49 protein-coding genes (2 of these 49 cut by a window edge) are annotated in these 57,441 nt (G+C 67.5%); 35 read left to right on the forward strand and 14 right to left on the reverse strand.

From position 1 onward, the window contains the following. A protein-coding gene (gene phoU, locus EV678_RS14830) for a phosphate signaling complex protein PhoU (protein WP_014236661.1) crosses the window boundary here: on the forward strand, positions 1-704 show its 3' portion. The gene continues 7 nt to the left of window position 1, outside the view; the window shows 704 of its 711 coding nt (coding positions 8-711); its start codon lies off the left edge, out of view; it ends in the stop codon at positions 702-704. A 189-nt stretch (positions 705-893) separates the two neighbouring features. Continuing rightward, positions 894-1,253 carry a hypothetical protein gene (locus EV678_RS14835; protein ID WP_130460066.1) on the forward strand — a complete coding sequence of 120 codons (360 nt, stop codon included), beginning with the start codon at positions 894-896 and terminating at the stop codon, positions 1,251-1,253. A gap of 83 nt (positions 1,254-1,336) precedes the next feature. Here the strand turns inward: EV678_RS14835 and EV678_RS14840 are convergent, their stop codons facing one another. The 4 genes from EV678_RS14840 to EV678_RS14855 all read right to left on the reverse strand — a co-directional run bounded on the left by EV678_RS14840 (position 1,337) and on the right by EV678_RS14855 (position 5,374). Then, positions 1,337-1,609: an oxidative damage protection protein gene (locus tag EV678_RS14840; RefSeq protein WP_014236659.1), complete on the reverse strand. Its 273-nt coding sequence runs from the start codon at positions 1,607-1,609 to the stop codon at positions 1,337-1,339. 99 nt (positions 1,610-1,708) lie between these two features. Further along, on the reverse strand, positions 1,709-3,055 hold the full coding sequence (gene argA, locus EV678_RS14845; RefSeq protein ID WP_130460067.1) for an amino-acid N-acetyltransferase: 1,347 nt from the start codon (positions 3,053-3,055) through the stop codon (positions 1,709-1,711). Positions 3,056-3,112: 57 nt separating this feature from the next. Next, the gene (gene pap, locus EV678_RS14850) at positions 3,113-4,621 is read right to left on the reverse strand and encodes a polyphosphate:AMP phosphotransferase (RefSeq protein ID WP_130460068.1); all 1,509 of its coding nucleotides are present in this window, start codon (positions 4,619-4,621) and stop codon (positions 3,113-3,115) included. 3 nt (positions 4,622-4,624) lie between these two features. Then, on the reverse strand, positions 4,625-5,374 hold the full coding sequence (locus EV678_RS14855) for a 16S rRNA (uracil(1498)-N(3))-methyltransferase (RefSeq protein ID WP_130460069.1): 750 nt from the start codon (positions 5,372-5,374) through the stop codon (positions 4,625-4,627). 121 nt (positions 5,375-5,495) lie between these two features. Between EV678_RS14855 and EV678_RS14860 the strand changes: the two genes are divergently transcribed. Next, complete coding sequence (locus EV678_RS14860) at positions 5,496-6,056, forward strand: thioredoxin family protein (RefSeq protein WP_130460070.1); 561 nt, start codon at positions 5,496-5,498, stop codon at positions 6,054-6,056. A 14-nt stretch (positions 6,057-6,070) separates the two neighbouring features. Next, positions 6,071-6,883 (forward strand): inositol monophosphatase family protein, encoded by an 813-nt coding sequence (locus EV678_RS14865; protein WP_014236654.1) that lies wholly within the window; start codon positions 6,071-6,073, stop codon positions 6,881-6,883. A gap of 20 nt (positions 6,884-6,903) precedes the next feature. Here EV678_RS14865 and EV678_RS14870 read toward each other — a convergent pair whose 3' ends face one another. Beyond that, entirely contained in the window at positions 6,904-9,447 is a 2,544-nt protein-coding gene (locus EV678_RS14870; RefSeq protein ID WP_014236653.1) for a putative bifunctional diguanylate cyclase/phosphodiesterase, read from the reverse strand. Positions 9,448-9,627: 180 nt separating this feature from the next. On the opposite strand from EV678_RS14870, the gene EV678_RS14875 reads away from it, so the two are divergent. The 5 genes from EV678_RS14875 (at position 9,628) to gap (ending at position 18,698) form a co-directional block, all read left to right on the forward strand. Next, positions 9,628-13,473 carry an EAL domain-containing protein gene (locus EV678_RS14875; protein ID WP_165397538.1) on the forward strand — a complete coding sequence of 1,282 codons (3,846 nt, stop codon included), beginning with the start codon at positions 9,628-9,630 and terminating at the stop codon, positions 13,471-13,473. 69 nt (positions 13,474-13,542) lie between these two features. Continuing rightward, the gene (locus tag EV678_RS14880) at positions 13,543-14,541 is read left to right on the forward strand and encodes a class 1 fructose-bisphosphatase (RefSeq protein WP_014236651.1); all 999 of its coding nucleotides are present in this window, start codon (positions 13,543-13,545) and stop codon (positions 14,539-14,541) included. 20 nt (positions 14,542-14,561) lie between these two features. Continuing rightward, positions 14,562-15,437, forward strand: a complete 876-nt coding sequence (locus tag EV678_RS14885; protein WP_014236650.1) for a phosphoribulokinase — start codon at positions 14,562-14,564, stop codon at positions 15,435-15,437. Between the two features lie 185 nt (positions 15,438-15,622). Next, positions 15,623-17,608 carry a transketolase gene (gene tkt / locus EV678_RS14890; RefSeq protein WP_130460072.1) on the forward strand — a complete coding sequence of 662 codons (1,986 nt, stop codon included), beginning with the start codon at positions 15,623-15,625 and terminating at the stop codon, positions 17,606-17,608. 61 nt (positions 17,609-17,669) lie between these two features. Next, positions 17,670-18,698 (forward strand): type I glyceraldehyde-3-phosphate dehydrogenase, encoded by a 1,029-nt coding sequence (gene gap / locus EV678_RS14895; protein WP_014236648.1) that lies wholly within the window; start codon positions 17,670-17,672, stop codon positions 18,696-18,698. 151 nt (positions 18,699-18,849) lie between these two features. On the opposite strand, the gene EV678_RS14900 is transcribed toward gap, so the two are convergent. Continuing rightward, positions 18,850-19,419, reverse strand: coding sequence for a hypothetical protein (locus tag EV678_RS14900; protein WP_130460073.1), 570 nt, complete (start codon positions 19,417-19,419; stop codon positions 18,850-18,852). 246 nt (positions 19,420-19,665) lie between these two features. On the opposite strand from EV678_RS14900, the gene EV678_RS14905 reads away from it, so the two are divergent. The 5 genes from EV678_RS14905 to EV678_RS14925 all read left to right on the forward strand — a co-directional run bounded on the left by EV678_RS14905 (position 19,666) and on the right by EV678_RS14925 (position 29,445). Then, complete coding sequence (locus EV678_RS14905; RefSeq protein WP_130460074.1) at positions 19,666-20,712, forward strand: type I glyceraldehyde-3-phosphate dehydrogenase; 1,047 nt, start codon at positions 19,666-19,668, stop codon at positions 20,710-20,712. Between the two features lie 55 nt (positions 20,713-20,767). Then, complete coding sequence (locus EV678_RS14910; RefSeq protein WP_014236645.1) at positions 20,768-21,952, forward strand: phosphoglycerate kinase; 1,185 nt, start codon at positions 20,768-20,770, stop codon at positions 21,950-21,952. 199 nt (positions 21,953-22,151) lie between these two features. Continuing rightward, entirely contained in the window at positions 22,152-23,348 is a 1,197-nt protein-coding gene (locus EV678_RS14915; protein ID WP_130460075.1) for an efflux RND transporter periplasmic adaptor subunit, read from the forward strand. A gap of 6 nt (positions 23,349-23,354) precedes the next feature. Next, positions 23,355-26,426: an efflux RND transporter permease subunit gene (locus EV678_RS14920; protein WP_130460076.1), complete on the forward strand. Its 3,072-nt coding sequence runs from the start codon at positions 23,355-23,357 to the stop codon at positions 26,424-26,426. Positions 26,427-26,622: 196 nt separating this feature from the next. Beyond that, positions 26,623-29,445 carry a PAS domain S-box protein gene (locus EV678_RS14925; protein ID WP_165397539.1) on the forward strand — a complete coding sequence of 941 codons (2,823 nt, stop codon included), beginning with the start codon at positions 26,623-26,625 and terminating at the stop codon, positions 29,443-29,445. 60 nt (positions 29,446-29,505) lie between these two features. Here EV678_RS14925 and EV678_RS14930 read toward each other — a convergent pair whose 3' ends face one another. The 3 genes from EV678_RS14930 to mutL all read right to left on the reverse strand — a co-directional run bounded on the left by EV678_RS14930 (position 29,506) and on the right by mutL (position 32,750). Then, entirely contained in the window at positions 29,506-29,880 is a 375-nt protein-coding gene (locus EV678_RS14930; protein WP_130460078.1) for a TfoX/Sxy family protein, read from the reverse strand. 1 nt (position 29,881) lies between these two features. Then, on the reverse strand, positions 29,882-30,829 hold the full coding sequence (gene miaA, locus EV678_RS14935) for a tRNA (adenosine(37)-N6)-dimethylallyltransferase MiaA (protein ID WP_130460079.1): 948 nt from the start codon (positions 30,827-30,829) through the stop codon (positions 29,882-29,884). Positions 30,830-30,896: 67 nt separating this feature from the next. Continuing rightward, positions 30,897-32,750, reverse strand: a complete 1,854-nt coding sequence (mutL, locus tag EV678_RS14940; RefSeq protein ID WP_130460080.1) for a DNA mismatch repair endonuclease MutL — start codon at positions 32,748-32,750, stop codon at positions 30,897-30,899. Positions 32,751-32,906: 156 nt separating this feature from the next. On the opposite strand from mutL, the gene EV678_RS14945 reads away from it, so the two are divergent. From EV678_RS14945 to EV678_RS14995, 11 genes are all read left to right on the forward strand, one after another. Next, complete coding sequence (locus EV678_RS14945) at positions 32,907-34,625, forward strand: putative bifunctional diguanylate cyclase/phosphodiesterase (protein WP_130460081.1); 1,719 nt, start codon at positions 32,907-32,909, stop codon at positions 34,623-34,625. A 7-nt stretch (positions 34,626-34,632) separates the two neighbouring features. After that, positions 34,633-37,632 (forward strand): PAS domain S-box protein, encoded by a 3,000-nt coding sequence (locus EV678_RS14950; RefSeq protein ID WP_130460082.1) that lies wholly within the window; start codon positions 34,633-34,635, stop codon positions 37,630-37,632. A gap of 25 nt (positions 37,633-37,657) precedes the next feature. Beyond that, a complete protein-coding gene (locus EV678_RS14955) occupies positions 37,658-38,104 on the forward strand; it encodes a response regulator (protein ID WP_014236636.1) in 447 nt (148 codons plus the stop codon). A 66-nt stretch (positions 38,105-38,170) separates the two neighbouring features. Then, positions 38,171-38,833, forward strand: coding sequence for a DedA family protein (locus EV678_RS14960; RefSeq protein ID WP_130460083.1), 663 nt, complete (start codon positions 38,171-38,173; stop codon positions 38,831-38,833). Positions 38,834-38,869: 36 nt separating this feature from the next. Further along, on the forward strand, positions 38,870-39,622 hold the full coding sequence (locus EV678_RS14965) for a hypothetical protein (RefSeq protein ID WP_130460084.1): 753 nt from the start codon (positions 38,870-38,872) through the stop codon (positions 39,620-39,622). Between the two features lie 36 nt (positions 39,623-39,658). Further along, positions 39,659-40,315, forward strand: a complete 657-nt coding sequence (gene purN / locus EV678_RS14970) for a phosphoribosylglycinamide formyltransferase (RefSeq protein ID WP_014236633.1) — start codon at positions 39,659-39,661, stop codon at positions 40,313-40,315. A 75-nt stretch (positions 40,316-40,390) separates the two neighbouring features. Beyond that, the gene (locus EV678_RS14975; RefSeq protein WP_165397540.1) at positions 40,391-41,314 is read left to right on the forward strand and encodes a DUF3108 domain-containing protein; all 924 of its coding nucleotides are present in this window, start codon (positions 40,391-40,393) and stop codon (positions 41,312-41,314) included. A gap of 73 nt (positions 41,315-41,387) precedes the next feature. After that, complete coding sequence (locus EV678_RS14980) at positions 41,388-42,716, forward strand: RsmB/NOP family class I SAM-dependent RNA methyltransferase (protein ID WP_130460086.1); 1,329 nt, start codon at positions 41,388-41,390, stop codon at positions 42,714-42,716. Positions 42,717-42,725: 9 nt separating this feature from the next. Then, a complete protein-coding gene (locus EV678_RS14985; RefSeq protein ID WP_130460087.1) occupies positions 42,726-44,021 on the forward strand; it encodes a mechanosensitive ion channel family protein in 1,296 nt (431 codons plus the stop codon). A 102-nt stretch (positions 44,022-44,123) separates the two neighbouring features. Beyond that, positions 44,124-44,459: a c-type cytochrome gene (locus EV678_RS14990; RefSeq protein ID WP_207222278.1), complete on the forward strand. Its 336-nt coding sequence runs from the start codon at positions 44,124-44,126 to the stop codon at positions 44,457-44,459. Further along, the gene (locus tag EV678_RS14995) at positions 44,459-45,754 is read left to right on the forward strand and encodes an FCSD flavin-binding domain-containing protein (protein ID WP_130460088.1); all 1,296 of its coding nucleotides are present in this window, start codon (positions 44,459-44,461) and stop codon (positions 45,752-45,754) included. Before EV678_RS14990 ends, EV678_RS14995 begins: the two co-directional genes overlap by 1 nt. A gap of 177 nt (positions 45,755-45,931) precedes the next feature. On the opposite strand, the gene dut is transcribed toward EV678_RS14995, so the two are convergent. Together dut and coaBC are read right to left on the reverse strand one after the other, a co-directional pair. Next, positions 45,932-46,381, reverse strand: a complete 450-nt coding sequence (gene dut, locus EV678_RS15000; protein WP_130460089.1) for a dUTP diphosphatase — start codon at positions 46,379-46,381, stop codon at positions 45,932-45,934. Positions 46,382-46,399: 18 nt separating this feature from the next. Continuing rightward, positions 46,400-47,584: a bifunctional phosphopantothenoylcysteine decarboxylase/phosphopantothenate--cysteine ligase CoaBC gene (gene coaBC / locus EV678_RS15005; RefSeq protein WP_130460090.1), complete on the reverse strand. Its 1,185-nt coding sequence runs from the start codon at positions 47,582-47,584 to the stop codon at positions 46,400-46,402. Positions 47,585-47,631: 47 nt separating this feature from the next. Between coaBC and radC the strand changes: the two genes are divergently transcribed. The 4 genes from radC to rpmG all read left to right on the forward strand — a co-directional run bounded on the left by radC (position 47,632) and on the right by rpmG (position 49,292). Then, positions 47,632-48,309, forward strand: a complete 678-nt coding sequence (gene radC, locus EV678_RS15010) for a RadC family protein (protein ID WP_130460091.1) — start codon at positions 47,632-47,634, stop codon at positions 48,307-48,309. A 72-nt stretch (positions 48,310-48,381) separates the two neighbouring features. Further along, positions 48,382-48,756: a PilZ domain-containing protein gene (locus tag EV678_RS15015; protein ID WP_083833939.1), complete on the forward strand. Its 375-nt coding sequence runs from the start codon at positions 48,382-48,384 to the stop codon at positions 48,754-48,756. Positions 48,757-48,872: 116 nt separating this feature from the next. Beyond that, entirely contained in the window at positions 48,873-49,106 is a 234-nt protein-coding gene (gene rpmB / locus EV678_RS15020; protein WP_014236623.1) for a 50S ribosomal protein L28, read from the forward strand. Positions 49,107-49,136: 30 nt separating this feature from the next. After that, positions 49,137-49,292, forward strand: coding sequence for a 50S ribosomal protein L33 (gene rpmG, locus EV678_RS15025; protein ID WP_014236622.1), 156 nt, complete (start codon positions 49,137-49,139; stop codon positions 49,290-49,292). 253 nt (positions 49,293-49,545) lie between these two features. Here rpmG and EV678_RS15030 read toward each other — a convergent pair whose 3' ends face one another. Next, positions 49,546-50,037 carry a disulfide bond formation protein B gene (locus EV678_RS15030; protein WP_130460092.1) on the reverse strand — a complete coding sequence of 164 codons (492 nt, stop codon included), beginning with the start codon at positions 50,035-50,037 and terminating at the stop codon, positions 49,546-49,548. 76 nt (positions 50,038-50,113) lie between these two features. Next, entirely contained in the window at positions 50,114-51,328 is a 1,215-nt protein-coding gene (locus EV678_RS15035; protein ID WP_130460093.1) for a DesA family fatty acid desaturase, read from the reverse strand. Between the two features lie 146 nt (positions 51,329-51,474). On the opposite strand from EV678_RS15035, the gene EV678_RS15040 reads away from it, so the two are divergent. The 6 genes from EV678_RS15040 (at position 51,475) to EV678_RS15065 (ending at position 57,349) form a co-directional block, all read left to right on the forward strand. After that, positions 51,475-53,688 (forward strand): putative bifunctional diguanylate cyclase/phosphodiesterase, encoded by a 2,214-nt coding sequence (locus EV678_RS15040; protein ID WP_130460094.1) that lies wholly within the window; start codon positions 51,475-51,477, stop codon positions 53,686-53,688. Then, a complete protein-coding gene (locus EV678_RS15045; protein ID WP_014236618.1) occupies positions 53,685-53,972 on the forward strand; it encodes a hypothetical protein in 288 nt (95 codons plus the stop codon). Before EV678_RS15040 ends, EV678_RS15045 begins: the two co-directional genes overlap by 4 nt. A gap of 31 nt (positions 53,973-54,003) precedes the next feature. Beyond that, positions 54,004-54,714 (forward strand): winged helix-turn-helix domain-containing protein, encoded by a 711-nt coding sequence (locus EV678_RS15050; RefSeq protein ID WP_014236617.1) that lies wholly within the window; start codon positions 54,004-54,006, stop codon positions 54,712-54,714. After that, on the forward strand, positions 54,701-56,140 hold the full coding sequence (locus EV678_RS15055; protein ID WP_130460095.1) for an ATP-binding protein: 1,440 nt from the start codon (positions 54,701-54,703) through the stop codon (positions 56,138-56,140). Before EV678_RS15050 ends, EV678_RS15055 begins: the two co-directional genes overlap by 14 nt. A gap of 165 nt (positions 56,141-56,305) precedes the next feature. Further along, positions 56,306-56,515 carry a hypothetical protein gene (locus EV678_RS15060; RefSeq protein WP_014236615.1) on the forward strand — a complete coding sequence of 70 codons (210 nt, stop codon included), beginning with the start codon at positions 56,306-56,308 and terminating at the stop codon, positions 56,513-56,515. Between the two features lie 636 nt (positions 56,516-57,151). Next, on the forward strand, positions 57,152-57,349 hold the full coding sequence (locus EV678_RS15065) for a hypothetical protein (RefSeq protein ID WP_014236614.1): 198 nt from the start codon (positions 57,152-57,154) through the stop codon (positions 57,347-57,349). Positions 57,350-57,422: 73 nt separating this feature from the next. Here the strand turns inward: EV678_RS15065 and EV678_RS15070 are convergent, their stop codons facing one another. Continuing rightward, positions 57,423-57,441: the final stretch of a sulfate ABC transporter substrate-binding protein gene (locus tag EV678_RS15070; RefSeq protein WP_130460096.1), read on the reverse strand. It continues 989 nt past the right edge of the window; 19 of the gene's 1,008 nt are visible here — the last part of the coding sequence; the start codon falls outside the window, past its right edge; its stop codon occupies positions 57,423-57,425.

Genomic DNA, 57,441 nt, shown 5'->3' on the forward strand with positions numbered 1-57,441 from the left:
CCATGAGCGAACATACCTACAAGCAATTCGATATCGAGCTGGAAAGCCTGCGCACCCGTGTGCTGCAGATGGGCGGACTGGTCGAGCAACAGGTGAAGAAGGCCATGCAGGGCCTCTACGCTGCAGATACCAGCCTGCTCGAAGCGGTGGTCCGGGAGGATGCCCGGGTGAACCAGCTGGAAATCGAACTGGACGAAGCCTGCAACCAGGTCATCGCCAAGCGCCAGCCCACCGCCATCGACCTGCGCATGATCACCACCGTGATCAAGGCCATTTCCGATCTGGAGCGCATCGGCGACAAGGCCCACAAGATCGGCCGCCTGGGCCTGGCCCTTAACGCTCAGCACACCTCCTTCACCCCGGACGTGGAACTGCGGCACATGGCCGACCTGTCCCTGGAGATGCTGCACACGGCCCTGGACGCCTTTGCCCGCCTCAACGTCACGGCCGCCGCCGAAGTGGTGCACCAGGACGAGGCGGTGAACGTGGAATACAGCTCCGTGGTGCGCCAGCTCATCACCTACATGATGGAAGACCCCCGCACCATCTCCCGCTCCCTGGACATCATGTCCATCGCCAAGGCCATCGAGCGGGTCGGCGACCACGCCAAGAACATCGCCGAATACGTGATCTACATGGTCAAGGGCCTCAACGTGCGCCACGCCACCCTGGAAGAAATCGACCGGGAAATCGCCAACAGCTGAACCGCCCCCCTGCTGGATTCAGTCTCCAGCTGACTGGCACAAGCCGCCTGCGGGCGGCTTTTTCTTTGCCGAACCAAACTGGGTTATGCTCTTGTAATAAACAAACAGGGAGCGACGATGAAGCGGAAAGGACGATGGGCGACGGGACTGATACTGGCGGCTGTGCAACTGGCGGCCCAGGCAGGCGGTATGTACCGCTGCGGCAACACCTTCAGCGACAAGCCCTGCCCGGATGGGCGGGAACTGAAACACTACGCCAGCGGCACCATCCATCAGGATGGCGGCGGCCCCAAGGAACTGGGCGCCCAGCTTTGCCGCGACCGCTTCGTCGAACACTTCCGCATTGAAAACCCGGAAAGTGTACGCATCCACCAAGTCAGCGGCGGCCAGTCCGACATCATCGCCTACGGGGCAAGCCGGCAGACCACAGCCCGTACCTTCCAGGTGGAGGTGATGGTGCGCAATGCCTATGGCGTCTTCTTGGGCCCTGAAATCTACCGCTGCCATACCACTGACGATGGGCGGCGCCTGCTGCGCTACGCCCGCTAAAGCTCGGCCTCGGCAGATCGCAACCGATCAGAGACAAAAAAACCGCGGGGATTCCGCGGTTTATTTTCCTGCAGCCCTTGGTTTCAGGACTGGGGCGGCACAAAGCCCTGCACCTGTTCGGCGCCTTCGCCGAAGAAGTGCTTTTCCAGCTGCTCGGCCAGGTATTGGCGATGGCGCTGGTCGGCCAGGTTGAGACGGTTCTCGTTGATGATCATGGTCTGCAGGCGAATCCACTGCTGCCAGGCTTCCTTGGAGACGTTCTCGAAAATGCGTTTGCCCAGTTCGCCCGGGTAGGGGGCGAAATCCAGGCCTTCGGCCTCCCGGCCCAGCTTGATGCAGTTGACGGTTCTTGCCATGGTGCTTCCTCCAGAAATTGGTTGGGGATGATTATATCGCGAGGCCGCCGCCGTACCGCCAAAGCCCCCAGTCACTGTGGGGCCATGGGGCGCGAGGCCCTACTTGCCCAGACTCTTCATCAGCACCTTGGAGCGGCGCTGCAGGTTGTACATGTGGCGCTTTTCTTCCGGCAGCTCGTCCACCGAGGCCAGGGCAAAGCCCCGTTCGATGAACCAGTGGGTGGTGCGGGTGGTGAGCACGAACAGCCGCTTCACCCCGGCCGCCTTGGCCTTGACCTCGATGTGCTGCATCAGGCGTTCGCCGTAGCCCCAGCGGCGATGTTCCGGCGAGACTGCCAGGCAGGCCAGCTCCGCCGTCTTTGCCTTCTGCCCGTCTTCCGCGTAGGGGTAGAGGGCGGCGCAGCCGACGATGACGCCATCGTGCTCCACCACCGAGAAGCGGCCGATTTCCCGCTCCAGCAGCTCCCGGGGCCGGTGCACCAGGGTGCCGTCCTCTTCCAGGGGGGCGATCAGGCCCACCAGGCCGCCGATGTCGTCGGGCTTGGCGTCCCGCAGGGTATCCAGCGGGTCCCGGGTGACCACGGTACCGACGCCGTCGTGGGTGAACAGCTCGTGCAGGACGGCGCCGTCCAGTTCGTAACCGATGATATGCACCCGACCCACGCCCCGCCGGCTGGCGCGCACGGCACAGGGCAGATAGCGCTTCAGGTCCGGCGACAGCCATTCGCCGACTCGGGCCAGCTGTTCCGCCGCATCGGCGGTCAGCTCGTCCAGCAGGTTGCCCTCCGCATCGGTGGCGCCCTGGCTGTCGGTGAGGAAAATCAGCTTGTCCGCCCCCAGGGCCTTGGCCGCCTCCTCCGCCACTTCCTCCATGGAAAGGTTGAAGATCTCGCCGGTGGGACTGGCCCCCAGGTTGGAAAGCAGGACGATGTTGCCCAGGCCCAACTGGGCCTTCAGGCCTTCCGCGTCGATCTTGCGCACGGCGCCGGTGTATTGCAGGTCCACCCCGTCCAGCACCCCCATGGGGCGGGCGGTGATGAAGTTGCCGCCCACCACCCGGATGGTGTTGCCGGCCATGGGCGTGTTGGGTAGTCCCTGGGAAAGGAGGGCCTCCACTTCCAGGTACACGCTGCCGACGGCATCGATGACGCAGTCCAGGGTATCCGCATCGGTGATGCGCTGGCCGGCGTGGAAGCGGCTTTCCAGGCCTTTCTCCCGCAGCTCTTCCTCGATCTGGGGGCGGGAGCCATGCACTAGCACCAGACGCACCCCCAGGTTGGCCAGCAGGCTGACGTCGTAGGCGAAGGTGCGGGCCAGGGGGCCGGAGATGGACTTGCCGCCGAAGGCGACGACGAAGGTCTTGCCGCGGAAGGCATTGACGTAGGGCGCGACGGAACGGAACCAGGCGACGAACTGGGCGGCGTTGGGCAGGGCGTTATCGGTCATGGGCGGGCTGTTCTGAGGGCAAGCGCACGATGGGCAAGGGGAGACTTTACGACAGTCTCATTTCTTTTTCCCGCTCTTGGCAGGGTCTTTTTTCAACGACCTTTCCAGATGCTCGCACAGCGTACGCAAGAGATGGATGCGGGCGTAGTTCTTGTCGTTGGCCGGCACCAGGGTCCAGGGGGCGATTTCGGTGCTGGTGCGGTCCACCATGTCGCACACCGCCTGCTCGTAGTCGTCCCACTTTTCCCGGTTGCGCCAGTCTTCGTCGGTGATCTTGAAGCGCTTGAAGCGGGTGTCCTCCCGCTCCTTGAAGCGGCGGTACTGCTCGTCCTTGCTGATGGCCAGCCAGAACTTGGCGACCACGGCGCCGTCCCGCACCAGCTGGTCCTCGAAGTCGTTGATCTCGGCGTAGGCCCGCATCCAGTCGGCCTCGCCGCAAAAGCCCTCGACCCGCTCCACCAGCACCCGGCCGTACCAGGAACGGTCGAAGATGGTGACCCGGCCGTGGCGCGGCACCTGGCGCCAGAAGCGCCACAGGTAGGGCTGGGCCCGCTCTTCCTCGGTGGGGGCGGCGATGGGCACGATGCGGTACTGGCGGGCATCCAGGGCACTGGTGATGCGGCGGATGGTGCCGCCCTTGCCGGCGGCGTCGTTGCCCTCGAAGACGGCGATGAGGGAACGGCCCTGGAAGCGCTCGTCCCGGCACAGGGCGTTGAGCCGGCCCTGCCACTCGGCCAGCTCGCTTTCGTACTTCTTCTTGGCCAGGGCCTTGGACATGTCCAGGGCGGTGAGCAGGTTCTCCCCGGGCACCGGCCGCTGGAAGGGGGCGGCGGCGATGCGCAGGTTGCTGTCCGGCCGGGCCAGGCGGCGGCGCATGGCATCCAGCACGATGCGGCCCACGGCCAGGGAACGGTAGCGCTCGTCGAAGCCGTCCACCACCACCCAGGGGGCATTGCCGGTGCTGCTGTGGCGCAGGGCGTGTTCGGAGACTTCCCGGTATTCGTCGTAATGCTCGTAGCGCCACCAGTCCTGCTCGCTCACCCGCCAGCTCTGCTTGGGGTCCTTGGAGAGGGCCTTGAGACGCTTTTTCTGGTCGTTCTTGGAAAGGTGGAACCAGAACTTGATGAGCAGGGCACCTTCGTCGGTGAGCATCTTCTCGAAGCGGACGATCTCCTCCAGGCGCTGGTCCAGCTCGGAAGTCTTGAAAGTGCCGTTCACCCGGCCCTGGATGGGATCGGTGTACCAGTTGCCGAACATGATGCCGACCCGGCCCTTGGGCGGCAGGGAACGCCAGAAGCGCCACATGGGCGGCCGCTCCCGCTCCTCGTCGGAGGGAGGCGGGAAGGCGTGGGTGTCGATGTGGCGCGGGTCCATCCAGGAGTTGAGCAGATTCACCGTCTCGCCCTTGCCGGCCCCGTCCACGCCGTTCACCAGGATGATCACCGGGAAGCGCTTGGCCTGCAGCACGTCGTACTGGGCATCCAGCAGGTCTGCCCGCAGCTGGGGCACCTGGGCGTCGAAATCCTTCTTGTCGACCCGGTGTTCCAGTTCCGCCGATTCAAACATGACTCAACCTCCCCTGAAATCGCCCCACAGGGCCTGAATCGCTGCCAAGGCCGCCAGGCCCGCCGTTTCGGTGCGCAACACCCGGGGGCCCAGGCTCACCGGGGTGAAGCCGGCGGCCACCGCCGCCTCCGCCTCCTCCGGCGCCAGGCCGCCTTCGGCCCCCACCAGCAGGGACACGGGACCATCCGGCGGCGCCATGGCCGCCAGGGACACGGCAGCACCGGGCAGCAGCACCAAGCGCCGGGAAGCGCTCTCCGCCTGGCCAAGAGCCCGCTCCAAAGGCAATAGGGGCGCCACTTCCGGCAGCCGGTTGCGGCCGCACTGCTCGCAGGCGGAGACAGCGACGCCGCGCCAGTGCTCCAGGCGCTTGGCCGCCCGCTCGCCGTCCAGGCGCACCACGCTGCGCCGGCTGGAGACCGGCTGGAAGCGGCTGACGCCCAGTTCCACCGCCTTCTGCAGGGTGAAGTCCATCTTGTCCCCGCCCTGCAGGGCCTGGATCAGGGTCAGGGCCAGGGGCGACTCGCATTCCCGGGGCTGGTGCTCGCCCAGGCGCACCCGCACCCGGTCCTTGGCCACGGCCTCGATGCAGGCGCCGTACTCGCCGCCCCGGCCGTCGAAGAGGATGAGGCCGTCGCCGGCCTGCAGGCGCAATACCCGGGCGGCATGACGGGCCGGGCCTTCGGGCAGGTCCACGGAGGTCCCGGGACTCAGGCTGAGGGCCTCGGGGGAGCAGAAAAAGCGGGGATCGGTCATCGTGCTATTATAGGCGCGCGCGCCCTTACGTCGCCCATTCCCGTGCATCCACGGGGCTTGCGGGCCAGTTCCAGAGAATCGGGGCCGCTCTGCCATACCCTGACAGAAAGCGAGTTTCCCCATGGTCAGCCTCACCACGCCGCTCTGCGACTTCGGTTGGCAAGCGCCGGACTTCCTCCTCCCCGGCACCGACGGCCGCCAGCACGGCCCGGCCAGCGCCCGGGGTCCCCGGGGCCTGCTGGTGATTTTCATCTGCAACCACTGCCCCTACGTCAAAGCCATTCTCGAGCGCCTGGTGCGGGACTGCCGGGAACTGCGCGACCACCACGGCATCGGCAGCATTGCCGTCATGAGCAACGACACGGCGGCCTACCCGGAAGACGGCTTTGCCCAGATGCAGGCCCTGGCCAGCCAGTGGGACCTGCCCTTCCCCTATGTGCTGGACGACAGTCAGGCCGTGGCCCGGGCCTACGGCGCCGTGTGCACCCCGGATTTCTTCGGCTTCAACGCCGACCTGCAACTGCAGTACCGGGGCCGCCTGGACGACACGGGCCGCAATGCCCCCCGCCCCGATGCCCGCCGGGAGCTGTTCGAGGCCATGACCCTGGTGGCCGCCGGCGGCCGCGGCCCGGCGGAGCAGACGCCGAGCATCGGCTGTTCCCTGAAATGGCGTGACACCTGAGCCGGAGCCGTTCCATGCGCTACGCCGACAACGCCAACCGGCACACGGTTGAAACGGTCATCGCAGCCGTACACCAGGTGGCCCGGGAAGCCATCGTGCCCCGTTTCATGAAGGCCATCCACCACCGCAAGGATGACGGCACCCTGCTCTCGGAAGCGGACCTGGCGTGCCAGAGCTTTCTCCTGCAGCGCCTGCCGGAAATCGTCCCCTGCCCGGTGATCGGCGAGGAAATGAGCCGGGCCGAACAGGAAGCCGCCCTGGAGGCAGGCAACGGGGACGTGTGGTGCATCGATCCCATCGACGGCACCACCAACTTCGTCAATGGCCTGCCCGTCTTCGCCGTCTCCATCGCCCTGCTGCGGGAGCGCAAGCCCCGCCTGGGCATCACCTACAACCCCATCACCAACGAACTGTTCTATGCCTGGGAGGGCGGTGGCGCCTACGTGAACGGCAAGCGCCTGCCCCTGCGCCGGGTGGCCGGCAGCCTGGACCAGGCGGTGGCCAATGTGGACCTGAAACGCCTGCCCCGGGAACTGGCCGTCCGCATCGCCACGGCACCGCCCTTCTTCTCCCAGCGCAACTTCGGCAGCAGCGCCCTGGAGTGGTGCCAGGTGGCCGCGGGCCGCATCGACGTGGCGGTGCACGGCGGCCAGATGCTGTGGGATTACGCCGCCGGCTGCCTAATCCTGAAGGAAGCGGGCGGCCACATGTGCACCCTGGAGCAGGACGACTTCCACGCCGACGACCTGTGGCGCCGGCGCATCGTCGCCGCCCTGGACCCCGGCGTCTTCGCCGCCTGGCGGGACTGGCTGCGGGCCGGCCTCTAGGCCGCCGGCCCGCCCCGTGCTCAGGCGGGCTTGCGGATTTCCCGGTCGGGACGGCCGATGTAATAGCCCTGGGCCATGTCCATGCCCATGCGCTTCAACTCGTCCAGCACCTCGCCGGTCTCGACGAATTCGGCAATGACCTGGATGCCCAGTTCGTGGGCCAGGGACTGCATGCTCTGGACGAAGGCCCGATCCTTGGTGCTGTGCAGGATATTGACCACGAAGTCCCCCTCCACCTTGAGGAAATCCACCGGGAAGCGGCGCAGGTAGTGGAAGGAGGAGAAGCCTGAACCGAAGTCGTCGATGGCCAGCTTGAAGCCGTCGAACTTCAGGTCGTTGAGGAAGCGCTCCATCAGGGCCAGGTTCTTCACCGTATCCCGCTCGGTGATCTCGAAGACGATGCGCTCCGGCGGAATACCGGAATCGGCCACGATCTGGCGCAGGGAGCGGGCGAACTCGTTGAGCACCATGGCCCGGGGCGAGAGGTTGAGGAAGATGTAGCCCTCGTGCCCTTCCGCGGCCAGCTTCTGCAGGGCCAGTTCGATCACCAGGCAGTCGAGGCGGTGGATGACACCGATTTTCTCGGCGATCTCGACGAACTCGTCGGCCCGCATGATTTCCCCGTCCACCTCGATGCGGGACAGCACTTCGTAGCCCACCACCACGCCGGCCTGGACATCCAGGATGGGCTGGAAGAAGGGGATCAACCGCCGTTCGTCGATGGCCTTGAGGATGGTGACGCTCTTCTGGGAGATGTCGCGGAACACTTCCATGACGTCGTCCGCCGTGGGAATGGCGACCCGCTCCTTACCCTCCGCCTTGGCCTTGTACATCATGTTGTCGGCGAAGAGGAAGAGGTCCTTGGGCTCGGTGGCGTGGTCCGGATACACGGCCAGGCCGATGGAAGCCGTACCGTGCACCACGTCGCCGTTGAAGGCGGTGACGCTGCTCTGCCGGGAGGCCTCGAGAATGCGCTGGGCGATGACGGAGGTCTGCTCCAGGTCGGCCTCGGGCAGGATCACCACGAACTCGTCGCCGCCGTAGCGGGCGAAGATGTCGCCGCTGCGCAGCACCTGCCGCACCTCCCGGGCGAAGGCCTGGAGGAACTTGTCGCCCACCGCATGGCCGTAGTTGTCGTTGACCAGCTTGAAGTTGTCCAGGTCGATCAGCAGCAGGCCGAAATGCTCGTCGTGGCGGGAGGAACGGTCGATCTCGTAGCCGATCATTTCCCAGAACACCCGCTGGTTGAAGAGGTCCGTCAGGGGGTCCCGGGTGGCGTAGTACTCCAGGTCCTTGGTGTACTTGTAGATGGCCTTCACCGACCCCACCACGTTGAGCAGGGTGGACAGCACGGAATCGAGCACCAGGTGGCGGGTGTCGTCCTCCAGCTCGTCGGCCTGGACGCCGATGCCGACGATGCCGCCGATCTTCGGCGTATCGACGAAGAAGGACTTGACCCGCAGCTGCACCTCCTCCTCCGCCAGCTCCACCTTCTCGCCACCGGGCTTGGCCACGTGGTGGTTGATGGTGAAGGAGGTGATGACGGAGAAGCGGGGATTCTGCTTCAGCACTTCCCGGATGTGGCTCTCCACCCGCTGCTTGGTGGCGGCGGAGGGCTCCCGGTACCAGAAAATCTCCAGGTCGAAGAGCTCGTCGTCGATCTGGAAGATGGAGAAAAGCACGTGGGCGTTCATCACCTTGTTGATGTCCACCACCAGGTGATTCACGTATTCGGTCCAGTCGCGGATGATGTCCGAGGTGATGACGAACTTCTCCAGCAGGCCGATCTCGAACTTGAGCATGTCCTTGTCCACCGCCACGGCCCGCAGCTTGGCCACCAGCTCCTCGACGGCGCAGACGATGCGGGTCAGCTCGGCGAAGCCGGGACGGCTACCGCGCAGTTCCAGCTTGCGCAGGTCCGATACCGCATTGACGCCGGCCACGCCCTCCTCCACATGGCGCAGGGCGCCTTCCAGCCGGTGGTTCACCCACCACACGGCCAGCAGCGCCAGCAGCAGGCCCAGAGGCATGAGAATGGCCAGGGACCAGGAGAATTCGGCCCGGGCCTGGTCTACCAGGCCGCCCACGTTCTGCCGCACTTCGATCAGGCCCAGCACGTCGCCCACGGCGGCGTTGTCGTGACAGCGCAGGCAGCGGTTTTCCGCCTGCAGGGGATAGATGAAGCGGATGAAGGAGCCCTGCATGGACTCCTGGGGCTTGCCGGCGGAAAAACCCTGGCGCAGCAGTTCATCCAGGGGCGGCTGCTCGATGGCGCCGAAGAGGGCCTCGACCTTGGGACCCCGATAGATTTCCACGGTGGCATTGGAACCCCGGGTGGCGTCGCGCATGCCCTGGAGGAATTTTTCCACCTGGTCCCGGCGCCAGCCGGTGCTCATCAACTCGTACATGGAGACGAAAGCCATGCGCGCCATGGTGTTGGCGCCTTCCCGGGCATGATCCCGTACGGTGCTGTCGAAGGAGCGGCTGACGGCCCAATAGCTGCCGCCAAAAAAGAGCAACCCAACCAGGATGGAGGTCGCCAGGACGAACGTTCGGATTTTCATGGGGTTCCCTGAGCCAAGCTTTATATTTGTATGACATCGAAGGAGGCACCCCCGTACCTCCCTATGCTGTCGGCAAATTACTATACCCCCCCGCCAGGAGCAAGCCGGAAAGCGCAAATCCGGCCCATGGAATCTGGGATAATGGCGCCTGTCCCCCCTGCCAGCACCCCGGCCCCAGCCATGTCCCTGCGCCGCGAAACCCACCTTCAGGCGACCGTTGTCGTCGTCTTCTTTTCCCTGGCCGTCAGCCTGGGGCTGGCCAACGTCTATCTATCCCACAGCGAGGAGGCGGCGGTACGCGTCCGCACCTTCCAGGAACTGCGGGCCGTGGCCGACCTCAAGGCCCAGCAGGTGGCCGCCTGGCGCAGCGAACGACAGGCCCAGGCAAAATCGTGGCAGGACAGCCTGCACCTGGAGCGCCTGCTCGAGGCCCCGGGCAAGGCGGCAGAACTCCAGGCCAACCTGCAGAAGAGCTTGGGCCCCCTGGCCGAATTGCCGGAGAACCGGGCCTACCTGCTGCTCGACGACGACGGACGGGTGCGCTTCAGCACCGCTGCCCCACCCCAGGACAGCAGCGTCAGCGAAGCCACCCGGGACCTGCTCAAGGTCGCCGAATACAGCGACCAGCCCCAGCTAAGCGACCTGCAGCTGGACCCCCAGGGCCATGCCTTCATCGACCTGGCCGCCGTCATCCGCAGCCCCCGCAGCGGCCAGCGTCTGGCCTTCCTGGTGCAGCGGATCGACCCCGGCGCCGTTCTCTTTCCCCTCATCCAGGCCCGTCCGGTGCCCAGCACCACCGCCGAGACCCTTCTGCTGCGCCAGGACGAAAGCGACTTTCTGGTGCTCAACGAACTGCGCCACCGCCAGGACACGGCCCTCAAGCTGCACCTGCGGCGGGAGGAAAGCATGCTCGGCGCCCCGGCCACGGCCGCGCCCCAGCAGGAGGGTGTCGACTACCGCCGCCAGCTGACCCTGGCCACCAGGCAGCAGGTGGCGGACACCCCCTGGATCCTGGTGACCAAGGTGGATGCGGAGGAAATCCTCTCCCCGGTGCGCCAGCGCAATTTCCTCACCTACGGCGTCTCCCTGCTGTTGCTGGCCGGGGGTGGCGCCTTCACCCTCTACCTGCTGCGCCAGCAGCGCAAGTTCTTCGCCGAGCGCCACGAACGGGAACAACTGGCGGCGGAGGAACTGCAGCGCACCCAGGACCGCCTGCTGGAAGCCCAGCGCATCGGCCACATCGGCAGCTGGGAGCGGGACCTGCGCAGTGGCCGCCTCTGGTGTTCCGAGGAAGCCTACCGCCTGGTGGGCCTGGACCCGCGCGAGCCCCTGACCTACGCCCACTTCCTGGAGCTGGTGCACCCGGAGGACCGGGACAAGGTGCAACAGGCCACCGACCACAACGCGGCCAAGGAGGAAACCTTCGCCGTCGAATACCGGGTGCTGCTGCAGGACGGTCGCCTGCGCCACTTCATCAACCGGGGCCGACTCTTCTGGGATGCCCGGGGCCAGCCCCTGCGGGCCAGCGGCACCACCCAGGACATCACCGAACGCAAGCTGGCGGAAGAAGAGTACCGGCGCCAGTCCACCCAGCTGCGGGCGGTGCTGCAGAACATGCCCCAGGGCATCAGCGTCTTCGACGAGCATCTGCGCCTGCAATTGTGGAACGAAGGCATGCGGGAAGTCCTGGGTCTGCCCGCCGAAGCCCTCTACCGCGGGGTGCCCTTCGAGGACCTGGTGCGCTATCCGGCCCAGCGGGGCGAGTACGGCCCCGGCGATCCGGAACAGCACGTGCAGGAACGCAAGGCCCTGGCCATGCAGTTCAAGCCCCACCGCTTCGAGCGCACCCGCCTGGATGGGCGCACCACCCTGGTCCAGGGCGAACCCCTCTTCGACGACGGCCAGCTCACCGGCTTCATCACCACCTACACCGACATCAGCGAAAGCAAGCGCAACGAACAGGCCCTGCGCAACCAGAACGCCATCCTGCAGAACATCCTGGAGAACCTGCCGGACGGCGTCAGCCTGTACGACCCGGAGCAGCGCATGATCGCCTGCAACGAGCGCTTCCGCACCCTGCTGGACCTGCCCGACACCCTCTTCGCCCAGGGCTACCCGACCCTGGAGGACATGGTCCGCTTCAACGCCCGCCGCGGCGAATACGGCCCGGGGGACGAGGAACGGCGCACCCGGGGCGTGCTGCGGGCCCTGCAGCGGCCCAACAACACCGCCGTCCTGCGGGAGCGGCCCGACGGCACGGTGCTGGAGATCCGCCAGGTCAACCTGGGGGACGGCAGCACCATCATCATCTACACTGACATCACCGCCCGCCACCGGGCCGAGGCCGAGCTGAAGCTGGCGGAAAAGGTCTTCGCCAACAGCCCGGAAGCCATCATGATCTGCGACCAGGGCAACCGCATCATCTCGGTGAACCGGGCCTTCTGCGACATCACCGGCTACGCCCAGGAGGAAGTGCTGGGCCAGGATCCGCGCATGCTGGCCTCGGGCCGCCACGACAAGGACTTCTACCGGCAGATGTGGGAAATCCTGCGGGACACCGGCGCCTGGGCCGGGGAAATCTGGGACCGGCGCAAGAACGGCGAGATCTACCCCAAGTGGATGACCATCAACGCCGTGCACGACACCCAGAGCGGCGCCCTCACCCACTACATCACCCTCTTCTCCGACATCACCGAGCGCAAGGAGACCGAGGCCCGCATCCACCACCTGGCCCACCACGACCCCCTCACCGGCCTGCCCAACCGCTTCACCCTGGAAGCCCGCCTGGAGCAGTCCCTGGCCGATGCCCGGCGCCATGGCCACAAGGTGGCGGTGATGTTCATGGACCTGGACCGTTTCAAGACCATCAACGACTCCCTCGGCCACGCCGTGGGCGATTCCCTGCTCATGGAAATCGCCCACCGCCTGCGCTCCGCCGTGCGGGAATCGGACACGGTGGCCCGCCTCGGCGGCGACGAGTTCGTGGTGGTGCTGCCCGACGTGGAAGGAGCCAACGATGCAGCCCACGTGGCCGGCAAGATCATCGAGGACGTGGCCCGCAGCCTGCGGGTCGGCGCCCACGAGCTGCACACCTCCGCCTCCATCGGCATCAGCCTCTATCCGGACGACGGCGAAACGGTGCCGACGGTGATGCAGAACGCCGACACCGCCATGTACCACGCCAAGGCCATCGGCCGGAACAACTTCCAGTTCTTCGCCTCGGCCATGAACCGGGCCGCCACCGAGCGCTTGGAGCTGGAACGCAAGCTGCGCCAGGCCATGGTCAATGACGAACTGGAACTGCACTTCCAGCCCCAGTTCGCCCTCGCCGCCGACCGGGTCACCGGGGTGGAGGCCCTGCTGCGCTGGCGCCATCCGGAGGACGGCCTGATCCCGCCGGACCGCTTCATCCCCATCGCCGAGGAAACCGGCCTCATCGTCGGCATCGGCGACTGGGTGCTGCAGGCCGCCTGCCGCCAGCTCAAGGCCTGGCTCGACCAGGGCCTGCCGCCCCTGCGCATGGCGGTGAACCTGTCCACCCGGCAGCTGAAGGAAAAGGACTTCCCCAGCCGGGTGGCCGCCATCCTCCAGGAAACGGGCCTGCCCGCCGTGCTGCTGGAGCTGGAGATCACCGAGAGCGGCGTCATGGAACGGCCGGAGGAGGCCATCACCACCCTGCAGGCCCTCAACGACATGGGCGTCACCCTGGCCATCGACGACTTCGGCACCGGCTACTCGTCCCTGTCCTACCTCAAGCTGTTCCCCATCGACCGGCTGAAGATCGACCGCTCCTTCGTGCGCGACATCGAGCGGGACCCGGATGACGCCGCCATCGCCCGCGGTACCATTGCCCTGGCCCACAGCCTGGGCCTGGAAGTGGTGGCCGAAGGAGTGGAAACCTCGGCCCAGCTCGACATGCTGGCGGCCGACGGCTGCGACGAGGTGCAGGGCTACTTCTTCAGCCGCCCCCTGCCGCTGGCGGCCGCCACCGCCTTCCTCGCCCAGCAGGCCGGTAGGGCGGGGTAGAATACCCCTCCGTATCGTCCCCGCCGGGGACCTCACCCATTTTCGCTGCAACCTGCTGCAAGGAATTCCATGTCCCGTACCACCCTTTCCCGCTACCTGATCGAAGCCCAGCGCGACAACCACATCAACGCCGACCTGCGCTTCCTCATCGAAGTCGTCGCCCGGGCCTGCAAGGCCATCTCCATCTCCATCGGCAAGGGCGCCCTCTCCGGCGTGCTGGGGGAGGCCGGCAGCGACAACGTGCAGGGCGAGGCCCAGAAGAAGCTGGACGTCATCTCCAATGAAATCCTGCTGGAAGCCAACGAATGGGGCGGCCACCTGGCGGCCATGGCCTCCGAGGAAATGGACCATCCCCATCCCATTCCCCACCGCTACCCCAAGGGCGAATACCTGCTGATGTTCGACCCCCTGGACGGCTCCTCCAACATCGACATCAACGTCTCCGTCGGCACCATCTTCTCCGTGCTGCGCTGCCCCGAAGGCATGGAGCCCACCGAACAGGCCTTCCTGCAGCCCGGCACCCAGCAGCTGGCCGCCGGCTACGCCCTCTACGGCCCCAACACCCTCCTGGTGCTGACCATCGGCCAGGGTGTGCATTGCTTCACCCTGGACCGGGAAGTGGGCTCCTTCGTCCTGACCCAGGAGAACCTCCGCATCCCCGAGGACACCAAGGAATTCGCCATCAACATGTCCAACCAGCGCTTCTGGGAAGCCCCGGTGCAGCGCTACGTGGGCGAACTGCTGCAGGGCAAGGAAGGCGTGCGCGGCAAGGACTTCAACATGCGCTGGGTCGCCTCCATGGTGGCCGACGTGCACCGCATCCTCACCCGCGGCGGCCTCTTCATGTATCCCCTGGACAGCAAGACCGCGGAGAAGGGCGGCAAGCTGCGCCTGCTCTACGAAGCCAATCCCATGAGCCTCATCGTCGAACAGGCCGGCGGCGCCGCCACCACCGGCCGCCAGCGCATCCTGGACCTGCAGCCCACCCAGCTGCACCAGCGGGTGCCGGTGGTCCTGGGTTCGAAGAACGAGGTGGAACGGGTCACCGCCTACCACCTGGAATCCTGAGATATCAGGAGAGGAGGAGCATGTCGGCCAAACACCCCATCATCGCCGTCACCGGCTCCTCCGGCGCCGGCACCACCACGGTCCGGAAAACCTTCGAATCCATTTTCCGCCGGGAAAAGATCAACGGCGCCATTGTCGAAGGCGACGCCTTCCACCGCTACACCCGGACGGAAATGGGCCAGAACATCGAGGCCGCCGAGCGTGAGGGACGCAAGCCGCCCTCCCACTTCGGCCCCGAGGCCAATCTGCTGGCCGAGCTGGAAACCCTCTTCCGCGAATACGGCGAACACGGCACCGGCAAGATCCGCCAGTACATCCACGGTGCCGCCGAGGCCCGCCGCTGGGGCCTGCCCGAGGGCTATTTCACCCCCTGGGAAGCCATCGCCCCGGGCACCGACCTGCTCTTCTACGAAGGCCTGCACGGCGCCTACCAGGACAAGCAGATCGACGTGGGCCGCCATGCGGACCTGCTCATCGGCGTGGTGCCCATCATCAACCTGGAATGGATCCAGAAAATCCACCGGGACACCCGCAGCCGGGGCTATTCCCTGGAAGCGGTGACCCACACCATCCTGCGGCGCATGCCCGATTACGTGCATCACATCACGCCCCAGTTCTCCCGCACCCACATCAATTTCCAGCGGGTGCCGGTGGTGGACACCTCCAACCCCTTCATCGCCCGGGACATCCCGAGCAACGACGAATCCTTCGTCGTCATCCGCTTCCGCGACCCCCGGGGAGTGGATTTCCCCTACCTGCTCAACATGATCGGCGACGCCTTCATGTCCCGCCCCAACACCATCGTGGTCCCCGGCGGCAAGCAGGACCTGGCCATGCAGCTGATCCTGACGCCCCTCATCTGGCAACTGGTGGAAGACCGCAGCCGGGGCGCCTGAGCCCGGCAGCTTTCCCGTGAAAAAGGCCGCCGCAACCCCGGACGGACCGGGACCGGCTGCCGCCATTGCCCTATCCCAGCGGAATTACCCCACCGCGGCAGCCCTTGTGCTGCGGTGAATCTGGAAAAACCCCAGCATTTGGCGGATAATTCCGCCTCTTTCCCGCCTCCCCCCTTCCGGTGACCATGCAATTCAATCCCCTCACCAGCGCCATCCGTGCCCTCGCCATGGATGCGGTCCAGAAAGCCAATTCCGGTCACCCCGGCATGCCCATGGGCATGGCCGAAATCGCCGAAGTCCTGTGGCGGCGCCACATGAAACACAATCCGGCCAACCCCCGGTGGGCCGACCGGGATCGCTTCGTGCTCTCCAACGGCCACGGTTCCATGCTGCTCTACAGCCTGCTGCACCTGACCGGCTACGACGTCTCCATCGACGATCTGAAGAACTTCCGCCAGCTGCACAGCAAGACCCCGGGCCACCCGGAAGTGGGCTACACCCCCGGCATCGAGACCACCACCGGCCCCCTGGGCCAGGGCATCACCAACGCCGTGGGCCTGGCCCTGGCGGAAAAGATCCTGGCGGCTGAATTCAACCAGCCCGGCCACGACATCGTGGACCACCACACCTACGTCTTCCTCGGCGACGGCTGTCTCATGGAAGGCGTCTCCCACGAAGCCTGTTCCCTGGCCGGCACCCTGGGCCTGGGCAAGCTGATCGCCTTCTACGACGACAACGGCATCTCCATCGACGGCCACGTCGAAGGCTGGTTCACCGACGACACCCCGAAGCGCTTCGAAGCCTACGGCTGGCAGGTCATCCCCAATGTGGACGGCCACAACGCCACCGCCATCGAGGCCGCCCTGCTGCAGGCCAAGGCCGAAGGCAACAAGCCCACCCTGATCTGCTGCAAGACCAAGATCGGCATGGGCTCCCCCAACAAGGCCGACAGTCACGACGTGCACGGCGCCCCCCTGGGCGATGCGGAAATCGCCGCCACCCGGGCTGCCATCGGCTGGAACCACGCCCCCTTCGAAATCCCCGCCGACGTGTACGCCGCCTGGGACGGCAAGGCCAAGGGCCAGACCGTCGAAGGCCAGTGGAACGAACGCTTCGCCGCCTACGCTGCCGCTTTCCCGGCCCAGGCCGCCGAATTCCAGCGCCGCATGGCCGGCAAGCTGCCCGCCAACTGGCAGCAGGTGGTGGATGCCTACATCGCCGACACCGCAGCCAAGGCCGAGAACATCGCCACCCGCAAGGCCAGCCAGAACGCCATCGCCGCCCTGGTGCCGAACCTGCCGGAAGTAGTGGGCGGCTCCGCCGACCTGGCCGGTTCCAACCTGACCCTGTGGAAGGCCGCCAAGGGCGTCACCCGCAAGGACGGCGGCAACTACGTCTATTACGGCGTGCGCGAATTCGGCATGACCGCCATCGCCAACGGCCTGGCCCTGCACGGCGGCCTGATCCCCTACACCGCCACCTTCCTGGTGTTCTCCGACTACGCCCGCAACGCCATCCGCATGGCGGCGCTGATGAAGCAGCGCCAGATCATGGTCTACACCCATGACTCCATCGGCCTGGGCGAGGACGGCCCGACCCACCAGCCGGTGGAACACGTGCCTTCCCTGCGCCTGATCCCCAACCTGGACGTGTGGCGTCCCGCCGACTCCACCGAGACCGCCGTGGCCTGGGCCAATGCCGTGGAACGCCATGACGGTCCTTCCGTCCTGGCCCTGTCCCGCCAGAACCTGCCCAATGTCACCGCCGGCATCAGCGCCGAGACCATCCGCCGCGGCGGCTACGTGCTGTCCGAGGCCAAGGACGAAGCCCAGGTGGTGCTGATCGCCACCGGCTCCGAGATCAAGCTGGCCCTGGACGCCCAGAAGGCCCTGGGCGACGAGGGCATCGCCGCCCGTGTCGTCTCCATGCCCTGCGTCGAAGCCTTCGAACGCCAGGACGCCGCCTACCGGGAACAGGTACTGGGCACCTGCCGCAAGCGCGTCGCCATCGAAGCCGCCCACTCCGGCCTGTGGCACAAGTACGTGGGCCGTCACGGCGCCGTGGTCAGCATCGACCGCTTCGGCGAGTCCGCCCCCGCCGGCAAGCTGTTCGAGATGTTCGGTTTCACCGTGGCCAACGTGGTGAAGACCGTCAAGGAAGTGCTGGAATAAAAGGAAGGGGTGCCCCGGCCACGGGGCGCGTCAGGTTTTTTAGATAGAGGAGAGAAGTGCCATGGCTATCAAGGTTGCCATCAACGGTTTCGGTCGTATCGGTCGCTGCACCCTGCGGGCGATCTACGAGCAGGGTCTGCAGAATGAGTTCGACGTGGTTGCCATCAACGCCTCCGGCGACCTGGCCACCAACGCCCACCTGCTGAAGTACGACACCACCCACGGCCGCTTCGGCACCTCCGTGGAGACCGAGGGCGAGAACTGCATCATCATCGATGGCAAGAAGATCCCCTTCTACTCCACCAAGAACCCCAAGGACATCGACTGGTCCAAGCACGGCGTGGAAGTGCTGCTGGAATGCACCGGCGCCTACACCACCAAGGAAAAGGCCCAGGCCCTGCTGCAGCAGGGTGCCAAGCGGGTGCTGATCTCCGCCCCCGGCGGCGACGACGTGGACACCACCATCGTCATGGGTGTTAACGAAGGCGTGCTCAAGGCCGACATGACCGTGGTCTCCAACGCCTCCTGCACCACCAACTGCCTGGCCCCCGTGGCCAAGGTGCTAGCCGAGAGCGTCGGCATCAAGCAGGCCCTGATGACCACCGTGCACGCCTACACCAACGACCAAGTAACCGTGGACGTGCGCCACAAGGACCTGCGCCGCGCCCGTGCCGCCGCCGCCAACATCATCCCCACCAAGACCGGCGCCGCCAAGGCCGTCGGCCTGGTGCTGCCCCAGCTGGCCGGCAAGTTCGACGGCTTCTCCCTGCGCGTGCCCACCATCAATGTCTCCCTGGTGGACCTGACCTTCACCGCCGAGCGCGCCACCACCAAGGAAGAAATCAACGAGCTGATGACCGCCGCTGCCAAGGGCCCCCTGAAGGGCATCATGGCGGTGAACAACGAGCCCCTGGTTTCCTCCGACTTCAACCACACCACCGTCTCCTCCACCTTCGATGCCACCCAGACCCGGGTCATCAAGGGTGCCGACGGCTCCGTGCTGGTGAAGGTGCTGGCCTGGTACGACAACGAGTGGGGCTACTCCTGCCGCATGCTGGACGCCGCCCGCGCCTGGATGGCCGCCAAGTAAGCAACACCGCCGACGGCAAAAAGCCGCCTGGGAGCATCTGCTCCCAGGCGGCTTTTTTATTGCTGCAGCGACTATCGGGACCAGGGGGTGAAAGGCAGCGCGGCAGGCCCAACCATGGGTGGCCCGACGGCACCGCCCTCGCCGCCCAGGCTCAGGAAGAACTGCCCGACTTGCCGTTCACGGCCGCCTGCAGCAAGGCGTAGGCGGCAATGCCGGCAGGAGACTGGCCATTGCCCAGACCATCGCCCTGGCCGCCGGCGGCCGCACCGTCCTGGCTCTGGCTGAGCCTGGCCATGGTGGCATCCTGCAGGGTGGTGGCATCGGGATGGGCCTCATCCTTGGCTAGCAGGCGCTCCCGCATCTTGCGGGCGATATCCGACTCGATCGCCTCCCGCTTTTCCGGCGGCAGAGCGGCCAGGTCTTCCTCGCTCATGCCCATTTCCTTGAGGATGGCGTCACGCATGTGCTCGGCCGGACTCTTGTCCAGGTATTCCTGCAGCTGGGCCCGCAATTCCTCGCGGCGGGCCTGGGCAGCGGCATCGGCCTTGTCCTCGGCCGTTTCCACCCGGCTGGAAGTGTTGGCGCCGGCTGACGGATTGGCACCTTCCGTCAGGCCGGCTTGAGGCGATGCCTGCAATGCGGCCGCTTCGGCCTCCTGGCCGCGCTTTTTCGCCGTCAGGCTCTGTAGGCTGAGTTGGTTATAGAGGGAATCGATACGCATGGTCATACGCTCCATAGGTGCTATGGCCACCCTTAATGCAAACGGCGTACCAGAATGTAAATTCCCTTTGAGAACAAAGGACTTTGCCGACCTGGTGAATATTTGCCGCCTGCCCGGGGCAAAAAAATGACGGCAAGGTTGGCCGCCAGCGGCCATCCTTGCCGGGCAAAACCCTGTCCGCCTCTCGGATTTAGGGCCGCAACCCTGTAAAATCACGGCCTTCATCCATTTCCTCCCTGGCCCCCCGTGTCCGGCTCCCTCCCCCCCCTTCGTCTCGCCATCAACGGCTACGGCCGCATTGGTCGCTGCTTTCTGCGGGCCCTGCATGAACGGGGACTGGCGGAGCGTTTCCAGGTGGTGGCCATCAACGAGCCGGCCAACAGCGAGAGCATCGCCTACCTGACCCGCTTCGACTCCACCCACGGCCGCTTCCCCGCCCCGGTGGAACTGCAGGACGGCACTCTGGTCATCGACGGCCGCAGCATCCAGCTGACCCACGCCGACACCCCCGAGGGAGTGGACTGGCGCAGCCTGAAGGTGGATCTGCTGGTGGAATGCTCCGGCCAGTACAGCAACCGGGCCGGCCTGCGCCGCTTCCTCGAGGCCGGCTGCCCCCGGGTGCTGCTGTCCCACCCGGCCAACAGCGCCGCCGACGTGGATGCGACGGTGGTCTACGGCCTCAACCACGGCCGCCTCAACGGCGACGAGCGCATCGTCTCCAACGCCTCCTGCACCACCAACGCGGTGGTGCCGGTGCTGGAGCTGCTGGACCGGGAGCTGGGCCTGGAACAGGTGCTGCTGACCACCCTGCATTCGGTGATGAACGACCAGCCCCTGGTGGACGGCTACCACCACAGCGACCTGCGCCGCACCCGCTCCGCCATGCAGTCCATGATCCCGGTCTCCACCGGCCTGGCCCGGGGCGTGGAGCGCCTGCTGCCGGGCCTCAAGGGCAAGGTGCTGGCCAAGGCCATCCGGGTGCCCACCCTCAACGTCTCGGCCATCGACCTCACCGTGACCCTGGCCCAGGATGCAGACGTGGCGGGCCTCAACGCCCTGCTGCAAATCGCTTCCAACGGCCCCTGGAAGGGCGTGCTGACCACCTCCGCCGCCCCCCACGCCTCCATCGACTTCAACCACGACCCCCATTCCGCCATCGTGGACCTGAGCCAGACCCGGGCCGGCGGCGCCCGCCTGTTCAACCTCTTCATCTGGTTCGACAACGAATGGGGCTTCGTCAATCGCATGGTGGACGTGGCCCAGCGCTGGCATGCCGGCTGGTCCCAGTCCTGAACATCCCATTCACCGCACCGCGCCTCATCACCAAATTCAACGCAAGGAGACTTCCATGAACGTTCTCAAACTCGCCGACCTGGATGTGAAGGGCAAGCGCGTCTTCATCCGCGCCGACCTCAACGTACCCCAGGACGAGACCGGCCGCATCACCGACGACACCCGCATCCGCGCTTCCGTGCCGGCCATCCAGATGGCCCTGGAAAAGGGCGCCGCGGTCATGGTCACCTCCCACCTGGGCCGTCCCACCGAAGGCGAGATGAAGCCCGAGGACAGCCTGGCCCCCATCGCCCACCGCCTGGCCGAGCTGCTGGGCCGCAAGGTGCCGGTGATCGACAACTGGGTGGACGGCGGCTTCGAGGTGAAGCCCGGCGACGTGGTGCTGCTGGAAAACTGCCGCGTGAACAAGGGCGAGAAGAAGAACAACGACGAACTGGCCCAGAAGCTGGCCAAGCTGTGCGACGTCTATGTGAACGACGCCTTCGGCACCGCCCACCGGGCCGAGGCCACCACCCACGGCATCGCCAAGTACGCCCCCGTGGCCTGTGCCGGCCCCCTGCTGGGCGCCGAGCTGGACGCCCTGGGCCGGGCCCTGGAAAACCCCAAGCGCCCCCTGGTGGCCATCGTCGCCGGCTCCAAGGTCTCCACCAAGCTGACCATCCTCAAGTCCCTCGCCGGCAAGGTGGACCAGCTCATCGTCGGCGGCGGCATCGCCAACACCTTCATGGTGGCCGACGACCTGCCCATCGGCGAATCCCTGGCCGAGCTGGACCTGGTGGAAGAAGCCCGCAACATCATGGACATGATGGACGAGCGCGGCGCCTCCGTGCCCATCCCCGAAGACGTGGTGGTGGCCAACGAACTGTCCGTCCATGCCCGCGCCAACCGGGTGGACGCCAACGACGTGCAGCCCGACGACATGATCCTGGACATCGGCCCCAAGACCTCCGCCAAGCTGGCCAGCATCATCGCCCACGCCGGCACCATCGTCTGGAACGGCCCGGTCGGCGTCTTCGAATTCGACCAGTTCGGCGGCGGCACCAAGATGCTGGCGGCCGCCATCGCCCACTCCCCGGCCTTCTCCATCGCCGGCGGCGGCGACACCCTGGCCGCCATCGCCAAGTACGGCATCGAGAAGCAGATCGACTACATCTCCACCGGCGGCGGCGCCTTCCTGGAATTCCTCGAAGGCAAGAAGCTGCCCGCCGTGGAAGTGCTGGAGCAGCGCGCCAACGGCTGATCCTGCAGCCCGGCACCTGCCATGGAAAGGCGGCCTGCGGGCCGCCTTTTTACATTTTGCAACGTTTGCCCCGGCCGGGGCCCGGGGTGGCGATGGAGTAGAATTGCCCGCTGCCAAATCGTCGCCGCCCTTTCGCCTGCGGCCCTGTCGCCCGCCGCCGCGCCACGCCGGCGGCAGGCCGGAACCACGAGACTCCGCCATGCCCCACCGCAAACACCGCTACGCCGTCATCGCCCTTGCCGCCGCCGGAATCGTCGGCCTGGGCTGGGTCGCCTACAACGCCAACCGGGCTCCCGGCGGACCCCAGGCCCCGGCTGCGGCCGGCGCCAAGGCGGGCGGCGCCGGCGCCCCGGCAGCGCCCCTGCCGGTGGAAACGGCGCTGGCGGCGCCCCAGAGCATCACCGACGAGGCGGCGGCGGTGGGCACCCTGCGCTCCAACGAATCCGTGGTGCTGCGGCCGGAAACGGCGGGACGCATCGCCAGCATCGGCTTCAAGGACGGCGTGCCGGTGGCCAGGGGCACGGTGCTGGTGGCCCTGGATGCAGCCACCCAGGAGGCGGAACTGCAACAGGCCAAGGCCAACCACGCCCTGGCCGTGACCAATTTCAAACGCACCGAGGAACTGCTGGCGAAGAAGTTCATCAGCCAGCAATCCCTGGACACCACCGCCGCCAACCTCAAGGTGCAGGAGGCGGCGGTCGCCCTGGCCGAGGCCAAGCTGGCCAAGACCCGCATCCGGGCGCCCTTTGCCGGCGTCGTCGGCATCCGGGAAGTGAGCGTCGGCGACTACGTCAAGGAAGGGGCGGACCTCATCAACCTGGAGGACATCCGCACCCTGAAGCTGGATTTCCGCCTGCCCGAGCTGTACCTGAGCCGCCTGCAAAAAGGCCAGGCCGTGGAAGTGAGCGTGGACGCCCTGCCCAACCAGGCCTTCAAGGCGGTGCTGGACGCGGTGGATCCCCTGGTGGATGCCAACGGCCGCGCCATATCCCTGCGCGCCCGCCTGGACAACCCGGAGCTCAAGCTGCGCCCCGGCATGTTCGCCCGGGTGCGCCTACTCTTCGGCAACCGGGACGGGGTGCTGATGATCCCCGAGCAGGCCATCGTCTCCGGCGGCGGCAAGCAGACCGTGTTCCGCATCGAGGAGGGCAAGGCGAAGAAGGTGGAAGTGAAGACCGGCCTGCGCCGCAACGCCCAGGTGGAAATCCTCTCCGGCCTGGCGGCGGGGGACCGCATCATCACCGCCGGCCAGCTCAAGGTGCAGGACGGCAGCCCGGTGAAGGCCGTCGATACTGCCCCCCAGCCGGCCCAGGAGGCAGAAGGGACGGGCGTCTCCAAACCCCCTGCCGCCACCGCCGCGCCCCAGGCCGCCCCCGGGCCGGCCAAGCAGGGATAAGCCGCCATGCTGCTGTCCGACATCTGCATCCGCCGCCCGGTGTTCGCCACCGTGCTCTCCCTGGCGGTGATGCTCATCGGCCTGGTCTCCTACCAGCGCCTCTCGGTGCGCGAATACCCGAAGATCGACGAACCGGTGATGACCGTCACCACCACCTACCGGGGCGCCTCGGCGGAAATCGTCGAATCCCAGATCTCCAAGCCCCTGGAGGATTCCCTGGCCGGCATCGAGGGGGTGGATGTGCTGACCTCCATCTCGCGCCAGGAAAGCAGCCAGATTTCCGTGCGCTTCCGCCTGGAGCGCAATCCGGATTCCGCCGCCTCGGACGTGCGCGACCGGGTCTCCCGGGTGCGCAACCGGCTCCCCGACGACATCGACGAGCCGGTCATCGCCAAGGTGGAGGCCGACGCCAGCCCGGTCATCTGGCTCGCCTTCTCCTCCGAAAAGCATTCGCCCCTGGTGGTCACCGACATCGCCAACCGGGTGGTCAAGCCGCGCCTGCAGACCCTGCCCGGGGCCGCCGACGTGCGGGTCTTCGGCGAGCGCAAGTTCGCCATGCGCATCTGGCTCGACAAGGACCGCCTGGCGGCCCACCAGATCACCGCCCAGGAGGTGGAGGACGCCCTGCGCACCCAGAACGTGGAAGTGCCCGCCGGCCGCATCGAGAGCCGCCAGCGGGAATTCGCCGTGCTGGCCCAGACCGACCTGAAGGAACCGGAACAGTTCGCCGCCATCGTGGTGAAGACGGTGAACGGCTACCCGGTGCGCATCCGGGACCTGGGCCGGGTGGAAATCGGCGCCGCCGCCGAGCGCACCAACGTCCGCTTCGGCGGCAAGCCGGCGGTGAGCCTGGGCCTGATCAAGCAGTCCACCGCCAACCCCCTGGACCTGTCCCGGGCCCTGCGGGCCGAACTGCCGAAGATCGCCGCCGAGCTGCCCGACGGGCTGAAGGTGGAAATCGCCTACGACTCCTCGGTCTTCATCGACCGCTCCATCGAATCGGTGTTTTCCACCATCGGCGAAGCGGTGATCCTGGTGCTGCTGATCATTTTCTTCTTCCTGCGCAACCTGCGCGCCACCCTCATTCCCCTGGTCACCATCCCGGTGTCCCTGATCGGCGCCTTCGCCCTCATGTTCGTCCTCGGCTTCACCATCAACACCCTGACCCTGCTGGCCCTGGTGCTGGCCATCGGCCTGGTGGTGGACGACGCCATCGTGGTCCTGGAGAACATCTACCGCCACATCGAGGAAGGCATGCCGCCGATCCAGGCCTCCCTCCAGGGGGCCAAGGAAATCGGCTTCGCCGTGGTGGCCATGACCATCACCCTGGCCGCCGTCTACGCCCCGGTGGCCTTCATGACCGGCCGCATCGGCAAGCTCTTCATCGAATTCGCCCTGACCCTGGCCGGCGCCGTGCTGGTCTCCGGCTTCGTCGCCCTGACCCTGTCGCCCATGATGTGCTCGGTGCTGCTGCGGCACGAGGAAAAGCACGGCAAGGCCTTCGTCGCCATCGAGAACTTCCTCAACTGGCTCAACGCCGGCTACCGCCGCATCCTCGGCGCCGCCCTCGACCGGCGCTGGATCGTCCTGGTGGGATTCGCCGCAGTGGCCCTGGCCTGCGTCGGCATGCTCAAGCTGCTCAAGTCCGAGCTTTCCCCCATCGAGGACCGGGGCGTCATTTTCGGCATCTTCAACGGCCCCGAGGGCGCCACCCTGGAATACACGGACAAGTACGCCCGCCAGATCGAGAAGATCTACGCCGGCATTCCCGACGCCGCCAACTACTTCGTCGTCTCCGGCAATCCCATCGTCTCCCAGGGCTCCGCCATCCTGCGCCTGAAGGACTGGAAGGAGCGCCAGCACAGCTCGCCGGAAATCGCCAAGCAGCTGCTGCCCCGCTTCCGGGACATCCCCGGCGTCATGGCCTTTCCGGTGACGCCGCCCTCCCTCGGCCAGAGCGCCCGGGAGCGGCCGATCAACTTCGTCATCGTCAGTTCCGCCTCCTACCAGGAGCTGCAGGCCACCACCACCAAGTTCCTGGCGGCAATGGCCAAGAGCCCCCTGTTCCTCAATGTGGACACGGACCTCAAGCTCAACCTGCCCCAGCTCTCCGTGGCGGTGAACCGGGACAAGGCGGCGGACCTGGGGGTGCCCGTGGAAACCGTCGGCCGCACCCTGGAGACCATGCTCGGCGGCCGCCAGGTGACCCGCTTCAAGCGGGACGGCGAGCAGTACGACGTGATCGTCCAGGTCAGCGACGCCGACCGCGCCAATCCCCGGGACATCAGCGACATCTACGTGCGCGGCAAGAGCGGCGAGATGATCCCCCTGGCCAACCTGGTGCAGGTGGACGAGACCATCAGCCCCCGGGAGCTGAACCACTTCGGCCAGCGCCGTGCCGTCACCATCACCGCCAACCTGGCCCCCGGCTCCACCCTGGGCGAGGGCCTGGCGGCCATGGAAGGAATCGCCGGAGAGGTGCTGCCGGCCGGCTACGCCGTCGATTACAACGGCCAGTCGCGGGAGTTCAAGACCTCCACCGCCTCCCTGGCCCTCACCTTCATCCTCGCCCTGGCCTTCATCTACCTGGTGCTGGCGGCCCAGTTCGAAAGCTTCCGCGATCCCTTCATCATCATGCTGACGGTGCCCCTGTCCATGGCCGGCGCCCTGCTGGCCCTGCTCCTCAGCGGCGGCACCCTCAACGTGTACAGCCAGATCGGCCTGGTCACCCTGGTGGGCCTGATCACCAAGCACGGCATCCTCATCGTCGAATTCGCCAACCAGCTGCAGGAGCAGGGGCGCAACGTCCGGGAGGCGGTGATCGAGGCGGCGGAACTGCGCCTGCGCCCCATCCTCATGACCACCGGCGCCATGGTGCTGGGCGCCATCCCCCTGGCCCTGGCCCGGGGCGCCGGCGCCGAATCCCGCTCCCAGATCGGCTGGGTCATCGTCGGCGGCCTGCTCCTGGGCACCTTCTTCACCCTCTTCGTGGTGCCCACGGTCTATACCCTGATGGCCCGGCGCAAGGGCATGGACCGGGTGGCGGCGGAACAGGCCCGCCACGGCCTGCCCACCTGAGCCGCCCCCGGTCCCGGACGGCCCCGGGCCGTCACCCTGAAAAAGCCGCTGCCCAGCGGCTTTTTTTTCGCCTCCGGAATGCCGACTGGATCAAGAATGGCGACAAAATCCCTGGGGACGGACATGCCATTGAGTTAGCATAAATCCCGATTTGCCAATGACTTGGCGCCACCTGCCTTCGCCACCGGACCCGCCCATGAGCCTCAAGCACAAAATCTGGCTGCTCACCTCCGCCATCATCCTGGGCATCATGGCGGCCGACTTCGCCGTCGGCTACCGCAGCATCGAGGCCGGCATCCGGGACGAGCTGACCCGGGACGCCCAGAACATCCGCGGCATGCTGATGGCCACGCGCCGGGTGTACCACCAGCAGTTCATGGCCAGCGGCCTGCCCATCAACGCCGACACCGTGGGCTTCCTGCCGGCCCACGCCCTCTCCCGCATCTCCGCCGACTTCAAGGAATGGAGCGACAGCGGCCTCTTTTTCAACAACGTCTCCGACCGTCCGCGCAATCCGCAGAACCAGGCCGACGCCGACGAGATGGCGGCCATCGCCTGGTTCCGCGCCAATCCCAAGGCCCCCGACCGGCTGGTGGAAATCCGGGGCCAGGACAACCGCAGCTTCTACCACTACACCGCCCCCATCTGGGTCGAGGCCTACTGCCTGGCCTGCCACGGCGAGCGCAGCCAGGCCCCCGGCTCCATCGGCAACGACTACGACCAGGCCTACGGCTACCAGGTGGGCGACCTGCGCGGCGTCATGAGCATCAAGCTGCCGACGGAGCAGCTGCGCCAGCGGGAATACGGCGCCTGGCTGCACAACTTCCTCATCCGCCTGGGCGGCTACCTGATCCTGTTGCTGACCCTGGGCAGCTACCTCAACCGGGCCTTCGTCGGTCGCCTGGCCCGGCTGCAGCGCAGCGTCGGCGACATGGCCGCCGGCAACTACGACACCCGCAGCGACGATGCCGGCGGGGACGAGATCGGCGCCCTGGCCCAGGACTTCAACCGCATGGGCGAGGAAATCCACCTCCGTACCGAAGCCCTGCAGCAGAGCGAGGCCCGCTTCCGCCGCCTGTTCCAGGAAGCCCCGGTGGGCCTGGCCTACGTGGACCAGGCCGGCACCATCGTGGACCGCAACCGGCGCTGCCTGCAGATGTTCGGCTACTCCGTCGAGGAAATGCCGAGCCTGGAACAGTGGTGGCTGCGGGCCTACCCGGACCCGGACTACCGGGCCCAGGTCATGGCTGACTGGCAGCAGGCGTTGGCCGCTGCCGCCAACCACGACGGCGACATTGCGCCCATCGAGTGCAACATCACGGTGCGCAGCGGCGAGGAGCGCATCGTCCTCGTTTCCGGCATTTCCCTGGGCGACGACTTCCTCGCCTGCTTCTACGACGTCACCGAGAGCCGCCAGGCCGAACGTATCGCCCGGCAGTACGAAGCCATCGTCCGTTCCTCGGACGACGCCATCCTCAGCAAGACCCTGGACGGCATCGTCACCAGCTGGAACCGGGGCGCCGAGGAGCTGTTCGGCTACAGCGCCGCCGAAATGGTGGGCCGCTCCGCCCTGCACCTGTTCCCGCCGGAGTGCCTGGCGGAGGAACGGGACATTCTGGAACGCCTGCGCCGCGGCGAGACGGTGAAGCACTTCGACACCCGCCGCATCCGCAAGGACGGCAGCATCGTCGATGTCTCGGTCACCATCTCCCCCCTCCTGGACGGCGAGGGCCGGGTCCTGGGCATCTCCAAGATCGCCCGGGACATCACCGCGCGCAAGGCGGCCGAGGCCGAACTGCTGCGGCACCGCCAGCGCCTGGAGGAACTGGTGCAGGAGCGCACCCGCCAGCTGGAGGAGATGAAGGACGCGGCGGAGTCGGCCAACGTGGCCAAGAGCGCCTTCCTGGCCAATATGAGCCACGAGATCCGCACCCCCCTCAATGCCATGACCGGCCTCACCCACCTGATCCGCCGGGCCGGCCTCAAGCCCCAGCAGGCCGAGCACATGGACAAGCTGGAGGCGGCCGCCCAGCACCTGCTGGGGGTGATCAACGCCATCCTCGACCTGTCCAAGATCGAAGCCGGCAAGTTCGCCCTGGAGGAGGCGCCCGTCCGCGTCGAAAGCCTGCTCGGCAACGTCGCCTCCTTCCTGCAGGAGCGGGTCCAGGCCAAGGGCCTGGTGCTGCGCACAGAAGCCCAGCCCCTGCCGCCCCACCTGCTGGGGGACCCCACCCGGCTGCAGCAGGCCCTGCTCAACTATGCCGGCAATGCCCTCAAATTCACCGAGCAGGGCAGCATCACCCTGCGGGTGCACACCCTGGAGGAAGGCGAGGCGGACGCCCTGCTGCGCTTCGAGGTGCAGGACACGGGCATCGGCATCCCGCCCGAGGCCATGCACAAGCTCTTCTCCGCCTTCGAGCAGGCCGACAACAGCACCACCCGCCGCTACGGCGGCACCGGCCTGGGCCTGGCCATCACCCGCAAGCTGGCCCAGCTCATGGGCGGTGAGGCCGGTGCCAGCAGCGAGCCGGGCCGGGGCAGCACCTTCTGGTTCACCGCCCGCCTGAAAAAGGGCAAGGAGCGCTACGGCAACGGCGCCCCCCTGGCCGGCGGCAACGCCGAACAGCGGCTGCGCCAGGAGTTCGCCGGCCGCACGGTGCTGCTGGCCGAGGACGAGCCGATCAACCAGGAAATCACCAAGTTCATGCTGGAGGACGTGGGCCTGCGGGTGGAACTGGCACCGGACGGCAAGGTGGCGGTGGAAAGGGCCCGCGGCAACGACTACGCCCTGATCCTGATGGACATGCAGATGCCCCTCATGGACGGCCTCGACGCCACCCGGGAAATCCGCCAGCTGCAACGCCACCGCCAGACCCCGATCCTGGCCATGACCGCCAATGCCTTCGCCGAGGACAAGGCCCGCTGCCTGGGAGCCGGCATGAACGACTTCATCGCCAAGCCGGTGAACCCGGACGTGCTCTACGCCACCCTGCTGCAATGGCTGCTGCAGGACCGCTAAGCGCGGCGCCGGGGCAAACAAAAAGCCGCCTCCCGGCGGCTTTTTCATGGCGCTGACGGACTAGGCCGTCGGCTTGCGACGGGGCGGGCGCCTGCGGCCTTCAAGGTCACGCCCCCGCAGGGCTGCGGCAAAGGCGCTGCGGGCCCAGGGCAGGAGGGCATGGGGCGCATCCAGGGCCTCGTCCGGGGCCCGGTAGTAGCTCAAGGCCGTGAGCTTGCCCTGACGCGGATAGGTGAAGGGCGGCAGGTCGAGGGCGGTGAATTCGCCCCGGTTGAGGTCGTCCGCCTTCAGCCACAGCTGGTCGTCGATGACGATGGCGAACATGAGGCCGTCGAGAAAGAGGCCGACGCCGCTGAACATGCGCTTGCCCACCACCGGCCCCAGGGGCGCCAGGCTTTCCAGGAGGTAATCCACGTACTCCCGGCTGGCGACCATGTCAGACCTTCTGCTGTTTCAGGAAGCGGGCCACCCGGGTTTCAACCCGGGCAATCAGGTCCGGCGCCAGGCAGTCGAACACTTCCGCCGTGGGGTCGGAACGCAGCCAGGTGATCTGGCGCTTGGCCAGCTGGCGGGTGGCGAAGATGCCCCGGTCCAGCAGCTCGGCGGCGGGGGCCTCGCCCTCCAGCACCTCCCAGGCCTGGCGGTAGCCGACGCAGCGCATGGAAGGCAGGCCGGCATTGAGGCGGTACTTGGCGCGCAGGGCCTGCATCTCATCCATGAAACCCTGGGCCAGCATCTGGGCGAAACGCTCGGCGATGCGCTGGTGCAGCACCGCCCGGTCGGAGGGGGCCAGGGCCAGGGGCAGCAGGTTCCAGGGCAGGGGTTCCCGCTGCTGCTCGGCCAGCAGGGCGGACATGGGCCGACCCGTCAGCTGGCAGATTTCCAATGCCCGGGAGACCCGCTGGGAATCGGTGGGGTGCAGGCGGGCGGCGGTGACCGGGTCCAGCTGCGCCAGTTCGGCGTGCAGGGCCGGCCAGCCGTAGGCCGCCGCCTTCGCTTCCAGTTCGGCACGCAGGGCCGGGTCGGCCTGGGGCAGGTCGGAGAGCCCCTCCCGCAGGGCCTTGTAGTAGAGCATGGTGCCGCCCACCAGCAGGGGCACCTTGCCCCGGGCGGTCGCCTCGGCCATGGCGGCCAGGGCTTCGTCGCGGAAGCGGGCAGCGGAGTAGGCCTCCTCCGGCGAGATCACATCCACCAGCCGGTGCGGGTAGCGGGCCAGGGTGGCCCGGTCCGGCTTGGCCGTGCCGATGTCCATGTCGCGGAAGACCAGGGCCGAATCGACGCTGATCAGTTCCACCGGGAAGCGGTCGAACAGGTGCAGGGCCGCCGCGGTCTTGCCGCTGGCGGTGGGGCCCATGAGCAGGATGGCGGGGGGATGGGCGCTCATGCCGCCATCCCGACGATTCCTGCCCGGTGCCCGGGACGGGACCTGAAGCCGTAAGCCGAGGGAGCCATCACTGCCCCCGCAGGAAGAGCTTGTCCAGGTCCGCCAGGGACAGCTCGGTCCAGGTGGGGCGGCCGTGGTTGCACTGGTCGGCCCGCTCGGTCTCTTCCATCTGGCGCAAGAGGGCGTTCATTTCCGGCACGGTGAGCAGGCGCCGGGCGCGCACGGCGCCGTGGCAGGCCAGGGTAGCCAGAAGTTCGTTGCGCCGGGCGGTGGAGACCTGGGAAGCCCCATGCTCCATCAGCTCGGCCAGCAGGCTGCGGGCCAGGTTTGCCGGATCGCCGCCTGCCAACAGCTGGGGCACGGAGCGCAGGGCCAGTTCGTTGGGGCCCAGGGGCGCCAGTTCGAAGCCCAGTTCGGCCATGGTGGCGCCGTGCTCCTCCACCGCCGCCACCTCGTGGGCGCTGGCGGAGAACACCGCCGGAATGAGCAGGGCCTGGGTCGGCACCGCCTTGCTGTCGTAGGCGGTCTTCAGCTTTTCGTAGAGGATGCGCTCGTGGGCGGCGTGCATGTCCACCAGAATCAGGCCCCGGGCATTCTGGGCCAGCACATAGATGCCGTGCAGCTGGGCCAGGGCGTAGCCCAGGGGCGGCGCCTCCTGGCCGGGGGCATCGGCGGCCGCTGCCGGGGCGAAGCTGCCGCCACCGGGGAAGGCGCTGGCAGGGCCCGCCCCCTGCCGGGCCGCTGCCGCGAAAGCCAGGTAGGACGAGGCAGACGGCTCGGCCACGCCCAGGCTGCCCTGGCGGGGCGGATTCCAGGCCGGCACGGCCGGGGGGCGTTGCCCATAGCCGCTGTCGGCATGGACAGGGCCGGACGCCGCGCCGGTATTGCCGCCCAGGGAGGCCAGTCCGGGGGAGGCCGTCTGCACCTCCCGGCTCGGGTCGCTGATGACCTGGGACAGGGCCTTATGCACAGCGTGATAGACGAACTGATGCACCGCCCGGCCGTCGCGGAAGCGCACTTCGGTCTTGGCCGGGTGCACATTCACATCCACCGCCGCCGGATCGATCTCGATGAACAGGGCGTAGCCCGGGTGGCGGCTGCCGTGCAGCATGTCCTGGTAGGCCTCGCGCAGGGCATGGGCCAGCAGCTTGTCGCGGACGAAGCGGCCGTTCACGAAGACGTACTGGGCATCCCGCCCGGGGCGGGACCAGGCGGGCTGGGCGGCGTAGCCGACAATCGACAGCCCGTTGATGGCAGCCTCGACGCGGCGGCATTCGGCAAGGAAATCCTGGCCCAGGATGGCGCCGACCCGGCCGGCCAGATCGGCTTTCGGCAAAGACAGGCTGACCCGGCCGTTGTGGGAGAGGGAAAAGGCCACGCCCGGATGAGCCAGGGCGACGCGCTTCACCGCATCGGCGCAGTGGGCGAATTCGGTGCCTTCGGACTTCAAGAATTTGCGGCGGGCCGGGGTGTTGTAATAGAGGTCCCGCATTTCCACCACGGTGCCGGCGGCCAGGGCGGCCGGTTCCGCCTCGCCGCTGCCGTGGGCCGCCAGCTTCCAGGCATGGCCGGCGCCGGCGGCGCGGCTGGTGAGGGTGAGGCGGGCCACCGCCGCCACCGAGGCCAGGGCCTCGCCGCGGAAGCCCAGGGTGGCCACCCGTTCCAGGTCTTCCAGGCTGGCGATCTTGCTGGTGGCGTGGCGGGTCAGGGCCAGGGGCAGTTCTTCCTTGGGAATGCCGCAGCCGTCGTCGCTGACCCGGATCAGTTTCACCCCGCCCTCTTCCAGCTGTATCTGGATGGCCTGACTGCCCGCGTCCAGGGCGTTTTCCAGCACCTCCTTGAGGACCGAGGCGGGCCGTTCCACCACCTCGCCGGCGGCGATCTGGCTGATGAGAAGGTCGGGCAGGAGACGGATGGGCATGGCGGCAACGGGGTCGGGGACAAACGGCGAGGGGGCATTATAGCCCCTGCCGAAGTCGGCTCCGGGCGCGGCGTTGCGGCCGCCATGCGGGGCTACCGCCGGTAGCGGAAGTCGCTATAATCGTCCCACACCTGTCATACAACGGCGCCATACCCCATGCCCGTATCGCCTGAGTCTGCACTGCCCCTGCGCGTCCTCTTCGTCGACGACTCCGAACTGGATGTGGAGCTGGCCGCCCGTGCCCTGCGCCAGAGCGGCCACCGCATCGAGTGGACACGGGTGGAGACCGGCGCCGCCATGGAGGAGCAACTGGCCCAGGGCGGCTGGGACGTGGTCATCTGCGACCACAACATGCCCGAGTTCGACTCGGTCTCGGCCCTGGCCCTGCTGCAGTCCCGGGGGGGCGACCTGCCCTTCGTCATCGTCTCCGGCATGATCCCCGACGACATCGCCATCGAGGCCATGCGCCGCGGCGCCCGGGACTTCGTCAGCAAGGACAACCTGAGCCGCCTGGCTCCGGTGGTGGAGCGGGAGATCCGGGAGGCCGGCAACCGGGCCGCCCTGCGCCAGGCCCAGGCCAGCCTGGAACACCTGCTGCGCTTCGACCCCCTGACCGGCATCGCCAATGTGGATTTCCTGCTGGAACACCTGGAACACCGCAGCGCCCCAGAACAGGCCCCCTTTCTCCTGCTGCTGGTGGACATCAACCGCTTCCGCAAGATCATGCACGGCATGGGCATGGTCCTGGCCAACCGGGTGCTGCGGGCCGTGGCCCGGCGCCTCTCGGCCCTCATCGGCGAGGACGACTTCGTCGCCCGGGCCTCCTCCGACCGCTTCGCCCTGGTGCTCTCCGGCATCGCCGACCCGGCCGGGGCCGAGGCCTGGTTCGAGCGCCTGCGGGAAGCCTTCGCCGCCGGCTTTTCCATCCAGGGCCAGGACCTGTACCTGACCTGCAGCATCGGCGCCGCCCTCCACCCCCGCTCCGCCGACAAGGAGAACGAAGGCCTGGACCTCATGCAGCACGCGGAAGCGGCCCTGGAAACGGCCAAGCGGGCCGGCCCCGGCCAGGCCCGCCTCTTCCACGAGCGCATGGCCCAGCCGGAAAAGGGCCGCCTGGTGCTGGAAGCGGCCCTCTACCACGCCCTGGTCAACCACGAATTCGTGCTGCACTACCAGCCCCAGGTGGACCTGGCCACGGGCCGCATCACCGGGGTCGAGGCCCTGCTGCGCTGGCAGAGCCCGGAACGGGGCCTGGTCTCGCCCCTGGAATTCATTCCCCTGCTGGAGGAAACGGGCCTCATCGTCCCCGTCGGCGAATGGGTGCTGGGGGAAGCCTGCCGCCAGAGCGTCAAATGGGCCCAGGCCGGCCACCACGACCTGCGGGTGGCGGTGAACCTCTCCGCCCTGCAGTTCCAGCAGCCCCGCCTGGCCGAATCGGTGGCCATGGTGATCCAGCGCTCCGGCGCCGATCCGCGCAACATCGAACTGGAGATCACCGAAAACATCGCCATGAACCAGGAGGAGGAAGTCCTGGACACCCTGCAGCAGCTGCGGGACATCGGCGTCTCCCTGGCCATCGACGACTTCGGCACCGGCTACTCCTCCCTTTCCTATCTGCAGCAGTTCCCGGTGAACCGGCTGAAGATCGACCAGTCCTTCGTCCGCGGCCCGGCCGCCGGCAGCGACCTCTCCATTGCCCGGGCCATCGTCGCCATGGGCACCAGCCTGGGCCTGGAGGTCATCGCCGAGGGCGTGGAAACCGCCGACCAGCGCAGCCGCCTGCAAGAGTGCGGCTGCAGCGAGGGCCAGGGCTACCACTTCGCCCGCCCGGCCCTGCCCGAAGACCTGGCGCCGGCCCTGGCCCAGTGGCGCTGAAGCGGTCATGGCGCTGCCTTCGCTTCTTGCACTCCCCGGCCGGCTGCGGCGCCTCCTTTCCCTTTTTCCCTTCCGCCTCTCCTTCCTGCTGCTGATCCTGGGCCTGCTGTCGAGCCCCCTGGCCCGGGCCCAGAACTATTCCCCCGAGCAGCGCCAGTGGCTGGCCCAGCACCCGGAAATCCGGGTCGGCGCCACGGAAATGCCCAACCTGCTGATGCGGGACTTCCGCAGCGGCAGCTACTCGGGCCTCTCGGTGGACATGCTGAAGCTCTACGAGCAGCGCCTCGGCGTGCGCTTCCAGATGGTCTATTACGGCAGCCTGGAAGACATGCACGACGGCATCCGCAACCGGGAGGTGGACCTGCTCTTCGCCGCCGTGCACACCCCGGGCCGGGAAACCTACCTGAGCTTCCCCAAGCCCTACGCCGAGCTGGAAACCAAGATCATCGTGCGCCAGGAGACCCTGGGCACCGGCCCCCTCACCCTGGACCAGCTGGAAGGGCGCAAGGTGGCAGTGCTGGCCGGCAGCGCCCTGGAGGACCGCCTGCGGCGGGAGTATCCCGGGCTGCACCTGGCCCCCAGCCGGGACGAGCTGTCGGCCCTGACCAAGCTGGCCTTCAGCGAGGTGGATGCGGCGGTCACCGACCTGGGCCGGGTCACCTACTACGTGCAGAAGGAAGGCCTGGTCAATCTGGCCGTAGGCGGCAACACCGGCATCAACTACGCCTTCACCTTCGGCGTGCGCGGCGACTGGCCCGAGCTGACCGCCCTCATGGACCAGACCGCCGCCGCCATTCCGGCCCAGGAAAAGGAACAGGTGCTGCAGCGCTGGCTGCGGGTGGGCAACGCCGGCCCCTGGAACAACCCCAATTTCTGGTGGGTGGCGGGCGGCCTGCTGACCCTCGTCGCCGCGGCCCTGGGGGTGATCCTCTTCTGGAACCGGACCCTGCGCCAGGAAGTGGCGACCCGCACCGCCCAGCTGGACGCCCAGATGGCCGAACTGCTGGAGGTGGACCGGGACCTGCGGGAGAGCGAGGCCCGCTTCCGCGACCTGGCCGAGCTGTCCTACGACTGGTACTGGGAGCAGGACGAGAACTGCCGCTTCACCATGATGTCCGGCGGCGCCTTCCAGAAGGGCCGCCTGCCTCTGGAGCAGTACCTGGGCAAGACCCGCTGGGAACTGCCCCTGCTCGGCGTCACCCCGGAGCAGATGACCGCCCACCGGGCCCAGCAGGAAGCCCACCTGCCGTTCCGGGACTTCACCTACCAGATCGTCGCCGGCGACGGCGAAATCCACTGGTACGTCAGCAACGGCCGCCCGGTCTTCGACGAGCGGGGCCAGTTCCGCGGCTACCGCGGCACCGGCCAGGACATCACCGCCCGCATGCGCACCCAGCAGGCCCTCATCGACAGCGAACAGCGCATCCGGGGCCTGCTCGACAGCACCTTCTCCTTCGTCGGTCTGATGGATCCCCAGGGCACCCTGCTGGAGGCCAACCGCACCTCCCTGGAATTCGCCGGCGCCGCCAAGGAAGAGGTGGTGGGCCGCCCCTTCTGGGACACCCCCTGGTGGGACCGGGACAGCGAAAGCCGGGAAACCCTGCGCCAGGCCGTGGCCCGGGCGCGCCAGGGCGAGACGGTGCGCTTCGCCGCCAGCCACCGCACCGCCCAGGGCATCCTGCACTGGATCGACGTCAGCATCACCCCGGTGCGGGACGAGCACGGGCGCGTCATCTACCTCATTCCCGAAGGCCGGGACGTGACCGAGATGCGCCGCACCCAGGAAGCCCTGCGGGCCCTGGTGGAAAACACCGCCACGGTCTATGGCGAAGCCTTCCTCGATTCCCTGGTGCAGCACGTGGCCACCCTCTTCGACGTGGCCTACGCCTTCGTCGGCGAAGTGGACCCGGACGGCTGCCACATCCGCACCCTCTCCAGCTGGACCCACGGCGCCCCCTCCACCAATTTCGCCTACGCCCTGGACGGCACGCCCTGCCAGGTCATGCTCGGCTCCGGCCCGACCCTCTTCCCCCGGGGCATCACCGAGCTGTTCCCGGACAACCGGGCCCTGAAGGAAATGAAGGCGGAAAGCTACATGGGCGCCCCCATCACCGGCAACGGCGGCAAGATCCTGGGCCTGCTGGTGGTGATCGACGACAAGCCCCTGCCCGAGGCCAGCGGCTACCTGCCCATCATCAGCCTGTTCGCCCTGCGGGCCGGCATGGAAATGGAGCGCATGGCCCAGGAGCGGGCCATGCGCAGCCTCAACCAGGAACTGGAACGGCGGGTGGCCGAACGCACCGACCAGCTGGCGGTGGCCAACAAAGAGCTGGAAGCCTTCTCCTACTCCGTCTCCCACGACCTGCGGGCGCCCCTGCGCCACGTCTCCGGCTTCGTCAGCCTGCTCGAGGCCGATGCGGACAACCGGCTGTCGGAAGCCAGCCGCCGCTATCTCAACATCATCACCGAGGCCGCCAACCGCATGGGCGACCTCATCGACGGCCTGCTGGCCTTCTCCCGCATCGGCCGGGCCGAAGTGCACAAGACCCCGGTGGACCTCAACAAGCTGCTCCAGGAAGTGATCGACGACCTGGCCCAGGAACCTCGCGCCCCGGCGGTGGATTGGGCCATCGGCAGCCTGCCCCAGGTACTGGCGGACCGCACCCTGATCCGCCAGGTGCTGGCCAATCTGGTGGGCAACGCCCTCAAGTACTCGCGCAAGCGGGAGCGGGCCCAGATCCACATCGCCGCCGAGAGCGGGGAGCACGAGGGGCGGCCCGAGTGGGTGATCCGCATCGCCGACAACGGCGTCGGCTTCAACATGAAATACGTGGGCAAGCTGTTCGGCGTCTTCCAGCGCCTGCACGGCGCCGCCGATTTCGAGGGCACCGGCATCGGCCTGGCCAACGTGCGCCGGGTGGTGGAGCGCCACGGCGGCCGCACCTGGGCCGAGGCCGAGCCCGACCGGGGCGCCACCTTCTACTTCAGCCTGCCCCGGGACGAATGATGCATAAAGACAATAAGGAGATTCCATGGAACTGAAGCGCATCCTCCTGGCGGAAGACGATCCCCGGGACGTGGAACTGGCCCTGGAAGGCCTGGGTGCCAGCCACCTGGCCAACGAGGTGGAGGTGGTGAACGACGGCGAGCAGGCCCTGGACTACCTCTACCGCCGCGGCCCCTTCGCCGACCGGCCGGCGGGCAATCCGGCCCTGATCCTGCTGGACCTGAAGATGCCCCTGGTGAGCGGCCTGGAAGTGCTGCGGGAGATCAAGCAGGACGAGGAGTTGCGCCACGTGCCGGTGGTCATGCTGACCTCCTCCCGGGAGGAGCGGGACCTGGACGAGGCCTACGACCTGGGCTGCAACGCCTACGTGGTGAAGCCGGTGAATTTCCGCGACTTCATCGACGCGGTGAAATCCCTGGGCCTGTTCTGGGCCGTGCTCAACGAGCCGCCGCCGGGCTGCGTGCACAAGTAGGCTAGAATCCGGGCCTGGCGGCCCCGCCCGGAGCCGCCCCATCCGCCCCCATACTCCCTGCCGCCCATGGAATTTTTCGACGCAATCACCGGCCTCTTCCTGCAGTTCATCGACCTGGTCCTGCACCTGGACAAGCACCTGGCCGTCCTGGTCCAGCAATACGGCCCCTGGATCTACGCCATCCTCTTTTTCATCGTCTTCGCCGAAACCGGCTTCGTCGTCGTGCCCTTCCTTCCCGGCGACTCCCTGCTCTTCGTCGCCGGCGCCCTGGCCGCCATCGGCGACATGGCCCTGATGCCCCTGATGCTCAGCCTGTCCCTCGCCGCCGTGCTCGGCAACAGCCTCAACTACGTCATCGGCCGCTGGTTCGGCCACCGCATCCTGGCCTGGAATTCCCGCCTGCTGAACCGGGCCGCCCTGGAAAAGACCCACGCCTTCTTCGAGGTGCACGGCGGCAAGACCCTGGTCATCTCCCGCTTCCTGCCCCTGCTGCGCACCTTCGCCCCCTTCGTCGCCGGCATGGGCGAGATGGGCTACGGCCGCTTCACCTTCTTCAACGTGGTCGGCGGCGTCTCCTGGGTGGTGTCCCTCAGCCTGGCCGGCTACTGGTTCGGCAACCTGCCCCTGATCAAGAACAACCTGTCGCTGGTGATCGTGCTCATCATCGCCGTGTCCCTGCTGCCGGCCGTCATCGGCTACTGCAAGGCGCGCAAGGCCAGCACCGGCTGAACGGCACAACCGCAGAAAAAAAACCAAGGGGGAGTCATGGGGAAGCAGGAACAAGACGGAGCGCGGGCCAGCCCCGCCCTGGCCGCAGCGGCGGCCCTGCTGCTGGCCCTGGCCCTGCCGGGCTGCACCACCCGCACCAGCCACGACGGGCGCAGCGAATCCCGCTTCGACCCCCGGGCCATCGCCAAGACCGACATCGACCGGGTCATCGACGCCAGCCAGCGGGAAGTCAGCGCCGGCCTCAAACGCCTCACCGAAAAGCTGTACCGGCGCAATCCCCGGGAATGGAAGAAGGTCGGCCAGCCCTCCCTGGAAGCGGCCGTGGCCCGCATCTTCGACAACAACCAGTGGCCCGAGCTGGAAGGGCGCCGGGAGGCCCAGGCCATGCTGCTCGCCTTCCGCGAGGATTACCACGGCGACCGGGTGCTGGCCCTCATGGCCGGGGTCAACGGCATGGTCCAGGCGGCCTACGAGCACAAGACCGATTTTTACGTTCTTGACGGCCTCGACGCGCAAAAGCTCTACAATTGCGCCCGCAACCTGGAAATCGTCGCCTGGCGCCTGAACAACAACCGCAATGTGGAAGGCGAGCTGTACATCCTCTCCAACGAGCCGGACGCCGCCGTGCGCAACCTCTCCTTCGAGCGGGAAATCGGCCGCCTGGTCGGCCTCCTGGATTTCCTCTCGGTGGTGGTGGCCGACAAGAACGGCCGCACCGTCAACCGGGTCATGCAGAACCTGGCCACCGCAGTCTTCCTGCCGGTGGCCGCCCTCACACCGATCAAGTAGGACCGTCCCGGCAGCCCCTGCCGGGCCCCAGCAGACATGAAAAAAAGACTCGTCATCCTCATCTCCGGCCGCGGCAGCAATATGGAGGCCATCCTCCGGGCCGCCGCCGATCCTGCCTATCCGGGCCAGGTGGTGGCCGTGATCGCCAACCGGCCCGACGCCAAGGGCCTGGAAACCGCCAAGGCGGCCGGCATCGCCACCGCCGCCCTGGACCACAAGGCCTATCCCAGCCGGGAAGCCTTCGACGCCGCCCTGGCCGAGGCCATCGACGCCCACGCCCCGGACCTGGTGATCCTGGCCGGCTTCATGCGCATCCTCTCCGAAGGCTTCGTGCGCCATTACGAAGGCCGCCTGATCAACATCCATCCCTCCCTGCTGCCCGCCTTCCCCGGCCTGCACACCCATCAGCGGGCCCTGGAGGAAGGCTGCCGTGTGCACGGCTGCACCGTGCATTTCGTCACCCCGGCCCTGGACCACGGCCCCGCCATCGCCCAGGCCGTGGTGCCGGTGCTGGAGGGGGACGACGAACACAGTCTGGCGGCCCGGGTCCTGGTGCAGGAACACCAGGTTTATCCCGCCGCCGTGGCCTGGTTCTGCCAGGGCCGCCTGCGCCTGGAACAGGGCCGGGTGCTGCTGGCCGACAACCCCATGGCCGCCGCCAGCGCCCTCATTTCCCCCCCGGCCCGGAGCTGATCCCTGAAGCGTTCCATCCCCGTCGCCCTGGCGCTGGCCCTGGCGACCTCCCTCTTCCTCCATCTCGGCGCCCTGGTGCTGCCGGAAGTCGAGCTGCCCGGGCTGGGCGAAGAACCGCCCTCGCCGCCCCTGGAAGCCACCCTGACGCCCCAGCGGCGGCCCGAAACACCCCCTACCCCGGCACCCGCGCCGAAAGCCGCGCCGAAAGCCGTGCCCAAGGCCCCCAGGCCCAGCAGGGCCGTCCCGCCTGGGCCGGCAGCAGTGCCCGCCCCCCAGGCCCAGCCGGAGCCGGCGGCCGCCGCCCCGGTGCCGGAAGCCGCGCCGGTGGCCGCTCCCGAGCCGGCCCCGCCGGCGGCAGTGGAGCCCCGGCTGCCGCCCCGGGGCCGCATCCGCTTCGTCGTCATCAAGGGCGAGCAGAATTTCGAAGTGGGCCAGACCATCCACGAATGGCGCATCGCCGACGGCCGCTACCGGCTCACCGGCGTCACCGAAACCACCGGCCTGGCGGCCCTCTTCAAGTCGGTCCAGGTGGCCTACGAGAGCCGGGGTAAAATAAGCCCGGCCGGACTGCAGCCGGAAACCTTCGTCGCCCGCAAGAACGGCAGCGAGACCGGCGACCGGGCCGACTTCGACTGGAACGCCGGCAGCGTCGTCCAGGGCAGGGAGCAGCGACGCCAGACCCTGCCCCCCGGCGCCCAGGATTTCATCAGCTTCTACTACGCCTTCGGCTACCTGCCCCAGGTGGGCGCCACGGTGGATCTGCCGGTGAGCACCGGGCGCAAGCTGGACACGATCCGCTTCACCCGGGTCGGCGAGGAAGTCCTGGAACTGGCCTTCGGCAGCGTTCCGACCGTGCACCTGCGGGCCAGCGGCGACACCACCACCGAAGTGTGGCTGGCCACGGACCGCCTGCTGCTGCCGGTGAAGATCCGCCACATTGACAAGAAGGGCGAACGTTTCGACCAGATCGCCACCGAACTCCAGGTCGGCAGCGAATAGACGCCGCCCGCCGGGGCTCCGGCCCCACCGATTTTCCGCGCCCTCCGGGGCCAACGTTTTTTTGAAGACCGCCATGACCCACGCACCCGCTCCCGCCCTGTTCCAGCACGCCATCGCCGCCCTCACCGAGGTGCTGCGCCTGAACCACCCGGCGGACGCGGCCCTCTCCCGCTACTTCCGCGAGCACAAGCAGCTGGGCCACCGGGACCGGGGCTTCGTGGCCGAGGCCGTGTTCGCCATCCTGCGCCACAAGCGCAGCCTGGAAGCCCTGGTACTGCCCCAGGTGAACGCCCGCCGCCTGCTGCTGGCCCACCTGGCCTGCCACCAGGGCCTGGATGCCAAGGCCCTGGAAGCCCTGCTGCGCCACGGCGAAGCCGAGCTGGTGGAACACCTGCAACAGCGCTGGGCCGCCATCGGCCGCGGCGAAGACCATTTCGACCCCAGCGGCCCCCTGGGCCTGAGCGCCCCGGCCATCGCCCTGGACCTGCCGGACTGGCTCTACCAGCGCCTGCTGGCCCAGTACGGCGCCGAGGAGACCCAGGCCCTGGTGGCCGCCCTCAACCGGCCGGCGCCCCTGGACCTGCGGGTCAACAGCCTGAAGGCGGAACGCAATGCCGTCGCCGCCCAGCTGGCCAAGGACGGCATCGCCGCCACTCCCACTCCCTATTCGCCCCTGGGCCTGCGCCTGGCCGGCAAGCCCGCCCTCTCCCGCCATCCCCTGTTCATGGACGGTGCGGTGGAAGTGCAGGACGAGGGCAGCCAGCTGCTGGGCCTGCTGCTGGCGCCCAAGCGGGGCGAGATGGTGGCCGACTTCTGCGCCGGCGCCGGCGGCAAGACCCTGCTGCTGGGCGCCCTGATGCGCTCCACCGGCCGTCTCTACGCCTTCGACGTGTCGGAGAAGCGCCTCAACAACCTGAAGCCGCGCCTGGCCCGTTCCGGTCTTTCCAACGTGCACCCGGTGCGCATCGAGAGCGAGAACGACGCCCGCATCAAGCGCCTGGCCGGCAAGCTGGACCGGGTCCTGGTGGATGCGCCCTGCTCGGGCCTGGGCACCCTGCGCCGCAATCCGGACCTGAAGTGGCGTCAGGACGAAAAGTCCGTCGCCGAGCTGAACGCCAAGCAGACCGCCATCCTCAATTCCGCCGCCCGCCTGGTGAAGGCCGGCGGCCGCCTGGTGTACGCCACCTGCAGCCTGCTGCAGGAAGAGAACGGCGCCGTCGCCGACGCCTTCCTCGCCGCCCACCCGGACTTCGTCGCCGTGCCGGTGGCCGACATCCTGGCCGCCCAGGGCATCGAGCTGCCGGGGCTGGAGGCCATGCCCGCCGGCCGTCTGGCCCTGCTGCCCCACCGCCACGACAGCGACGCCTTCTTCGCCGCCGTCTTCGAACGTCAAGCCAAGTAAGCCCGCGCCATGGAAACCCTGCCCCAGCTATTCACCGACCTGTGGGACGACCTGCAGAATCCCCGCATCTTCTGGCAGATGGCCGTGCTCCTCGGCTGCATCGGCATCGCCTTCTTCGCCTCGCGCCAGGTGCGCAACCGCATCCAGACGACGCCGGAGCGCTGGCACGCGGGCCGCAGCGGGGTCAAGCGCCTGCTATTTCCCCTGCTGGCGGCGGGCCTGGTGGTGCTGGCCCGGGCCCTGCTCAAGCCCCACATGCACGTCAATCTGCTGTCCCTGGCCGTGCCCCTGATGCTGTCCCTGGCCGGCATCCGGCTGATGGTCTACATCCTGCGCCAGGCCTTCGCCCCCTCAGGCTGGCTGGCAGCTTCCGAGCGTGTCATCGCCACCCTGGTGTGGCTGGCCGCGGCCCTGCACATCACCGGCCTGGACCTGCCGGTGATCGACGCCATGGAGCAGGTGCAGTTCGCCGTGGGCAAGCAGCGCCTCGACCTGTGGATGATCCTGCACGGCCTGGTCACCATTTTCGTCACCGTGCTGGGCGCCCTGTGGCTGGCCGGCCTGGCGGAGGCCCGGCTGATGGGGGCGCAGAAGCTGGATTCCAACGTGCGGGCGGTGCTGGCCCGCATCATCAAGGCCCTGCTGACCCTGGTGGCGGTGCTCATCAGCCTGTCCCTGGTGGGCATCGACATCACCACCCTCTCGGTCTTCGGCGGCGCCCTCGGCGTCGGCCTCGGTTTCGGCCTGCAGAAGATTGCCAGCAACTACATCTCCGGCTTCATCATCCTGCTCGACCGCTCCATCCGCCTGGGCGACTTCATCGCCATCGACGCCGCCACCAGCGGCGTGGTGACCCAGATCACCACCCGCTACACGGTGCTGCGGGGCCTGGCCGGCACCGAATACCTGATCCCCAACGAGCAGTTCGTCGCCAACGTGGTGCAGAACCAGTCCTACACGGACACCCAGGTGTTCCTCAAGACCGCCGTCCAGGTCGGCTACAACAGCGATGTGGAGCGGGCCATGGCGGTGCTGGTGGAGGCGGCCGCAGCCCATCCCCGGGTGCTGCAGGAGCGGCCGCCCCGGGCCTACCTGACCGGCTTTGCCGACAGCGGAATCAACCTGGAGGTGGGCTTCTGGATCGAAGACCCGGAGGAAGGTTCCGGCGCCCTGCGCTCGGATATCAACCTGGAGATCTGGAAGCGCTTCAAGGCCGAAGGCATCGAAATCCCCTTCCCCCAGCGGGAGGTGCGCATGCTCGGCGAGGCCCCTACGGCAGCGGCCGAGGGTGCCGCCAGGTTATAAGAAAAGACCGAAATATTCCGTTTTGGCGGGGGAAACTCCGCCGCTGCGGTTGTTATACTCCGGGCCAAATCTGGACTGCCTTCGTCTAGCCAAGGAGATGCCATGCCCTTTGCGCGCCACCTGATGTCACGCCTTTCCCTGCTCGCCGTCCTGGCCGCAGGCCTGGGCAGCACCGCGGCCTTTGCCGCCGACCCCAACCTGGCCCGCAATCTGGCCGCCACCTGCGCCAACTGCCACGGCACCGACGGTCACGCCCAGCCCGGCGCCATGGACGTGCTGGCCGGCCAGGACAAGGGCATGCTGCTGCAGAAGCTGAACGGCTTCCGCGACGGCAGCCGGCCGGCCACCATCATGCACCAGATCGCCAAGGGCTATACCCCGGAGCAGCTGGACCTGATCACCACCTATCTGGCAGCCCAGAAACGGGAGGGCAAGTAATGACCATGCAACGCCGGAATTTCCTCAAGGCCGCGGGCATCGTCTCCGCCGCTTCCGTCACCGCCTCCCTGACCGGCTGCGCCAGCGCCCCGGTTCCCCGCAAGCAGGCTGCCGGCCACGTGGTGGTGGTGGGCGGCGGCTACGGCGGCGCCACGGTGGCCAAGTACCTGCGCAAGTGGAGCGAGGGCGGCGTCCGCGTCACCCTGGTGGAGCGTAACCCCACTTTTATCTCCTGCCCCATTTCCAACCTCATCCTCTCCGGCGACAAGACCCTGGACGACATCACCGTCTCCTACGATGGTCTGAAGAACCGCTGGGGCGTCAAGGTGATCCAGGACGAAGCCGTGGCGGTGGACCCGGTCAAGCGCACCCTGCGCCTGGCCCAGGGCGGCAGCCTCAGCTACGACCGCTTGGTGCTCTCCCCCGGCGTCGATTTCCTGTGGTCCCTGGTGCCGGCCCTGGATGCCAAGGAATCCCAGGAGAAGATCCTCCACGCCTGGAAGGCCGGCCCCCAGACCGTGGCCCTGCGCAAGCAGCTGGAATCCATGAAGGACGGCGGCGTCTTCGCCATCACCATTCCCAAGGCGCCCTACCGCTGCCCGCCCGGCCCCTACGAGCGGGCTTCGGTGGTGGCCAGCTACTTCAAGGCCCACAAGCCCAAGTCCAAGGTGCTGATCCTGGACGCCAACGAGGACGTGATCTCCAAGAAGGGCCTGTTCACCAAGGCCTGGAGCGAGCTGTACCCGAACATCGTCGAGTACCGGCCCAACCACGAGCTGATCGACGTGGACGTGACCAACACCACCGCCCTTTTCGAATTCGACAAGGTGCGGGCCGACGTGCTCAACGTGGTGCCGCCCCAGCGGGCCGGCGCCATCGCCAGCGCTGCCGGGCTGAAGCTGGTGAACAACCGCTGGGTCGATGTGGACTGGCTGAGCCTGGAATCCACCAACACCCCGGGCATCCACGTCCTGGGCGACGCCATTTTCCCGGCGCCGACCATGCCCAAGTCCGGCCACATGGCCAACCAGCACGCCAAGCTGGCCGCCGCCGCCATCCTCAACCTGCTGGCCGGCGAGGCGCCCAATCCCAATCCGGTGGTGATGAACACCTGCTACAGCTTCCTCAGCTCCACGGAAGCCTGCCACGTGGCCTCCATCCACCAGTACGACGCCGAGAAAAAGACGGTGCTGCCGGTGCCCGGCTCCGGCGGCGTCTCCGCCGTGCGCAGCGTCGCCGAAGCCCAGTTCGCCCTGGGCTGGGCCAAGAACATCTGGGCCGACGCCCTGGCCTAGAACGAAAAAGCAGCACTGCCGGGAGGCAGGCAGGACGGCCATCTCCGCCATGGCATGGCCAACAGGCCCGTCCTGCCTGCCTCCCGGGCCTACCCCCTGCCGCCGAATAAAAAGGCCGCGCCTCCTTGCGGAAGCGCGGCCTTTTCTCATTTCACAAGGCGCCGAGCGGCGCCGGGATCAGCCCTTGCCGGTGCTGCCGAAACCGCCGGCACCCCGGTCGCTGGCGGCAAACTCGTCCACCAGGTTGAACTGCACCTGCAGCACCGGCACCACCACCAGCTGGGCGATACGGTCCAGGGGATTGATGACGAAGGCTTCCTTGCCCCGGTTCCAGGTGGAGACCATGATTTCGCCCTGGTAGTCGGAGTCGATCAGGCCCACCAGGTTGCCGAGGACGATGCCGTGCTTGTGGCCCAGGCCGGAGCGGGGGAGGATCATGGCGGCCATGCCCGGGTCGTTGAGGTGGATGGCGATGCCGGTGGGAATCAGCTGGGTTTCGCCCGGATGCAGCTTCACCGGGGCCTCGATGCAGGCCCGCAGGTCCAGCCCGGCAGAACCGGGGGTGGCGTACTGAGGCGGGGTTTCGTGCAGGCGGGGGTCCAGCAGTTTGACGTCGACGGGATGCATTGTTTCTCCAGATAAAAATCAGTGGGGCAGACGCTCGGCAATGGCTGCGACGATGCTGCGGGCCACCTCGGTCTTGCTGGCGGTGGCCAGGGGATGGGCGCCGGCAGCATCGAACAGGACCACGGTGTTGTCCTCGCCGCCGAAGCCGTCGCTGATCAGGTTGCCCACCACCAGGGGCAGTTTCTTGTTGACGCGCTTGCCCTCGGCGTAGGTGGCCAGGTCGTGGCTCTCGGCGGCAAAACCGACGCAGAAGGGCGGCCGCGGCAGGGCCGCCACTTCGGCCAGGATGTCCGGGTTCTTCACCAGCTCCACCGTCATCGCAGCGGCGTTCTTCTTGATCTTCTGGGCGGACGGGGTGGCCGGCCGGTAGTCGGCCACGGCGGCAACGCCGATGAAGACGTCGCTCTCCCCGGCCCGGGCCAGCACTTCCCGCTGCATCTCCAGGGCGGCGCTCACCTCAACCCGCAGCACGCCCCGGGGGCAGGCCAGCCCGGTGGGGCCGGAGACCAGGGTGACGGCGGCGCCGGCCTGGGCACAGGCCCGGGCCAGGGCGTAGCCCATCTTGCCGGTAGACAGATTGGTGATGCCCCGCACCGGGTCCAGAGCCTCGAAGGTGGGGCCGGCGGTGAGCAGCACCCGCTTGCCGGCCAGGGGCTTGGCCTGGAAGAAGGCGATCAGGTCCTCGACGATTTCCGCCGGCTCCAGCATGCGCCCGGCGCCGACCTCGCCGCAGGCCTGGTCGCCGCAGGCGGGGCCCAACAGGGTGATGCCGTCCGCCGCCAGGGTGGCGGCGTTGCGTTGGGTGGCCGGGTTTTCCCACATCTGCCGGTTCATGGCCGGGGCCACCAGCAGGGGGCAATCCCGGGCCAGCACCAGGGTGGTGAGCAGGTTATCGGCCTGGCCGTGGGCCACCTTGGCCAGGAAATCGGCGGAGGCCGGCGCCACCAGCACCGCGTCCGCCTCCCGGGAGAGGTCGATGTGGGCCATGTTGTTGGCCATGCGCGCATCCCACTGGTCGGTGAACACCGGCTGGCCGGACAGGGCCTGGAAGGTCACCGCACCGACGAAATGGGTGGCCGCCTCAGTCATGGCCACCTGCACCGTGGCCCCCTGCTTCTGCAGCAGGCGGGTCAGCTCGGCCGCCTTGTAGGCGGCGATGCCGCCGGTGACGCCGAGGAGTATTTTCTTGCCCAACAATTCCATTGTCGTAATCGCTAGAATGGCTGATCCGCCCGATTCTACTTGAGATCATGGCAATCACCGACTGGCCCGAAGACGAACGCCCCCGGGAGCGGCTGCTGAAGCAGGGCGCCACCGCCCTCTCCGACGCCGAACTGCTGGCCGTCTTCCTGCGGGTCGGGGTGCGGGGCCAGAGCGCAGTGGACATGGCGCGCAGCCTGCTGCAGCGTTTCGGCAGCCTGACCCGGCTGTTTGCCGCCACGGCGGAGGAGATCAGCGCCGTGCCCGGCATGGGCAGCGCCAAGTACGCCCAGATCCAGGCCGTCCTGGAAATGTCCCGGCGCGCCCTGCGGGAGGAAATGGAGCGGCCCCATGCCTTCAATTCCCCGGGTGCGGTGCGCGACTACCTGCGGGCCCGGCTGGGCGGCGAGCCGCGGGAGGTGTTCCTGGCCCTGTGGCTGGACGCCCAGAACCGCCTCATCGCCGCCGAGGAACTGTTCCGCGGCACCCTGACCCAGACCGCTGTCTATCCCCGGGAAGTGGTGAAGACGGCCCTGGCCCGCAATGCGGCGGCCGTCATCTTCGCCCACAACCACCCCTCCGGCGTCGCCGAGCCCTCCCGGGCCGACGAACAGCTCACCGCCGCCCTCAGGCAGAGCCTGGCCCTGGTGGAGGTGCGGGTGCTGGACCATTTCGTCGTCGCCGGCAACGCCCAGCCCCTTTCTTTTTCCGAGCGGGGCTTGCTCTGATCTATATCAATAGTAAGAGGGGGTCTGTGGTTATACTGCGCGCTGACCAGATAACAACAATTCCCAATTGCAATGAAAGAACAGCGCCAATATGACCGGTATCCAGCCCGGTGGTCGTGCATGATCGTCCTCGACAGCGAGCCGGACCGGGTCTATCACGGCCGTACCCACGACGTTTCCCAGGCGGGCGCTGCCGTACTGACGGACCACAACCTGCACACCTCCAGCCAGTTCACCATGCGGCTGTCCGTGCCCCCCACCCACTCCCACGAACGCCCGCTGGTGCTGGAATTCCGCTGCCGCATGGCCTATTCGGTACACTCCGACCGTCACTGCTGCTTCCGGCATGGGGTACAATTCGTCGGCTTCACGGGCGCAGCCAAGGTTCAGCTGCAACGTGTACTCGCCCAGCATTTTTTACCCGGGACGGAAAGGTACGCCGGATAAGGCTTTCCGGCCTTTTTGCCGCCCCGGGCAAAAGGAAAACGCAAAAGAGGCTTGATATTATTCAGGCAGTTGCGCTACAATCGCGGGCTTTCCTTCCAAGTTTTCTGGAGCAAATCATGGCGCGTGTCTGCCAAGTGACGGGCAAGGCCCCGATGGTCGGGAACAACGTTTCCCATGCCAACAACAAAACCAAGCGCCGCTTCCTGCCGAATCTGCAGTATCGTCGCTTCTGGGTTGAGAGCGAAAACCGCTTCATCCGGCTGCGTGTTTCCAACGCCGGTCTGCGGTTGATCGACAAGAAGGGTATCGACGAGGTCCTGGTGGATCTGCGTGCCCGCGGCGAAGTGTAATAAGCGTTTCACGGTCTAAGGAGCTGCGACATGCGTGAAAAGATCAAGCTGGAGTCCACTGCTGGGACCGGCCATTTCTACACCACCACCAAGAACAAGCGTACCAAGCCGGAAAAGATCGAGATCAAGAAGTACGATCCCAAGGTCCGCAAGCACGTGATCTACAAAGAAACCAAGCTGAAGTAAGCCCCCCAAAGGCTTGGCTACCGGAAAACCCGCCCTTGTGGCGGGTTTTTCTTTGGGTCTTCGCCCCGGAGCACCGCCGCATACGAGCACCCGTTCTTTGCCCCCCGCTTTGCAGCCGGATTCGGGGCGGAAACGACACCTTGCCCCCCAACGCTGTCGGCCTCCCCGCCGGAAACAGCCGCCGCAAGCGAAAGCCGCAAACAAAAAGCCCGCCGAAGCGGGCTTTTTGTTTGCGGCAGGAAACGGCCTGCGATCAGCGACGGCGGCCGATGACCAGCAGGCTGACCAGCACCCCGGCAAAGCAGAGCACGGACCAGTTGGCCATGGAAAGCTGCAGGAAGGTCCAGTCCCGGGCCGAACAGAAGCCGGTGGCCATGAACAGGGGCGGATACTGCATGCCCAGCCAGTCCACCAGGCGCTCGATCAGGCTGGGATCGCCGTAGGCACACTCCAGGGCCGGGTCGGCCACCCATTGCAGCCAGGTCTGATACAGGGCCGTGGACATGCCGCCGACGGCGGTGACGCCGATCAGACCGAGCCACAGCCAGCGCAGCCGGGGCAACAATGCCCCGCCCAGGGCCAGGGCGGCCACCAGCAGGTAGAGCACACGCTGGAAAATGCACAGGGGACAGGGCTGCAGGCGGTCAAACTCCTGGATTACCAGGCCGGCGGAGACCAGGGCGACGCAGCCCACAGCGAGAAGCAGATAGCCGGGACGTCCGGCCAGACGGTTGAGCAGGGACATAGGGGATCGGACTTTCCTGAAGAAAAGGGCACCCCGCAGGGCGCCCCGTCATTGTGCCAGCGTTGGCCGCTCCGGCTCAAATGGCGTAGCGGCGCAGACGCAGGGACATCTCCTCCAGCTGGCGGATGCCGCTGCTTTCGGCCCGGCGGCACCAGTCCTGCAGGTGGGCCAGCAACTGCTCCCGGCTGGCGTTGCTGCGCTCCCACACCGCGCTCAGCTCCTCCCGCATGGCCACCAGGGTCTGCAACGGGCCGCTGCCCTGAACCAGGGCATCGAAGCGCTGGCGCAGTTCCGCCGGCATCCGTCCCAGGTCGCCGGCCAGCCAGCGCCGCGCGTCCCGGGCCCGCTTCAACTCCACCGCATCGAGACGCCCACGGAGGGCCCGCAACTCGTACTCGTAGGCCTGGCGCAGGGATTTGGCGTAACGGGTCATGAGATCGTAACGGTGGGTGATGAGGGCCTGCAGGGTATGGTCGTCCACCTGGGGCCGCAGGGAACGCAGCCGGGGCCGGGGCGCCACCTTCTTCACCCGGGCCAGGCCCAGGGCGCTCATCAGGCGGATGTAGCCCCAGCCGATGTCCACCTCGTACCACTTGGCGGAGAAGCGGGCGGAAGTGGCGAAGGCATGGTGGTTGTTGTGCAACTCCTCGCCGCCGATGACCAGCCCCAGGGGCCAGAGATTGGTGGAGGCGTCGGCGCAGGCAAAGTTGCGGTAGCCCCAGAAGTGGGCCAGGCCATTGACCACCCCCGCCGCCCAGAAGGGAATCCAGGCCATCTGCACCGCCCACACGGTGATGCCGGCGGCGCCGAAGAGCAGCACGTCCAGCACCAGCATGAGGGCCACGCCGAGCACCGGATGCCGGGCATAGACGTGGCGCTCCAGCCAGTCGTCCGGCGTGCCGTGACCGTAGCGGGCCAGGGTTTCGGCATTGGCGGCCTCGGCCCGGTACAGTTCGGCGCCTTCGGAAAGGACCTTCCACAGGCCCTTCACCTGGGGACTATGGGGATCCTCGGCGGTTTCGCACTTGGCGTGGTGCTTGCGGTGGATGGCAGTCCATTCCTTGGTCACCATGCCGGTGGTCAGCCACAGCCAGAAGCGGAAGAAATGGGAAGGCAGGGGCCCCAGATCCAGGGCCCGGTGGGCCTGGTGGCGGTGCAGGAAGACGGTGACGGCGACGATGGTCACATGGGTCATGCCCAGGGCCGCCAGCAGCACGCCCCACCAGGGCAGGTCGAGGGCGCCGGAACGGAGAAAGGCTAGGAGGGACGACAGGATATCGGCAAAGGCCATGGTTGGAACTACCCCTTGAAAAGGATGAATGACGCCAAGCGCCTGATTCGCAGCCATTTCCATGGCGCAGCGCAACAACCAGGCGGCGGGGCATTTGTTACACTGCCCCGACAAAAACAAGCAGTACACAATGAGGAGGAGACCTCTTGTCCCCGCAACACCCAAATGAGGACGTCAGCGGTGAAGACCAGCTGCGGCGTCTGCTTGCCCTGCTGGCCCATTGCCATGCCGCCGCCGGTGCAGCCGGCAGCGAAGCGGACCTGGCGGCCCGCATCTGCGACAGCCTGACCGGCTGCGGCGGCTACAGCCTGGCCTGCGTCGGTCTGCTGGAAAACGGCAGCCACCGGCTGGCGGCTGCCCGCCTCGGCGCCGATGCGGCAGCCGGCGCCATGCTTCCGTCAGACTGGCAGGACCTGGATCGGTTCCCCCAGTTTTCCGCCTTTGCCGGCTCCCTGTCCCTGCCCCTGGAAGCCGGAGGCAAGGCCCTGGGCCGGCTGCGCATCTATGCCGCCGCCCGCGCCCTGTTTTCGCCGGAGGAACACCAGCTGCTGCGGGACATCGCCACCCTGCTGGCCCTGGCCCTGGCGGTGCGCCGCTGCACCAGCGAGGCCGAAGCCGCCGCCCGCCAGGACGCCGGCGAGGCCCTGCGGCTGCGGGACCGGGCCGTGGAGTCCTCCAGCAACGGCATCATGATCACTTCCGCCACCCAGCTGGACCACCCCATCACCTATGTGAACCCGGCCTTCGAGCGCATCACCGGCTACAGCGCTGCCGAAGTGCAGGGGCGCAACGGCCGCTTCCTGGTGCGGGACGACCTGCAGCAGAAAGGCCTCAACGAAATCCGCGCTGCCCTGCGGGACCGGCGCGAGGGCCACGCCATCCTGCGCAACTACCGCAAGGACGGCAGCCTGTTCTGGAACGAGCTGCACCTGGCACCGGTGCTGGACGAGTCGGGCCAGAGCACCACCCATTTCGTCTCCGTCATCAACGACGTCTCCGACCGCATCCATTACCAGGAACAGTTGGAATACCAGGCCACCCACGACGTCCTCACCGGTCTGGCCAATCGCAGCCTGCTGGCCGACCGCATCAGCCAGGCCATCGCCCTGGCGCGCCGGGACCGGCGCCTGGTGGGCGTCATGCTGCTCGACCTGGACCGCTTCAAGGTGATCAACGACGGCCTCGGCCACGCCCCGGCCGACAAGCTGCTGAAGACCGTGGCCGAGCGCCTGCAGGCGGCCGTGCGCGACACCGACACGGTGGCCCGCCTGGGGGGCGACGAGTTCGTCATCGTCGTCGGCGACATCCTGGACGCGGACGACGTGGCCGTGGTGGCCGGCAAGATCCAGCGGGCCCTGGCCCAGCCCTTGTTCGTCGAGGGCAAGGAGCTGTTCGTCACCGCCTCCATCGGCGTCAGCCTGTTTCCCCGGGACGGGGAAACAGGAGACATCCTGCTGCGCAACGCCGACGTGGCCATGTACCGGGTCAAGGAATACGGCCGCAACAACTACCGCTTCTACCTGCCGGAAATGAGCAGCATGGCCCTGGACCGGCTGGACATGGAGGGTAACCTGCGCCGGGCCCTGGAGACCGACGAATTCCAGGTCTACTACCAGCCCAAGGTGTCCCTGCAGCAGGGCACCATCGTCGGCGCCGAGGCCCTGCTGCGCTGGATGCACCCGCGCATCGGCCAGATCAACCCCAACGAGTTCATTCCCCTGGCCGAGGAATCGGGCCTCATCATTCCCCTGGGAGAAAAGGTCATCGAACTGGTGTGCCGGCAGATCCGTGCCTGGCGCGAGGAAGGCCTGCCGCCCCTGAAGGTGGCCATCAACATCTCCGCCCGCCAGTTCCGCCAGGAAAACCTGGGGGAGACGGTGCGCCGGCTGCTGGAGGAATACCAGGTGCCCGGCGAGATGCTGGACATCGAATTGACCGAATCCATGGTCATGCACGACACCGACCACGCCGCACTGACCCTGCGGGAGCTGAAGGACCTGGGCGTGACCTTGTCCCTGGACGACTTCGGCACCGGCTACTCCAGCCTCTCCTACCTCAAGCGCTTCCCCATCGACTGCCTGAAGATCGACCGCTCCTTCGTGCGCGACATCAACTCCAACGCCGACGATGCTGCCATCGCCAGCGCCGTCATCGCCATGGCCCACAGCCTGGGGCTCAATGTGGTGGCCGAAGGCGTGGAAACGGCCGAACAGCTGGCCCTGCTGCGCCAGCACGGCTGTGACGAGTTCCAGGGCTACTTCTTCAGCCGGGCAGTGCCCGCCGGCGACTACGCCCTGCTGCTGCGCCAGGGCAAGACCCTGGCCGATGCGGAAGCGGCGCCGGACGGGGACCTGGCATGAGCGGCAAGACCCTGCACTGGGCCCTGGTGGACCGGGAGGCCCTGGCCGAACACCTGCACCCGCGGCAGATCAAGGATTCCCTGGCCACCCCCGCCCTCAGCCTCTATCACTGCAAGGAGAGCGGCCCCGGTGGCCGGGACAGCATCGCCGTCTCCCTGCCCGACGGCCAGTGCCTGCTCATCACCCTGCCCGAGCCCGCTGCCGGCCATCCGGAGCGGCGCAAACGGAGTGGCGCCGCGGGGGCCGCCAACGGCAAGGACACCCAGCCGCCAAAGTCGGGGTAAACTCGCGTTTTCCCCTTCCGCCTGGAGCGTCATGGCCGCCCCCCGCATTCTTCTGGTCGAGGACGACGAGCGCCTCGCCGAGCTGACCGCCGAATACCTGAGCAAGAACGACTTCGAAGTCGCCATCGAACCCCGGGGCGACACGGCCTGCACCCGCATTCCCGCCGACAATCCGGACGTGGTGGTGCTGGACGTGATGCTGCCCGGCAAGGACGGTTTCGAGGTCTGCCGCACCGTGCGCCCCCATTACCAGGGCGTGATCCTCATGCTCACCGCCCGGGACGAGGACATGGACCAGATCCTCGGCCTCGAGCTGGGCGCCGACGACTTCATCTCCAAGCCGGTGCAGCCCCGGGTGCTGCTGGCCCGGGTGCGGGCCCTGTTGCGCCGGGCCGGCCCCAGCGAGGGCAGCGAAGGCGGCGGGGCCGGCGACGAGCTGGTGTTCGGCCGTTTCCGCATCAACCAGGCCACCCGCAGCGCCGAACTGGGCGATGCGGCCATCGACCTGACCACCGCCGAGTTCGACCTGCTCTGGCTGCTGGCCTGCCACGCCGGCACCGTGCTGTCCCGGGACGACCTGCTGCAGCGCCTGCGGGGCATCGGCTTCGACGGCCTGGACCGCTCCATCGACGCCCGCATCTCCCGCCTGCGCAAGAAGCTGGGGGACGATCCGGATAATCCGGCCCGCATCAAGACCGTGCGCGGCAAGGGCTACCTGTTCTCCCGGCATGACTGGAATTGACCCCCGCCGCCTGCCGGAGCAGGAGGTAGAGGCAGCGCCGGAGGACAACAGCCCGGGCAAGGAACGGCGGGAGTCGGAACAGCGCTTCGCCCGCCTCTCCCGCGCCCGCTACAGCCTGTCCCGGCTGTTCTTCAATTTCTACCTGCTGGCCATGGGTTCCTTCGTCGGCATCGCCATGATCGCCGACTTCGCCATTTCCACGGCCCTGCAGGGCATCACCGACGACTACGCCAAGCGCTTCATGCGCGGCACCATCGTCCTCATCGAGGACGAGCTGCAGCGCTATCCCCGGCACCAGTGGGAAAAGCAGATCAAGGCCCTGGACGAGAAATTCGCCTACCGCCTGGTGCTGGAAGACCTGGACCAGGTGCTCCTGCCGCCCAAGCAAAGGGAAAAGCTGGAACTGGGCGACATCGCCATCGACTCCCACCGGGACATCATGTTCCACCGCATCCGCGGCGGCGACAAAGTGCTGGTGGTGGGCCCCCTTTCCCCCGACCTGAACCCGGAGTACCAGCGCGCCATCCCCCTGGAACTGCGCATCCGCCTGATGACCTGGACCGCCATCGGCCTCGGCTTCGCCGTCCTGGTATGGATCTGGATCCGGCCCATCTGGCGCGACCTGGAATCCCTGCGCCAGACCGCCCGGGCCCTGGGCGAGGGCCGTTTCGAGACCCGTGCCCCGGCGGCCCGCAGCAACCTGTTCGCGCTCCTGGCCGACACCCTCAACGGCATGGCGGAGCGGGTGCAAAAACTCATCGCCGCCCAGCGGGAGCTTTCCAGCGCCATCTCCCATGAACTGCGCACCCCCATCGCCCGCCTCCGCTTCGCCCTGGAAATGGCGGCCGACACGGACTGCCGCGACGAACGCCAGCGCCACTGGAAAACCATGGAAGAGGACCTGGAGGAGCTGGACAACCTGATCGACTCCAGCCTCACCCACGCCCGCTTCGAGCGGGAGCGCCCCACCCTCAACCTCACCTCCATCGCCCTGGTGCCCTGGCTGGAGGAGGAGGTGGACGACCTGCGCATACTGGCCGGTCAACTGGCGGTGGAGGTGGACCTGGGCCATCTGCCGCCCAACCTGATGGCCCGCCTGGACCGCAAGTCCATGCCCTACGCCGTGCGCAACCTGCTGCGCAACGCCTTCAAGTACGCCAAGACCCGGGTCCGGGTCAGCGCCGAAGTGCAGGAAGGCCAGGTGCAGATCCACGTCGAGGACGACGGCATCGGCGTACCGGCGGACGAACGGGAACGCATCTTCGACGCCTTCACCCGTCTCGACCGCTCCCGGGACCGCACCAGCGGCGGCTACGGACTCGGCCTGGCCATCGTGCGCCAGGTCATGGAGGCCCACGGCGGCCATGCCAGCGCCGGCGAGTCCAGTCTCGGCGGCGCCCGCTTCACCCTCTCCTGGCCGGGCTGAAAGCCCGTGCCCAGGCGGCCCGGGGCCGCTGGCGTTACATTGCGTTACAAACGCTCACGCTAGCGGCCATGACGCCAGGCCGCGTCCTGCCTAGAATGCAGCCCATACCGTGCCGGATGGCTCCACGGCCGTCCGCGGTATGCCCGCTCCACTAGCCCATCTTCAATGCCCCTCCCATCCGTCCCCGACTGCCTGCTGCGCTGCAAACGCCGTTTCAAGGCCACCTTTCCGGCGGCGGAGAGCCTGGGCGTCCTGCTCGGCATCCTGGGTTTCGACCTGGTCACCGAAGGCCGCGCCAACCTGCCCAAAGCCCTGCTGGCCACCGCCCTCTTCGCCATCGCCGTCATGGCCTGGCGCTTCTGGCGGCGGCGCTGAGCGCCCCGCTCCCCGCGCCACTGCCGAACGGCCCCGCCCCCTCGCCTGCCAAGGCTGCACATGGGGCATTACAAACCGTCAAAGTCCCTCACCCCCGGTTACACAACCCTCCTGCAATCGCCACAGACGGCAGCCGGGGGGCTCCCTAGAATGGATTCTGCGTTGACAGCGCATGACTCCCCCAAAGTCCCATCCACCTCCCCCCCTTCGGATGGGCACCCTCTCCACCCCACCTCCCCCGGTGGGGTTTTTTTTGCCCGGATTTTCCGCTCCGGGTCTGTCTCCCGTCACACCCCGGGGGCTGTTACAAATGGAGAGGAGGACCGCCACAGACCGTTACACAAGGGCCCAGGAATCGCCACAGACGGCACCGCCGGGCCTGCCTAGAATGCATCCATGCGTTGACAGCGCATGACTCCCCCAAGACCCATCCCCTCCCTCCCTGGATGGGCCTCCTCTCCAACCCCGCCGCTCTCGGCGGGGTCTTTTTTTGTCACGCTGTCACACGCGGTCATCAAAGCGCATGTGCCGTTACCGGTCGCTACAGGGAGGCGACAGACGCAACCCGGGGCCCTGCCTAGAATGACCCCATCGACAACTACAAGGGCCCAGGCCCTCGCCTCCGGGAGAATCCACATGCAAGACAAGACCATGACCGCCAATGCCCGCAAGATCCTGCTGCTTACCGCCAGCGCCTTTTGCCTGTCGTCCGCGGGGGCCTATCTGGCAGCGGAAACCTTCAAGAGCGGCAACGAACGCCGCACCACGGAGCGCACCCAGCAGCGCGGCGACAACGACAGCCGTGCCAGCACCAACCTGGCCCTCGGCCGCTAAGCCCCAATCATTCAGAAAGAAGCCCCGGCCTTCCTGAGGAAGGCCGGGGCTTCTTGTTTGTGGTGCCGAAGAATCAGCGCTTGGTCTGGATC

It is taken from the genome of Azospira oryzae (assembly GCF_004217225.1).
GTDB lineage: Bacteria > Pseudomonadota > Gammaproteobacteria > Burkholderiales > Rhodocyclaceae > Azospira > Azospira oryzae.

Coding starts and splice junctions, on each gene's coding strand:
- coaBC (WP_130460090.1), bottom strand. CDS start 47,584: ATGGAATTGTTGGGCAAGAAAATACTCCTCGGCGTCACCGGCGGCATC.
- EV678_RS14990 (WP_207222278.1), top strand. CDS start 44,124: ATGCCCTTTGCGCGCCACCTGATGTCACGCCTTTCCCTGCTCGCCGTC.
- rpmG (WP_014236622.1), top strand. CDS start 49,137: ATGCGTGAAAAGATCAAGCTGGAGTCCACTGCTGGGACCGGCCATTTC.
- EV678_RS14985 (WP_130460087.1), top strand. CDS start 42,726: ATGGAAACCCTGCCCCAGCTATTCACCGACCTGTGGGACGACCTGCAG.
- EV678_RS14965 (WP_130460084.1), top strand. CDS start 38,870: ATGGGGAAGCAGGAACAAGACGGAGCGCGGGCCAGCCCCGCCCTGGCC.
- pap (WP_130460068.1), bottom strand. CDS start 4,621: ATGTTTGAATCGGCGGAACTGGAACACCGGGTCGACAAGAAGGATTTC.
- EV678_RS14835 (WP_130460066.1), top strand. CDS start 894: ATGTACCGCTGCGGCAACACCTTCAGCGACAAGCCCTGCCCGGATGGG.
- EV678_RS14930 (WP_130460078.1), bottom strand. CDS start 29,880: ATGGTCGCCAGCCGGGAGTACGTGGATTACCTCCTGGAAAGCCTGGCG.
- rpmB (WP_014236623.1), top strand. CDS start 48,873: ATGGCGCGTGTCTGCCAAGTGACGGGCAAGGCCCCGATGGTCGGGAAC.
- EV678_RS15045 (WP_014236618.1), top strand. CDS start 53,685: ATGAGCGGCAAGACCCTGCACTGGGCCCTGGTGGACCGGGAGGCCCTG.
- EV678_RS15050 (WP_014236617.1), top strand. CDS start 54,004: ATGGCCGCCCCCCGCATTCTTCTGGTCGAGGACGACGAGCGCCTCGCC.
- tkt (WP_130460072.1), top strand. CDS start 15,623: ATGCAATTCAATCCCCTCACCAGCGCCATCCGTGCCCTCGCCATGGAT.
- EV678_RS14995 (WP_130460088.1), top strand. CDS start 44,459: ATGACCATGCAACGCCGGAATTTCCTCAAGGCCGCGGGCATCGTCTCC.
- EV678_RS14855 (WP_130460069.1), bottom strand. CDS start 5,374: ATGACCGATCCCCGCTTTTTCTGCTCCCCCGAGGCCCTCAGCCTGAGT.
- EV678_RS15065 (WP_014236614.1), top strand. CDS start 57,152: ATGCAAGACAAGACCATGACCGCCAATGCCCGCAAGATCCTGCTGCTT.
- mutL (WP_130460080.1), bottom strand. CDS start 32,750: ATGCCCATCCGTCTCCTGCCCGACCTTCTCATCAGCCAGATCGCCGCC.
- gap (WP_014236648.1), top strand. CDS start 17,670: ATGGCTATCAAGGTTGCCATCAACGGTTTCGGTCGTATCGGTCGCTGC.
- EV678_RS15055 (WP_130460095.1), top strand. CDS start 54,701: ATGACTGGAATTGACCCCCGCCGCCTGCCGGAGCAGGAGGTAGAGGCA.
- EV678_RS14920 (WP_130460076.1), top strand. CDS start 23,355: ATGCTGCTGTCCGACATCTGCATCCGCCGCCCGGTGTTCGCCACCGTG.
- EV678_RS14925 (WP_165397539.1), top strand. CDS start 26,623: ATGAGCCTCAAGCACAAAATCTGGCTGCTCACCTCCGCCATCATCCTG.
- EV678_RS14870 (WP_014236653.1), bottom strand. CDS start 9,447: ATGAAAATCCGAACGTTCGTCCTGGCGACCTCCATCCTGGTTGGGTTG.
- dut (WP_130460089.1), bottom strand. CDS start 46,381: ATGCATCCCGTCGACGTCAAACTGCTGGACCCCCGCCTGCACGAAACC.
- EV678_RS14950 (WP_130460082.1), top strand. CDS start 34,633: ATGGCGCTGCCTTCGCTTCTTGCACTCCCCGGCCGGCTGCGGCGCCTC.
- EV678_RS14865 (WP_014236654.1), top strand. CDS start 6,071: ATGCGCTACGCCGACAACGCCAACCGGCACACGGTTGAAACGGTCATC.
- radC (WP_130460091.1), top strand. CDS start 47,632: ATGGCAATCACCGACTGGCCCGAAGACGAACGCCCCCGGGAGCGGCTG.
- EV678_RS14955 (WP_014236636.1), top strand. CDS start 37,658: ATGGAACTGAAGCGCATCCTCCTGGCGGAAGACGATCCCCGGGACGTG.
- EV678_RS14875 (WP_165397538.1), top strand. CDS start 9,628: ATGTCCCTGCGCCGCGAAACCCACCTTCAGGCGACCGTTGTCGTCGTC.
- EV678_RS14860 (WP_130460070.1), top strand. CDS start 5,496: ATGGTCAGCCTCACCACGCCGCTCTGCGACTTCGGTTGGCAAGCGCCG.
- EV678_RS15015 (WP_083833939.1), top strand. CDS start 48,382: ATGAAAGAACAGCGCCAATATGACCGGTATCCAGCCCGGTGGTCGTGC.
- EV678_RS14885 (WP_014236650.1), top strand. CDS start 14,562: ATGTCGGCCAAACACCCCATCATCGCCGTCACCGGCTCCTCCGGCGCC.
- EV678_RS14880 (WP_014236651.1), top strand. CDS start 13,543: ATGTCCCGTACCACCCTTTCCCGCTACCTGATCGAAGCCCAGCGCGAC.
- purN (WP_014236633.1), top strand. CDS start 39,659: ATGAAAAAAAGACTCGTCATCCTCATCTCCGGCCGCGGCAGCAATATG.
- EV678_RS14960 (WP_130460083.1), top strand. CDS start 38,171: ATGGAATTTTTCGACGCAATCACCGGCCTCTTCCTGCAGTTCATCGAC.
- EV678_RS14945 (WP_130460081.1), top strand. CDS start 32,907: ATGCCCGTATCGCCTGAGTCTGCACTGCCCCTGCGCGTCCTCTTCGTC.
- EV678_RS15060 (WP_014236615.1), top strand. CDS start 56,306: ATGCCCCTCCCATCCGTCCCCGACTGCCTGCTGCGCTGCAAACGCCGT.
- EV678_RS14915 (WP_130460075.1), top strand. CDS start 22,152: ATGCCCCACCGCAAACACCGCTACGCCGTCATCGCCCTTGCCGCCGCC.
- EV678_RS14900 (WP_130460073.1), bottom strand. CDS start 19,419: ATGCGTATCGATTCCCTCTATAACCAACTCAGCCTACAGAGCCTGACG.
- miaA (WP_130460079.1), bottom strand. CDS start 30,829: ATGAGCGCCCATCCCCCCGCCATCCTGCTCATGGGCCCCACCGCCAGC.
- EV678_RS14980 (WP_130460086.1), top strand. CDS start 41,388: ATGACCCACGCACCCGCTCCCGCCCTGTTCCAGCACGCCATCGCCGCC.
- EV678_RS14910 (WP_014236645.1), top strand. CDS start 20,768: ATGAACGTTCTCAAACTCGCCGACCTGGATGTGAAGGGCAAGCGCGTC.
- argA (WP_130460067.1), bottom strand. CDS start 3,055: ATGACCGATAACGCCCTGCCCAACGCCGCCCAGTTCGTCGCCTGGTTC.
- EV678_RS14840 (WP_014236659.1), bottom strand. CDS start 1,609: ATGGCAAGAACCGTCAACTGCATCAAGCTGGGCCGGGAGGCCGAAGGC.
- EV678_RS15030 (WP_130460092.1), bottom strand. CDS start 50,037: ATGTCCCTGCTCAACCGTCTGGCCGGACGTCCCGGCTATCTGCTTCTC.
- EV678_RS15035 (WP_130460093.1), bottom strand. CDS start 51,328: ATGGCCTTTGCCGATATCCTGTCGTCCCTCCTAGCCTTTCTCCGTTCC.